This is a genomic window from Eudoraea sp. (genome assembly GCF_039969275.1).
Lineage (GTDB): Bacteria > Bacteroidota > Bacteroidia > Flavobacteriales > Flavobacteriaceae > Eudoraea.
The window spans coordinates 57,672-115,342 of the sequence record NZ_JBDVOC010000007.1 but is presented as its reverse complement, the minus strand read 5'-3'; the positions used below and the strand labels follow the sequence as shown (position 1 = coordinate 115,342).

Here is a 57,671-nt window from a genome sequence, read left to right as displayed (position 1 = left end):
AGAGATGAGTTGGCAAAAAAACAGAAACAATACCTGTATGAAACTAATGTAGGTGCAGGATTACCTTTGATAGATACAATAAAGCTTTTACATCTATCCGGGGAAAACATTACGCGAATTAAAGGTGTTTTTTCGGGATCTTTAAGTTATATTTTTAATACTTTTTCCGAAGAGGACACTTCCTTTTCCACGATTTTGAAAACCGCCATTTCAAATGGATTTACCGAGCCCGATCCAAGAGAGGATTTGTCCGGTAACGATGTGGGTAGAAAGTTGCTGATATTAGCTCGTGAATTGGAACTTGAAAATGAATTTGATGATATTTCAATTCAAAATCTTATACCAATATCTCTCCGTAATGGAAGTGTGCAGGAATTCTTGAATGGATTTGAAGTCCTGGATGATTTTTTTAGTAAAATCAAGGACAACCAGGAGCCGAATCATGTGCTCCGCTATGTTGGGGATTTGTATGGGGATTTACAGAAACAGAAAGGAAATCTGGAAGTAAAACTGATATCAGTCCCCAGGGAGAGTGCTTTAGGGCAGGTTAAAGGTTCTGACTCCATTATTGAGATTTATACCGAGTCATATGGCGAACATCCATTGGTAATTCAGGGTGCAGGAGCCGGTGCGGCCGTAACTGCTCGTGGGGTTTTTGGAGATGTTTTACGTATTGCAGAAAAAATTTGATCGTTTTTTGAATAATCCTGCTAATAGAAAAAGATGAAAAATAAAAAATTTGAAACTGAGGCGATACGTACTCAAATAGAACGTTCAAAGTTTTTGGAACATTCAAGTCCAATGTACCTTACATCCAGTTTTATTTTTGAGGATAGTGAAGATATGAGGGCCTCTTTTGCGGAAGAAAAAGAGCGAAATATTTACTCGAGATATTCTAATCCTAATTCATCAGAGTTTATAGAAAAAGTATGTAAAATGGAAGGTGCAGAGGATGGATTTGCTTTCTCCTCGGGGATGTCGGCTGTTTTTTCAACCTTTGCCGCCTTGTTAAGCAGTGGAGATCATATTATTTCGGCACGAAGTATTTTTGGTGCAACTCATAGTCTTTTCACTCAGGTTTTTCCAAAATGGAATATTAGCCACAGCTATTTTAAAATTGGGGAATTAGAAAATTTAGAAAAACTAATTACACCAAAAACCAAAATACTCTTTGCAGAATCCCCAACAAATCCAGGCGTTGATATTCTCGACCTTGAAGCACTTGGCAGGTTTTCAAAAAAGCATAAACTTATAATGATTGTCGATAATTGCTTTGCTTCTCCTTATTTGCAGCGGCCCATAGAATTTGGAGCGGATCTGGTAATTCATTCCGGGACTAAACTCATGGATGGACAGGGTAGGGTATTGGCCGGTATTACGGTAGGTAAAAGAGATTTAATAGATCAAATTTACCGGTATTCAAGAATAACCGGCCCTGCATTATCTCCTTTTAATGCATGGGTTCTGTCCAAAAGTCTGGAAACTTTGGGTGTAAGAGTAGACAGGCATTGTGCAAATGCACTTAAGGTGGCCGAATTTTTAGAAGGTAATAAAAGTGTTAATTGGGTAAAGTATCCATTTTTAAAATCTCACCCTCAATTTGAACTTGCCAGAAAGCAGATGAGGGCGGGCGGTTGTGTGGTTGCATTCGAGTTAAAAGGCGGGCTTGATGCAGGGAAGAAATTTTTTGATTCCATTGGGTTATTATCTTTATCTGCCAATTTGGGAGATACCCGAAGTATAGTTACTCATCCTGCATCCACTACACACAGTAAGTTGTCTGGAGAAGAAAGGATAGAATGTGGTATAACTGATGGCATGGTGAGAGTCTCAGTTGGTCTGGAGCACATAGATGATATTATTAGTGATATAGAACAGGCGTTGGATAAGATATGAGACATAGGAATATTCCTATTTTAACTATCTTCGCATAATGCTTTCTAAAAAGACGAAATACGGATTAAAGGCCCTGACTTATTTGGCATCTCAAAGTAAAAGAGAGCCAGTTCAGATTTCGGAAATTGCAAGGCATGAGAATATTTCTCAAAAGTTTTTAGAAAGTATTTTACTCACTTTGCGCAAAACAGGTTTTTTAGGATCAAAGAAGGGAAAAGGAGGAGGTTATTACCTAATAAAGGAACCTGGCGAAATTCTTTTGACAACCGTTATTCGTGTGTTGGAAGGACCAATTGCCATGGTTCCTTGTGTAAGCCTTAATTTTTATGAAAAGTGCGACGACTGCCCCGATGAAAATAAATGCGCTGTCCACAAATTAATGCTTCAGGTACGTGACAGCGTCCTTGAAGTCTATAGAAATAATACCCTTGCTGATCTTATTTCGGAATAAAATTTCTTCAAAAATTTTGGTATAACAATGAATCATTCTCAATAATTGCCTGGTTTTTTAATTAATCTACTAAAACTATAGGAGTAAAGTAATATTTCAAAATAAATAACGTCTTACTTTGAAATAATATTCTATTTTTGAATACTCTATTAAACCGATAGGAATTAAATAAAACAAATGATTGCAGACCAATTTATAATTAATAAAGAAGCAGCAAGTGCCAGTTATAAAACGGACAGGGCTTCGGATCAGCCAAAACGAAGTATTGCCAAGTCTATTAGCTGGCGGGCCATTGGTACATTAGATACCATAATAATATCGTGGATTATTACGGGCACTCTTTCTCTGGCATTTTCTATTGGATTGGTAGAATTGGTCACAAAGATGGTCTTGTATTTTTTACATGAACGATTGTGGAACACTATTAAATGGGGGAGGTAATTTTAACTTTAAAAAATAAGATATGAGTTTGACAACGCAGGATATAGAACATTTAAATAATCACTTTAGAGGAATACCTCCCGAAGAGATAATTTCATGGGCAATTCTTTATGGTTCCAAATCTGTAGTTACTACCAATTTCAGACCATATGAAGTAGCGATATTAAATGCGGTTACCGAAGTTAAATCGGATATTCCTGTTATATGGTGTGATACCGGATATAATACACCCAACACCTACAAACATGCGGAAGAATTAATCTCTGGTTTGAACTTAAATATTAAATTGTTTGTTCCTAAGCAGACTACCGCACATAGAGATGCGGTGATGGGGATTCCGGATATTGATGACTCCAGGCATAAAGAATTTACAGAACAAGTGAAACTGGAACCTTTCCGACGAGCAATGGCTGAGCACAAACCAGACGTTTGGTTTACGAATCTTAGAAAAGGTCAGACTGCTTTAAGAGATACATTAAACATCTTAAGTTTAAGTGAGGAAGGAGTCCTCAAGGTAAGTCCGTTTTACCATTGGAATGATACACGCCTGGACGCCTATTTGAATGCAAGAGGACTACCAAACGAACACAACTATTTTGACCCAACCAAGGTTTTAGAGAACAGGGAGTGCGGTTTACACACTTAGGACACAAAAAGAGAAAAGCTTACTACCGGTCTGCAGGGTAATTGAAACATATTATTAATGACCATTTATTTTAATATAACCTATTAAATATATAGGAATAATAGGAAATTAGTATTATGCAAAGTTTTAGAACCGAAATAGAAAACCCCATTGTAGAGAAGGATATCATTGAACTCGAGAAAAAAATCAGGGAGTTCAAAGGAGGTTCTATTGACGAGGAAAAATTCCGAAGTCTGCGCCTGGCCCGAGGGGTTTACGGACAAAGACAGCCGGGAGTTCAAATGATACGTATTAAATTACCCTATGGTAAAGTAAGTTCAAGGCAATTGCGCAGGATTTCAGATGTTGCAGACGAGTATTCTACGGGCAGACTGCACATTACCACCCGGCAGGACATTCAGATTCATTATGTAGACCTGGAACGTACCCCTGAACTTTGGGCGCAACTAGAGAAGGATTCAGTAACACTTAGAGAAGCATGTGGGAATACTGTACGAAATGTTACAGCTAGTGAAACAGCAGGAATAGACAGAGATGAACCATTTGATGTTTCACCCTATGCTCAGGCCATTTTTGAATATTTTTTAAGAAATCCTATAGGTCAGGAAATGGGCCGTAAGTTTAAGGTTTCTTTTTCTTCAAGTGATGCGGATACAGGACTTTCTTATATGCACGATCTTGGTTTTATCGCCAAAATACAGGAAGGTGTTAAGGGCTTTAAGGTAATGTTAGGTGGCGGACTGGGTTCGCAACCTCGTCATGCAGATGAGCTGTTTACCTTTCTTCCTGCCAGTGAAATAATTCCTATGATGGAAACTGTTGTTCGAGTTTTTGACAGATATGGTGAAAGAAAGAGCAGGGCAAAAGCAAGATTAAAGTTTCTTTTAAAAGACTTGGGCCTTGAAGCCTTTAAAGAATTATTAATTGCGGAAAAGAAGGCGATCCCTTTTCAAAAGTACCCTATTAATATTAGTACTTATCCCAAGGTGGTTATTTCAAATGAGAAGGCTCAGGATGTAATTATAGATGATATTGAAGCTTTTGAACAATGGAAAACTACCAATCTGGTGTTACAAAAACAATCCGGATATGTAGCTGTTGGGATAAAGGTATTGTTAGGAGATTTTTATACAGAAAAAGCCAGATTGCTGGCTGATCTGATTGAAAAGTATGCGGCGGGTGAAATTCGTTTAACATTAAGACAGAATATAATGATTCCCTATGTAAGGAAATCCCTGATTCCATTTTTCTATACCGAACTTAAGAAAATGGGATTTGCAGATGCCGGCTATAATAAGGCATTAGATATTACTGCTTGTCCGGGTACCGATACCTGTAACCTTGGTATTGCAAGTAGTACGGGAATTGCTACGGAATTAGAGCGCGTTATCAAGGAAGAATACCCACAATATGTAAATAATGCCGATGTGGTCATTAAAATTAGTGGCTGTATGAACGCATGTGGTCAGCATTCCATGGCCAATATTGGTTTTCAAGGGATGTCTATACGCACTAAGGAGAAGCTGGTAGTACCTGCTTTGCAGGTGTTACTTGGAGGAGGGAATATGGGAGACGGCCGTGGCTTATTTGCGGATAAAGTTATCAAGATTCCAAGTAAACGAGGACCTGAAGCACTCAGACAAATACTCAATGATTTCGAGATCAATGGCAAAGGAGCCTCTTATGAATCTTATTATGCGGAAAAAGGAGAGTATTATTTTTATGAACTTCTTAAGCCACTCACAGATATTGAAAATTTATCTTCAGAGGACTATTTGGACTGGGGAAGCAATAAACGGTATCAAAAAGCAATAGGAATAGGAGAGTGTGCAGGAGTGGTGATAGATTTGATCGCCACATTATTGTTTGAAAGTGATGAAAAGATAAAAAATGCGAAAGAAGGCATTAGTGAACAAAAATGGGCCGCTAGTATTTATTATTCTTATTCTTCAATGGTTAATACTGCCAAAGCACTTTTAACTGCGGAAAAAACCAAGACAAATACACATAACAGTATAATAAAAGACTTTAACACCTATTTTATCGCAAACGGTAGAATAACACTGAATTCCTCATTCGAAGATTTGGTATTGCAATTAAACAAAAATGAGCCTAATGAGACTTTTGCCAAAAACTACTTAGCTGATGCTGAGGAATTTTTGAATAAAGTAGAATCCTACAGAAAACTCGAACTGATACATGCATAAAAGAGCAAAGTTAACGGTTGTAGGCGCAGGTCCGGGAGATTTGGAGCTCATCACTTTAAAAGCAATTAAAGCATTGCAGGATGCAAATGTTGTTCTTTATGACGCTCTTGTGGATAAAACCTTATTAGAATATGCCTTTAAAGCAGAGCATATTTTTGTAGGTAAGCGCAAAGGTTGTTATGCCTTTCAGCAAGATCAGATAAATGAATTAATTGTGCAAAGAGCAGAAAGTCGGGGACATGTGGTTCGATTAAAAGGAGGAGATCCTTTTGTTTTTGGCCGTGGGTCAGAGGAAATGGCTTATGCAGCCAAATATGGTCTGGAAGTGGCTATGGTTCCTGGTATATCTTCGTGTATTGCAGTTCCCGCATCTCAAAATATTCCGGTTACCAAACGAGGCTCTGCAGAGAGTTTTTGGGTGATTACAGGAACTACTAAAGAACATAAACTCTCGGGAGATATTCAACTCGCTGCTAAATCCAATGCTACAGTGGTCATATTAATGGGCATGTCAAAACTCTCGGCTATAGTAGAATTATTTATCAAAGAGAACAAATCAGATACTCCCGTTGCAATTATTCAGAATGGCACAAAAGAAGAAGAACAAGTTGGCATTGGAACAATTAATACTATAGAAAATATAGTAGATAAACAAAAACTAACGAACCCGGCGATCATAGTCATAGGCGAAGTAGTAAAAAATCGAAATCAAATAATTCAGATAAGCCACCAACATCAATTTCAAATCACAGAATAATGGAAAGGAATAATTTATATCCGATTTTTCTTAAATCGCGATCTCTCCATATTTTAATAGTAGGAGGAGGTAATGTAGCTGAAGAAAAATTAGCCTTTTTAACTAAGTCCAGTCCGGATGCTAAAATCACAATGGTATCGCCTATGTTTCGAGAAAAGACTTTAAAGTTAGCTGCAAATTATGATGTTGAACTTATTAGATCCACTTACAATACTGAATTTCTTAATGGGAAACATTTGGTTATAGCTACCACAAATAAACCTGGTATAAACCTACAGGTTTACAATGACTGCAGAAGTATGGATAAACTTGTAAACGTTGCTGATAATCCTCCTTATTGTGATTTTTATATGGGTGGTATTGTAACTAAAGGGAATGTCAAGATAGCTATATCTACCAACGGTAAATCTCCTACTACTGCAAAGAGGTTGAGGCAATTTTTTGAAGATGTAATACCGGAAGATATTAGCAGGATGGTTCAGAATCTAAATAGTTATCGAAAAACAATTAAAGGAAATTTTGAACAGAAGGTGGATAGAATGAATGAAGTAACAGAAAACCTGGTTACAAATATTGAAGAATAATTCTGTTTCACTTTAATTTACAAACTATCTTTATTACGCATCACTTGAAGTGCCAGATTAGAGCAAATAAAACCAAAAAAGTATTTCAAAGCAGGGTTAAGTAATGAGCAATAGTATTCCTTGAAAAGTAAAAAGAAAGAGCTTATCAGGCTTGTCTATAAATGTGTTTACACCCCAAAAAAAGTACATTTTTCTTGTTTTTAAATGACAAGTGACGTTTCTTTGTGCCAGTTCATTACAACATTGACATTGTTATCAAGAAAGGTGAAGGGACTAGACCCGTTGAAACCTTAGCAACCCTTTAACTATAAAGAAGGTGCTACATTCTACCACGATGCTGCTTTTTTATGGCAACTCAGGCTAGATAACACAAAGAAAAGGCTTTACGTCATTTTCTATTTTTCTTGATATTATTATAGAATTGTTCACTATGCGCATCTAAAAAGCAGATATTTATTATGCTGATTCTAAATGTTAATGGTAGACTGGGCAAACATCCATAGTGAGTTGTTGTAATTCCTAAAAACGAATCTTATGAAGAAGATACAGGATATACTGAAAGAGCGGGTTATGATACTGGATGGTGCAATGGGCACTATGCTTCAGCGGTATAAATTCACGGAGGAAGACTTTAGGGGAAGCCGTTTTAAAGACTGGCCCTATCCACTGCAAGGCAATAATGACCTATTGACCCTAACCCAGCCAGAAGCTATTGCCGAAATTCATAGAAAATATTTTGAAGCAGGAGCGGATATTGTGGAAACTAATACATTCTCTGGAACTTCCATTGCAATGGCTGATTATCATATGGAAGATTTGGTCTATGAACTTAATTATGAGTCTGCCAAAATAGCAAAGCAGGTAGCCGGAGAATTTACTAAAAGAGAACCAAATAAACCCAGATTCGTGGTAGGGAGCATGGGACCAACCAATAAAACAGCAAGTATGTCTCCTGATGTAAATGACCCTGGATTTAGGGCAGTTTCATTTGAGGCACTGCGATTAGCTTATAAAGAACAGGTGGAAGCCTTGTTAGATGGTGGAGTGGATATTCTGATGGTAGAAACAATTTTTGACACACTTAATGCTAAAGCAGCACTTTTTGCCATTGAGGAGGTAAAACAGGCACGTAATATTCAAACACCGGTCATGGTTAGCGGCACCATTACTGATGCCTCAGGCCGAACTTTATCCGGCCAGACTGCAGAAGCATTTTTAATATCTATAGCTCATATTCCTCTATTGTCTGTTGGATTTAATTGCGCTTTGGGAGCAAAACAATTAGTACCGCATTTAGACGCCATTGCAGTTCGTACAGAAACTGCTATTTCAGCACATCCTAATGCAGGATTACCCAATGCTTTTGGTAATTATGACCAAACACCTGATCAGATGGCTGAACAAATCAAGGAATATCTGGATAAAGGCCTTATGAATATAATTGGAGGATGCTGTGGCTCTACACCCGCTCATATTACGGCGATTGCTGAAATGGCAAAGGATTATAAACCTAGAAAATTTATTTTTTCTGATGCAGAAAGGGTTCATTTGTAAAAAATGAGAAATACAAGCAACATACAAAATAATTCACAAAATGATGTGGCGGCTGGTAGTGATCCCATATCACAACCAAGATTTCTTAAGCTAGCTGGTCTGGAACCACTGGTTATTACCCCGGATAGCAATTTTATTAATATAGGGGAAAGAACTAATGTTGCTGGTTCAAGAAAGTTTCTTCGATTAATTAAAGAAGAAAAATTTGAGGAAGCCCTGGATATAGCCAGGCACCAGGTGGAAGGTGGAGCCCAGATCATTGATATAAATATGGACGATGGCCTGATAGATGGAAAACTAGCCATGACCAGGTTTTTGAATTTGGTAATGGCCGAGCCAGATATAGCCCGTGTTCCTATAATGATAGATAGCTCCAAATGGGAGATTATTGAGGCCGGATTACAACTTGTTCAGGGAAAATGTATTGTCAATTCAATTAGTCTAAAGGAAGGAGAAGAAGAATTTATTCGTCAGGCAAAATTAATACGTCTTTACGGGGCTGCAGTAATTATCATGGCCTTTGACGAAAAAGGTCAGGCAGATAATTTTGAGAGACGGATTGAAATAGCGAAACGATCTTATGATATATTAGTAAATAGTGTTCATTTTCCGCCAGAAGATATCATTTTTGATCTTAATATTTTTCCTGTTGCAACCGGAATGGAGGAACATAAACAGAATTCAGTAGACTTTATTGAAGCTACTGCCTGGGTTCGGAAAAACCTACCTTATTGCAGTGTTAGCGGGGGAGTGAGCAATGTGTCTTTTTCATTTAGAGGTAATACACCCGTTCGTGAGGCAATGCATTCGGTTTTCTTGTACCATGCTATTCAGGCCGGTATGAATATGGGAATTGTTAATCCTGCCCTACTTGAAGTCTATGACGATATTCCAAAAGATTTACTGGAAAGGGTAGAAGATGTCATTTTAAACAGAAGGGATGACGCCACGGAACGTCTCCTCGATTTTGCTGAAACTGTGGTGGGCAAGGCAAAGGATAGCAAAGTAGATGATTCATGGCGAAAAGAGCCACTTCAGGAAAGAATTACCAGGGCTTTGGTAAAGGGAATAGATCAATACATTGTATCAGATGTGGAAGAAGCAAGGCTCGCCGTCGTTAAGCCTATTGAGGTAATTGAAGGCCATTTAATGAAAGGGATGAATGTGGTTGGGGATCTCTTCGGAAGTGGAAAAATGTTCCTGCCACAGGTAGTAAAGTCTGCAAGGGTAATGAAAAAGGCTGTTGCTTATTTATTGCCTTATATTGAAGAAGATAAAGACAATGTATCACAGTCCGCTGGTAAAATCTTAATGGCAACGGTTAAGGGTGATGTACATGATATAGGCAAGAATATCGTAAGTGTAGTACTGGCATGTAATAACTATGAAATTATTGATTTGGGCGTTATGGTTCCACCTGAAAAAATAATTCAAAAAGCTAAAGAAGAACAAGTTCATATAATAGGATTAAGTGGACTTATTACTCCTTCTCTGGATGAAATGGTTCATCTGGCACGCGAAATGGAGCGCCAGGGTTTTAAAATACCATTATTGATAGGAGGGGCAACAACCAGTAAAGCACATACTGCAGTAAAGATTGATCCGCAGTACAGCGCCTCTGTAGTTCATGTAAATGATGCCTCGAGGGCCGTTACTGTTCTGGGTGACCTGTTACATAAAGATTCTGCTGATGATTATAAGGCATTGGTTAAAACTGACTATTCTTCCTTCAGGGAGAAATTTCTAAGTCGGGGGAAACAAAAGGAATACCTAAGTCTGGAAGATGCAAGAAAGAATAAGTTTCATATAGACTGGGATGCTTCTGATATTGTAAAACCAAATAATTTGGGGATAAAGGTCATTAGGGATATGGACCTTGATCTTTTGGAGGAATTTATAGATTGGACACCATTTTTCCGAAGTTGGGACTTACATGGAAAATACCCTGCAATATTAAGCGATGAAATTGTTGGGGAGCAGGCTACTGAGTTATATGAGGATGCCCAGTCAATGCTGAAAAAGATATTCGTTGAGAAATTATTGACCGCAAAAGCGATTTTCGGGCTTTTTTGTGCTAATACAATTAATGATGATGATATTGAGGTACTTACTCATCCTGTAAATACAGATACTGCTGACAAAAAAGAGGAAAATAAGCATCTTGTTTTTAGGACTTTGCGCCAGCAATCCAAAAAAAGACAAGGTATTCCGAATATAGCCCTGGCAGATTTCATAGTGCCCAAAGATTCTGGAATACAGGATTATATTGGCTGCTTTTGCGTTACAACTGGTTTTGGCACAAATGAACTTGCTGAAGAATACGAGAAAAACCATGATGATTACAATGCTATTATGATTAAAGCATTGGCCGACAGGCTTGCTGAAGCCTTTGCTGAGTATTTACATAAAGAAGTGCGAATGAAATATTGGGGATATGCAGCAAAAGAAAAACTCTCCAATGAAAATTTAATAAAAGAAGAATACAGGGGAATAAGGCCGGCACCGGGCTACCCGGCATGTCCCGATCATACCGAAAAATTGACAATCTGGGAATTACTGAACGTAGACAAGGAGATTGGAGTTAAATTGACAGAAAACCTTGCTATGTTCCCAGCGGCCAGTGTAAGTGGATATTATTTTGCACATCCGGAGGCTCGATATTTCGGATTGGGTAAGATAACAGAAGACCAGATTGTTGATTATGCCGGGAGGAAAGAAATTGAATTGAGTGAAGCAAGGAAATGGTTAGCCCCAAATACAGCTGATGAATAAGTGTAAGATCCTGCTGAATTTAATCTGGATCAATGAGTTACCAGGATAAAAATATAATAGTCAAAAAAATTTTGAACTATAAATATTAAATAGTAGTAAGATTAATGAAAGTCACCGAACATATAGAAAGGGCAAAAGGGAATACGCTATTCTCTTTTGAAATTATCCCTCCGGTTAAAGGAAGAAACATAAAAGAGCTATACGATAATATTGACCCTTTAATGGACTTCAACCCACCCTTTATAGATGTCACTACTTCCAGGGAGGAGTATATTTATATTGACAAGAATGGACTTTTAGATAAAAAACTCACACGAATGCGGCCAGGTACTGTTGGGATTTGCGCTTCAATAAAGCACAAATATGATGTAGATACCATTCCACATGTACTATGTGGTGGATTTACAAAGGAAGAAACAGAATATTTACTGGTTGACTGTCACTATCTGGGGATAGACAATATTATGGCCCTTAGGGGAGATGCGATGAAAGAAGAGAAATATTTCGAACCCTCAAAAGGGGGTCACGTGTACGCATCAGAACTGGTAGAGCAAATACATAATCTAAATTGCGGCCAATATTTACATGAGGTTGTGGAGACAGATTATTGTGCAGATTTTTGCATTGGTGTAGCGGGATATCCTGAAAAACACATGGAAGCACCTTCTTTACAGACAGATTTAAAATGGCTGAAGAAAAAAGTTGAACTTGGCGCCAATTATGTAGTGACACAAATGTTTTTTGATAATAAAAAGTTTTTTGCCTATGTTAAAGCAGCCAGGGATATGGGTATAACCGTACCCATAATTCCCGGGATAAAACCCATAGCCGTAAAAAGACATTTACAATTATTACCTCAGGTGTTTCGAATTGACCTTCCACAGGACTTAATTGAAGCCGTGGAAAACTGTAAGAATAATAAGGAAGTTAGACAGGTTGGGATTGAATGGGCCATTGAGCAATCAAAAGAATTAAAGGAGGCAGGAGTCCCTGTTCTTCATTATTATTCTATGGGCAAATCAACTAATATTAAAGCTATAGCTGAGGCTGTATTTTAATTGAATAGGGCCTTTTTGTAGCTCAATTTATTTTAAAAGTAGGGCTACTCAACTAAGTTATCTGCGGAATTGATATTCTTTGTTTACTAAATACCTTCCAGAAATATCCTGATAAGAACCCTGATCATATGGAGTAAATTACTCGTAATATTTGCTACTTTTACACCCAATGGACACCAGATTTTTTTACGCATGCCTACTTTCCTGTCTGTGGTGTTTTTCCCAAAAAGAAGAAACACCTAAAAAGTTTACCATAGATGCCAATCCCTTTTATGGTTCTATTATCCTTCACAACACGGATATTTCTCATTTAATCAATGCACATCCTGCAGGAGTTATTCTTGGGTTTAATAAGAAAAATTTTGGCTCTAAAGAATGGCATCAGGAATATAACTATCCAGATACGGGGATTTCATTTATTTATCAGGATATGAAGGATGAAATCCTGGGTACAAATTTTAGTTTGTACGCACATTATAATTTTTATTTCTTTAAACGGAACATGCAATTCAGAATTGGTCAGGGCTTAGCCTACAATACCAATCCCTACGATAAGAATCAAAATTTCAGGGGTAATGCCTACGGCTCCCACATAATGAGTTCTACCTTATTTATGCTCAATTATCACAAGGAACAATTATTCAAGAACTTGGGAATTAAAGTAGGAATATCGATTATTCATTATTCCAATGCCAACGTGAAAGCACCCAATACTTCTACGAATACATTTGCCTTTAATGCGGGACTTGTTTACAATTTGAATGGTAATGAAGAAATTGTTTATATAAAGAATCCTGATAAAGAAAAAATTACCCAACCAATTAAAGCTAATCTTGTCTTTAGAACCGGTATTAATGAGAGTGATGTGGTTAATTCGGGTCAGTTTCCGTTTTATATTTTCTCAGCTTATGCGGATAAACGCTTATCCCGAAAAAGTGGAATACAACTGGGAGCGGATGTGTTTTTTTCTAATTTTTTAAAAGAATTGATTCGTTATCAGTCAATATCCTTTCCTGAGTTGGATGTTGATCCCGATACAGATTATAAACGAGTGGGTATCTTCCTGGGATTTGAACTCTATATTTCTAAATTAAGTGCTATCGCTCAGCTGGGTTATTATGTTTATTACCCTTTTGATTTTGAAGGAAAAGTGTACAATAGAATTGGTTTAAAATATTATTTTGGAAAAAAATTATTTGGTGCAGTTACTTTAAAATCCCATGGTGCTGCAGCCGAAGCGGTAGAGTTAGGACTTGGAATACGATTATAGAAATTATTAGCAATAAGTTAATTTGAGGAATGAAGACTAAAGTAACGTATTTGAAAAGTAAATATCTGCAAGTAGTAGTGGTGGTTTTTGGACTTATTTTTTTGATGAGTTGCAATGGTGATAATGCACCGGACTGTTTCCAAAACGCAGGTGACACAATACGTGATGTAATCCCGGTAGAAAGCTTTACAAAAATAACCGTTAATGAAAATACTAAATTGGTCCTTAAAGAGGGGAGTGATACATTGGTAGAAGTTGAAACCGGTGAATTTTTGCGTAACGAAGTGAAAGCTGAAGTTAAGGATGGGAGACTCTTGTTAACGGATACCAATAATTGTAATTTTTTCAGAGAATACGGCCTTACTACTTTTTATGTTACCGCGCCAAATATTACAGAAATCAGAAGTAATACGGGCTTTTCTACAGTTAGCGATGGGGTATTGGCCTATCCTCAGATTACTCTAATATCTGAAAGCTTTAATGATCCCGAAAACCTGACAACAGATGGTGAGTTTGACCTGGAATTGGCATCACAGAATGTCAATGTAGTGGTTAACGGGATAGCATATTTTAAACTTAGAGGAAATTCCGCCAATTTAAGTGTTGTAGTTGCGGCTGGGGATACCAGAATTGAAGCGGTATTACTATTAGTTCAAAATGTAACTCTTGATCACAGAGGAAGCAATGATATACTTATTAATCCACAGGAGTCATTAAGAGGCACTATTAGGGGAACCGGGGATGTACGGAGTTATAACCGTCCTGATATAGTAGAAGTGCAAGAACTCTATAGAGGAAGATTAATTTTTGATGACTAACTCATTTAATTGCTGGTTAATTCGGTAAATAAACCTTCCAGATTTTTATTCTTGCGACTAAGTTGTAGTATTTTGAGTTTATTGTCATGGGCAAAATCAAAAACAACTGATCGCATATCTTCAGAAGTACCAAATGTAATTTCATAAACGAACCCCACTGTGTTAACGACCTTCGTAACCTTAGGTAGTCTTTCCAGGAATGCTTCTTCCACGCGATAATCAAATTCAACTTCAATTATTTGTTCATTCTCCTCCCTTAGATCGGCAAGTTTTTTATCTGCCACCAGAATTCCTTCATTAATTATAAGGACCCTGTCGCAAACAGCTTCTACTTCTTTCATGATATGAGTTGATAGCAGGATGGTCTTTTTTTTGCTGATCTGCTTAATAAGTTTTCTAATTTCAATAAGTTGATTAGGATCTAAGCCTGTTGTGGGTTCATCTAAAATTAGTACTTCAGGATCATGAAGAAGAGCGGAAGCAAGGCCTACTCGCTGTTGATATCCTTTAGATAATGCCCCAATTTTTTTATGGGCTTCCGGGCTCAATCCGGTTTGTTCTATTACCGTGTCTATTCTTTTTTTGGATACTTTATAAACTTCCGCATTAAAAGCAAGATATTCCTTTACATACATGTCTTTGTAGAGGGGGTTATGTTCCGGTAAATACCCTATACTTTTTTGTACTTCTCTTGGCTTCGTGAGCACGTCATGCTCATTAACAAAAGCGTCGCCTTTGTCGGCTTTACTGTAAGTGGTCAGAATTTTCATCATGGTAGATTTCCCTGCTCCGTTTGGACCTAAGAATCCTACGATCTCGCCTTTATTTATCTCAAAAGACACGCTATTTAGAGCTTTTTGCGAACCAAAACTCTTAGAGATATTTATGACCTTTAAAGACATGTGCTAATTTTTTTGTAAAAATAAACATTGCAAGTATAAGCTCGAATATCGTTTGCATATTTTTGATTAATCAATTGAAAGTTTAAAGAGTAAGAAGTATGACCTTACTTTAAGTAATGTTAAATTCTCAAAAAAAAATTACATTTAAAAAATTATCCGCAATGAAATCGAGGATACTGTGAATATTCAAAAAAATATACTTATAAACCGCGAATTTTAAATTTAATATTTACCTTAGCCAAAGATTTGTAGAAAAATGACTCGTAATTATTTTTGGAATGGTTTCTATTTTTATTTCTTTTTTAAAAGAAGTACGGGACTGTTTTAGAATATTGTGAACAATATATCAGATAAAGTCCCGTGAAATACGGGATTTTTTTTTGAAAGTAACTTAACCATATGGGTTTTAAAATAGCCATACAGGGAATTAAAGGTTCTAATCATCATCAGGTGGCTTTGGAATATTTTGGTAATGATATAGATTTAGTGGAATGCTTGTCATTCCATAAGTTGGTAGACCAATTGCTTAATAAGCAAGCGGATAAGGGAGTAATGGCTATTGAAAATTCAATTGCAGGATCAATAATACCTAATTATGCCCTTGTATATCATAATAATTTGCACATTATTGGGGAATATTATCTGAATATCCATCACAATTTGATGGTTTTAGATGGGCAGCGATTGTCAGACATTAAGGAAGTCAGATCACATCCAATGGCTCTATTACAATGTAGAGAGTATTTAAAGTCTCAACCCCATATAAAAATGGTTGAAGATGTTGATACTGCAGAAACAGCCAAACAAATTCAGGATAAACAATTGAAAGGGATAGCCGCAATTGCTCCGGCAGTGGCTGCAGATCTATACGATTTAGAAATCATTGAGCCTGAAATACAGACCATAAAGAATAATTCTACAAGATTTATCATTGTAAAGACGCAGAATAAGGAAATTCCAAAAGAAGAGATCAACAAAGCTTCCATACGTTTTATAACAGATCATAAGAGAGGAAGTTTAGCTGCGGTTCTGAATGTTATGAGTGATTGCAATTTGAATTTGACCAAAATACAGTCGTTACCGATTATTGAAACACCATGGAAATATGCATTTTTTGTGGATATAACTTTTGAGGATTACAATCATTTTGCTAAGGCGAAATCATTATTGGAAATAATGTCCGAAGATTTCATGGTTTTAGGTGAATATAAAAATGCTCGTTTATGATACAAACTGCTGATCGTTTACAGACCATAGAGGAGTATTATTTCTCTAAAAAATTGAGGGAAGTCAGGGGAATGGCATCTGCGGGAAAACCAATAATAAATATTGGTATAGGTAGTCCGGATCTTCCACCATCTGAAGCTGTAATTACTTCTTTTCAGAATTCTGTAAGGCATGCGGGTGCGCATCAGTACCAAAGTTATCAGGGGCTGCCTGAGCTAAGAGAAACAATAGCGCAGTTTTATAAGGAAAAATTTAATGTTGATGCAGATCCATCTAATGAAATATTACCCCTTATGGGTTCCAAAGAAGGGATAATGCATATTAGTATGGCCTTTTTAAATGAAGGTGATGAGGTGTTAATTCCCAATCCAGGTTACCCTACCTATACTTCGGTCAGCAAATTAGTCGGAGCTGTTCCAAGGCAATATGACCTGCTTGCTGACCATGGCTGGTTTCCAGATTTAGAAAGCTTAAAGCAGGAAGATTTGTCTGGTGTAAAGCTAATGTGGATAAGCTACCCTCACATGCCTACAGGTGCTACAGCAAATCCTCAGCAATTTGAAACTTTGGTGGCCTTTGCAAAAAAGCATAACATATTATTGGTAAATGACAACCCTTATAGTTTTGTTTTAAGTAAGAATCCATTGAGCATTTTAAGTGTGAAGGGAGCCAAGGATACTGCTTTAGAACTCAATTCTCTTAGCAAAACTTTTAATATGGCAGGTTGGAGAGTGGGAATGCTTCTGGGGAATGAAAGGAATGTAAATGCGATTTTAAAAGTAAAAAGTAATATGGACTCCGGAATGTTTTATGGAATTCAAAAAGGTGCCATAGAGGCATTAAAAAGTGGTAAAGAATGGTTTGATCAATTAGATGCCATATATAAAGCTCGCAGAAAGTTGATGTTTCAATTGGCAGATAAACTCCGGTGTACCTATGACCCTAATGCCGTAGGGATGTTTGTTTGGGCTAAACTACCGAATGGATCACCGAATTCAGAAGATTTTATAGATCGAATATTACATGATAAGAATATTTTCATTGCACCTGGGACTATTTTTGGCAGCAATGGAGAGGGCTATATCAGATTTTCACTTTGTATTACAAAATCAAAGATAAAAGAGGCTATCGACAGGTTTTAAACCGCTATGCAAAATGAAAACAAGAACTGGAATTTAATAAAGGATATCTTAAGAATTACAAATAGCATAAAGGCTTATAAGTTAAAAAAATGAAGGTAATAATAGTAGGTATCGGATTAATCGGGGGTTCAATGGCCAGGGACCTTAGATACAAGTATCCTGAGGTATCAATCTATGGGATGGATGCAAGTGCAGCCCATCTTGAAGAAGCTGTTAGGCTGCAACTTATAGACGGCATTGCAAGATCAAAAGAATTATCAGAGGCTGATATTGTTATAGTTAGTATCCCTGTGGATGCAATTGTAAAGGAACTTCCAAAATTATTGGATGTCATTGGTGACGATTCTTTGGTGATAGATGCAGGTTCAACAAAATCAGAAATTTGCAGTGTTGTGGCAGATCATCCAAGAAGAAGAAATTTTCTGGCTTGTCACCCTATTGCCGGTACTGAATTTTCGGGTCCTTCCGCTGCTATTTCGGAACTGTTTGAAGGTAAAACAAACATCATTTGCGAGGTAGAAAAAACTGCATTCAAACTTCAGGAAAGGGCATTAAGTATTTTTAGTAGTTTGGGTATGCGCATAAGATATATGAATCCTGAAGCACATGATCACCATATTGCCTATGTCTCCCACCTATCTCATATAAGCTCATTTATGCTTGGTAAAACGGTAATTGAAAAGGAGAAAAACGAGCGTGACATTTTTGACATGGCGGGTAGTGGATTTGAAAGTACAGTAAGATTAGCAAAAAGCTCACCGGCCATGTGGACCCCTATTTTCGAACAAAACAAAGAGAATGTCGTAGAGACTTTGGATGAATATATTCAGAACCTGGAAGCCTTTAAACAAAAACTAATTGATAATAATTTTGAAGGCATATATAAAGAAATGGACAATACCAATAAGATAAAATCAATATTAAAAGGAATACCACAAAATAGTAAAGACAGATAATAATGGAGAATTCAAAAAATTTAAGATCATGGTTAGATGATATGAAATTATCACATCCCCTGGTAATAGCAGGACCATGTAGCGCAGAAACTGAAGATCAGGTATTGGGAATAGCCCATGAGCTTAAGGATACAGATGTAAACTACTATCGCGCTGGTATATGGAAGCCGAGAACCAGGCCCGGAAACTTTGAAGGAGTTGGAGCTATTGGTCTCAAGTGGTTACAAAAAGTAAAAGAAGAAACCGGGCTTAAGACAGCCACTGAAGTAGCTAACAAAAATCATGTAGATCTTGCATTGGAACATGATGTAGATTTGCTGTGGATAGGTGCACGCTCTACCGTTAGCCCGTTTATAGTTCAGGAAATTGCTGATGCTTTGGAAGGAACGGACAAAATTGTCCTGGTTAAAAACCCTGTAAACCCTGACCTTTCTTTATGGCTAGGAGCAGTAGAACGATTATCAAAGGCTAATATTAAGAAGTTGGGAGTAATACACCGAGGTTTTTCTACCTATGAGAAAACCAAATACCGAAATATCCCGGAATGGCAGATGGCTATTGAATTGCAGACCAAATTTCCGGATCTCCCTTTAATTAATGACCCCTCACATATTAGTGGTAACAGGGAATTGATATTTGATATTTCACAGACCGCCCTGGATTTGAATTATGATGGATTAATGATTGAAACACATCATGACCCGGATAATGCCTGGAGTGATGCGGCTCAGCAGGTTACTCCTAAAAAATTGGTACAAATCATGGAAGACTTAAAAATTAGAAAGGAAACAGATGAGGAAGCAGAATACAACCAAAAAATTAATAATCTGCGGACTCAAATTGATATTATTGACAATCAGCTTATTGACACCCTTGGCAAGCGAATGAAAGTTTCAGATGGGATAGGTGAATTAAAGAGACAACGTAATGTTGCCGTTCTTCAAACGAATCGATGGAATGCTATATTAGGCAAAATGATCCTGGAAGGTGAATCTAAAGGATTGAGTGAAGAATTTGTACTTCGCATGTTTAAGGCTATTCACCAGGAATCAATAAATCATCAGGAGAAAATCATAAATGCTGCTGAGAGCGTAAAAATTAAAAGTTAAATATTTTTAAGATCCTTATATAAAGTGTAACAAAAATTAAATAACGGTATCTTTAATAAAACTAGTAACACAAATAATTATGAAAAAAGTAATGTTGTTTTGCATGTTTCTTATTGCCTTTAATGGCTTTTCACAAACCATGCTTGACAAAGAAGTTGGAGATTTTCAGGAAATAAAAGTTTATGATCTAATTGAAGTGAACCTTATTAAATCTGATGATAACCGTATAGTTATTAAAGGGCATAATGTTTACGATATCACATTCGTTAATAAGAATGGAGTTTTAAAATTACGTATGGAGCTGGAAAAAAAGTTCCAGGGCGAGGATACCTTTGTAGAGGTTTATTATACAGATTTGCGAACTATAGACGGAAATGAAGGAGCTAAAATTGTCTGTAATGAACTTGTTCAAAAGGAGAAGATAGAAATAAGAGCCCAGGAAGGATCACATATAAAAATTGGAATGGATGTCAAGGATGTGGAAATGAAGGCGGTCACAGGAGGTAAAATTGAGGCATCCGGATTGGCTAAAAATCAAATAATTGTTATAAATACCGGTGGAGTATTTGAAGGCAGGAAATTGTTAACAGAAGTAGCAAGTGTAAATATTTCAGCAGGCGGAGAGGCAGAACTTTACGCTTCACAAAAATTGGATATCAGTGTAAAGGCAGGAGGGGATGTATATGTATATGGAAATCCAAAAGATGTAAATAAAAAAACTCTGGCTGGAGGAAGAATAATTTTTAAAGACTAAAAAATTAAACTAATAATTAAATAACCCGGTATTTTTGCCGGGTTTTTTTGTAGCATTATTTTTTTTTCATAAATCCTTGTGTAGATTACTGGTTTTTTGGCCTTTCCTACTAAAATATACCGCCCCAAATTAAAGTATTATCGTTTCTTTGTATTGAAATACAAACATTTATGCATGGAATTGTTTATAAGTCTACCGGTAGTTGGTATACAGTAAAAACTGACGCCGGAGATATTTATGAATGTCGTATTAAGGGGAAATTCCGAATAAAGGGAATTAAAAGCACCAATCCAATTGCTGTAGGCGACCTGGTTGTATTTGAAGTTGAGCAAATTGGCGATGAGACTATAGGCGTTATCTCTAAAATTGAAGATCGCAAGAATTATATAATTCGAAAATCAGTTAAACTTTCGAAACAAACGCATATTATAGCGGCTAATATTGATCAGGTTTTTTTACTGGTCACACTAAAGAATCCAAGAACGTATACTATTTTTATTGATCGATTTCTGGCAACCTCCGAAGCCTATGATATAAAAACCGTACTCCTTTTTAATAAAGTAGACATGTATAATAAGGATGAGTTGGCGGAAGTAAAGTATTTGGCTGCGTTGTACCGAGAAATCGGCTATACATGTATTGGGATCTCTGCAAAAACAGGAAAGAATGTTGATAAGGTAAAAGACTTGATGAAGAAACATACAAGTATGTTTGCCGGGCATTCAGGAGTGGGAAAATCCACTCTTATTAATTTCATAGCACCTGAGTTAAGTTTAAAGACTACCGAAATTTCTGATCAGCACTTTCAGGGACAACATACTACGACTTTTGCAGAAATGTATGACTTGAATTTCGGGGCAAGGATTATTGATACTCCGGGGATTAAAGGTTTTGGTATGGTAGATATGGACAAATATGAGATAGGAGATTATTTTCCGGAATTTTTTAGACTGAAGAGCAATTGTAAGTTTAATAACTGCCTGCACTTAGACGAACCAAAATGTGCGGTTAAAGCTGCATTAGATAAAGATGAGGTGTCATGGAGCAGGTATCGGAGTTATGTTCAGATTGTTACCGAGGATGAAGACACCTATAGAATGGACAATTACGAAGAATTATGAGGGCCGTAATACAAAGAGTATCCTCTGCAAGTGTTGTTGTAAATAACAAAACAATTTCTCAAATTGGATGGGGTTTTTTGGTATTGTTGGGAATTGAGGATTCTGATACCCGGGATGATATTGCCTGGCTCTCAAATAAAATAGTAAACTTGAGAATATTTAATGACACGCATGGAGTAATGAACCGGTCTTTGTTGGAAACAGAGGGAAACGCTATTGTGGTAAGTCAGTTTACTTTACATGCAGCAACCAAAAAGGGGAACAGACCTTCTTACATAAGGGCAGCAAAACCCAATATTGCTATTCCCCTTTATGAAGCTTTCGTACATCAAATGGAAACAGATTTGGGGAAACAGATAGGCACTGGAGTTTTTGGTGCTGATATGAAAGTGACCTTGGTAAATGATGGCCCGGTTACTATAATAATTGACACAAAAAATAAAGACTTATGAAAATTGAAGATGCACAGTTAGCTGTTGACAATTGGATAAAAGATCATGGCGTTCGTTATTTTAATGAATTGACAAACATGGCCCAGCTTACAGAAGAGGTAGGGGAAGTGGCTCGTATTATTGCCCGGCGGTATGGGGAACAAAGTGAGAAGGAATCGGATAAAGAAAAGGATCTGGGAGAAGAATTAGCCGATGTTCTTTTCGTGGTTCTATGTCTGGCAAACCAGACCGGTATCGATCTTCAGCAAGCTTTTGACCGCAAATTGGATATAAAGGCAAAACGAGACCACGACAGACACCAGAACAATAAAAAATTGAAATAGTAGTATCTTTGGCTTTCGGTTTAAAAACAGTATCAATTTGAAATTACACCTCTCCGGCCCGTCAGACAATCTTCTGAAATCCCAGATTAAAATCACAGGTTCCAAGAGTGAATCTAACAGACTTTTGTTACTCAATGCCCTTTATCCGGGAATTACGATTAAAAATCTGTCCAATTCTGATGATGCTGCTGTAATGCAAGAAGGTATTCAGGTTAAAGAAGGAAGGGTAGATATACATCACGCAGGTACAGCTATGCGGTTTTTAACAGCCTTTTTTGCTTCTCAGGAGGGAGTAAAAGTTACCCTTACCGGTTCACAGAGAATGCAGGAACGACCTATAAAAATATTGGTTGATGCATTGAAAAATTTGGGTGCTGATATCGATTATTTGAAAAATGAGGACTATCCTCCATTGATGATAAAAGGAAAGATACTCAACAAATCTAAGGTGAGCCTTCCGGCGGATATTAGTAGTCAGTACATCTCTGCTTTATTGCTTATTGCTCCAAGTTTGGATCATGGTCTGGTATTGGAACTGGTAGGGAATATCACATCTGTTCCCTATATTAAAATGACGCTGGGCTTGTTAGACCAAATTGGGGTGGCGAGCTCTTTTGAAGGGAATACTGTAAGGGTACTTCCAAAAAAACAAGTTAGCGAAAGTTCCATAACAGTGGAGTCTGATTGGAGTTCGGCGTCATATTTTTACAGTATTTCTGCTCTCTGCGAAGAAGGGACGAATATTGGTTTGTCGTCCTATAAAAAGGATAGTTTGCAGGGCGATAGCGTTCTTAAGGAACTATATAAAGATTTTGGTGTTAAAACCTTATTTAAAGAGGATAGCATTAGTCTGGTTAAAATTAAAACCAATCAAATAGCTAATGTTGAATACGATCTTTCAAATGCCCCTGATTTAGCACAGACTATAGCTGTTACATGTTTTGGATTAGGAATTGGATGTCATCTTACCGGTTTACATACCTTAAAAATAAAGGAGACAGATAGGCTGCAGGCATTAAAAAATGAACTTTCCAAACTCGGGGCTAAAGTTTCAGTTACCAATAGGACACTTACTTTGGAATCTTCAAATAAAATAAATTCCGAGGTGGCAATTGATACTTATAACGATCACAGAATGGCCATGGCATTTGCCCCACTGGCTTTAAAAACCGCAATAGTCATTAACGATGCTGAGGTAGTTTCCAAATCGTACCCGGATTTTTGGAAAGATCTGGAACAACTAGGATTTAACATTAAAGAGCTATAAAGGTATTTAATACCACTTTTACTTGACAAGCCCTACTTCAGGATTGTATATTTGCAGCCGCCAAAAAGGCGAACTAAAATTCACATATGAAATTATCACACTTTAGTTTTGAATTGCCAACAGACCTGATGGCAGAATATCCGGCAGAGCACAGAGACGAATCCAAATTAATGGTTGTTCATAAAGATACTGGTAAAATTGAACATAAAATGTTCAAGGATCTTATTGATTATTTTGATGAAGGAGATGTAATGGTTATTAATAACACCAAAGTATTTCCGGCCAGATTATTTGGCAATAAGGAAAAAACCGGGGCCAGGATAGAAGTGTTTTTGCTTCGTGAACTGAACGAAGAACAAAGGTTGTGGGATGTTTTGGTCGATCCTGCGAGAAAGATCAGAATAGGCAATAAACTTTATTTTGGGGATGATGAGAATTTGGTGGCCGAAGTTATTGACAATACTACTTCAAGGGGAAGAACACTTCGCTTTCTTTATGATGGATCTTATACCGACTTTAGAAGGAAATTAAGAGAACTCGGAGAGACACCTCTTCCAAAGTATATTAAAAGAGAAGTGGAGCCTGAAGATGAGTCCCGGTATCAAACGATATATGCAAAGCATGAAGGTGCTGTAGCGGCACCAACAGCCGGACTACATTTTTCCAAACATTTATTAAAACGACTCGAAATTAAAGGTATTGAATTTGCCGAGCTCACACTTCACGTAGGTCTTGGTACTTTTAACCCGGTAGAAGTAGAAGACCTTTCCAAACATAAAATGGATAGTGAAGAATTGGTGATTGATGAGAAAGCCACAGAGATTGTAAATTCAGCTAAAATTAAGAAGAAAAGAATTTGTGCTGTTGGAACAACAGCTATGAGAGGCCTGGAAAGTGCTGTATCATCAGAACACACACTGAATACGTATGATGGCTGGACCAATAAATTTGTATTTCCACCTTACGACTTTAGTATTGCTAATGCCATGGTAACTAATTTTCATCTGCCAAAATCTACTCTTTTAATGATGGTTTCTGCATTTATGGGTCATGATCTTATGAAAAGGGCCTACAAAGAAGCAATAATTGAAGGATACAGATTTTACTCATATGGTGACGCCATGCTCATCATATAAAGTATGTATTATTTAAATAAAGAATCCTGCCCTTACCTGTTTTCCGATAGGTACGGCAGGTTTTTTTTTACTTAAGCAATGGTTTCAAGCAAGAAAGATATTCGGGCCCTTACCAAGGAGCAACTTCGTGAGTTTTTTGAAACTCATGGGGAGAAGCCATTCCGTGGAAATCAGGTGTACGAATGGTTGTGGAAGAAATCTGCACATTCATTTGATACAATGACTAATCTATCCAAAGAAACACGTAAAAAACTGGAAGAATATTTTGTAATTAATCACATTAAAGTAGATCAATTACAGAAGAGTTCTGATGGTACTATAAAGAATGCTGTCAGATTGCACGATGGGTTAGTGGTAGAATCAGTTCTTATCCCAACCAAAGAAAGAACCACAGCTTGTGTATCCAGCCAGGTAGGCTGTAGTTTGGATTGCAAATTTTGCGCCACGGCAAGATTAAAAAGGATGCGCAACCTTAATCCGGACGAGATTTATGATCAGGTGGTGGTAATCAATAATGAAAGCGAGCTCTATTTTAATAGACCTTTGAGTAATATTGTCTTTATGGGAATGGGTGAACCCCTAATGAATTATAATAATGTTTTGAAGGCAATCGATAAGATAACTTCTCCTGAAGGACTTGGCATGTCTCCAAAAAGAATTACAGTTTCTACCTCGGGGGTTCCAAAAATGATCAGGAAACTTGCCGATGAGGAAGTCAGATTTAAACTTGCCGTTTCTCTTCATTCAGCAATAGAAGAAGTACGCACGTCTATTATGCCCTTCAATGAGACCTTTAATCTTAAGGACCTGCGAGATTCTTTGATCTATTGGTATTCAAAAACAAAAAGCAGGATTACATACGAGTATGTAGTGTGGGAAGGCATTAACGATAAGGATAAGGATATAAAGGCTTTAATAGCATTTTGCAGATTTGCACCTTCAAAGGTAAATTTGATAGAGTACAATCCTATAGATGATTCCGACTTTAAGCAGGCATCTAATGATGCCATTGATAAATATGTGGAAGCTCTGGAACAAAATGGGATAGTAGTTACAGTTCGCCGGTCTAGAGGTAAAGATATTGATGCAGCTTGTGGACAATTGGCTAATAAATCTATATAATCAGGATCGCAATTTAATAATACAAAAATGCGTCAACGCAGCTAAAAAAACTTAGACGAACTGGGGATCAGATTCAATTTCTTATTTCTTTATTCTCACTTCGTTCCCCTTGTTATTTTTCCTAAATTTATCGTTCATCATCGATAAAACGAATTCTATTGAAAATTGTCGCACAAATAACGGAACCGATCAATGAAGAAATGGAACTCTTTGAAAAAAAGTTCCGTGATTCCATGTCCACAAAAGTGGCTCTTCTTAACAGAATCACCTATTATATCGTAAACCGTAAAGGAAAGCAAATGCGGCCTATGTTTGTATTTCTTACCGCAAAGCTGGTTAATAATGGTGAAGTAAATGAAAGGACTTATCGTGGGGCATCAGTTATAGAATTAATACATACTGCTTCTTTGGTGCATGATGATGTAGTAGATGATAGTTACAAACGCAGAGGTTTCTTCTCCATAAATGCACTTTGGAAAAATAAAATCGCTGTCCTGGTTGGGGACTATCTACTTTCAAAAGGAATGCTACTTTCTGTGGAGTATGAAGATTTTGACTTACTTAAAATTATTTCAATAGCTATACGCGAAATAAGTGAGGGAGAATTACTTCAGATAGATAAAGCCAGAAGATTAGATATTACTGAGGATGTATATTACGAAATAATCAGGCAAAAAACGGCCACGCTTATTGCGGCATGTTGTAGTCTGGGAGCATGTTCCGTAAAGCCCGATAGCACAGATGTTGAAACTTTTCGAAAGTTTGGAGAGCTTTGTGGGATGGCATTTCAGATAAAGGATGACCTTTTTGATTATGGAACAGAGAAAATTGGCAAACCCACGGGAATAGATATTAAGGAGCAAAAAATGACCCTGCCTTTAATATATGCACTCAATAACAGTACCCCCAAAGAGAAAAAATGGCTTATTAATTCAGTAAAAAATTATAACAAGGATAAGTCGCGTGTTAAGGAAGTAATTGCCCTTGTAAAAGAAAAGGGAGGTCTTTCTTATGCAGAAACTAAAATGAACGAATTTAAAAATAAGGCCTTGGAACTTTTAAATACCTACCCGGATTCTGAATATAAAGATGCTCTTAGCCTTATGGTAAGTTATGTGGTAGACAGAAAAAAATAACACCTAATCAACACATATACAAAGGGTTATAAATTAATTCAAAAAAATTCCAGATTTCGGGCAACGTTTTTGATTTCCAAAACGTCTTTATCTATAGAAGAGTAAAATGAAACGCTTGAAAATTATTTCTTTTTACAATAATGAAAAAGTGCTGATCAGGAAAGCAATTTTAGGTCATCCTAATGCACAACGGGCTATTTATGAGAAGTTTGCGCCTAAGATGCTGGGAGTATGCAGACAGTATATAAAGGACCTGCATTATGCCGAAGATGTTATGATCAATGGTTTTGTGAAAGTATTTAAAAGTTTGAATTCATTTAGGCACGAAGGAAGCTTTGAAGGTTGGATCAGACAAATCATGGTTAGAGAATCCATCTCTTATCTCAGAAAAAAACAATTTGTAGTCTTTGATGATGATGTCTGCGAGTATAACACTCCAAACCAAATTACCTTCCCTTCTTCAATTGATATTGAGTATGTTCAGCGGCTAATTGATAATTTGCCTGAAGGTTATAAAATGGTTTTTGTGCTTTATGCGATAGAAGGGTATAAGCATTCAGAAATTGCAGAAATGTTGGATATTACAGAAAGTACATCCAAATCCCAGTTGTTTAAGGCCAGGAGATTATTACAGGATAAATTAAAAGAACAAAGTATACTAGGTTATGGAACCCACTAAATTTGAAAATCATATTAAGGAAACCTTTAAAGGAAGTGAAATTAAGCCTTCAGAGGATGCTTGGAATAGGATTAAAGGACAGATCAGAAATGAATATGAACCGAAGAGAACCGGATATTTCAGGCACGGAATTGCAGCAGGTTTTATAGGAATATTGATACTATCTGTACTCTACTTTACAACTGATGATGCGACTTTAAATCAAGAGGTGCAAGTTGCTGCTAAACCATCAACTCCTTTTGTTGACAAAGAAAAAGAAGAACTTTTGAAAACACCAGCTCCTGAGGAAGAAAGTGTAATTACCGCAGTCGAGGATTCCTATGAAGCGGACGAAGAAAAGTCAACCACAGTGCCAAAAAAGGAATCTAAAAGAGAATTGGTTATATCGGAAGATGCTAAACTGGCAAATGCTGAAGAACTCCAAAATAATGCATCGGAAGGTTCAAATGAGGAAATTGACACTAAAATAGCAGAAGTATTGGCCAGAGTAAATGCACTTGAAGCAAATAACAAAGAGCTGACAGATTTGGAAGTAGATTCCCTCCTAAGGCAGGCGCAAAAAGAAATTTTGGCACAGAACCTTTTGAATTCTGATAACAAAGTTAATCCGTCGACATTGCTTTCGCAGGTAGAAGAGGAGTTGGATCAGTCATTCCGGGATCAGATTTTCGAAAAACTTAGGTCGGGTTATAATAAAGTGAGAACTGCCGTTGCAGATCGTAATAATTAATCTTTAGTACACATTTTAAAATAATTTCTTCAATTGATATTGAGGAAGAAGTAAGGAGTATATTCATCAATCATTAATCAAAAATTAAAATGAAAACAATCAACACCTATTTCGTAGTAGTTATAATGTGTTTTATTGCCAATACAATGGTAGCACAAGATAATTACAAAGACAAGATTGAAGCACTTCAAGAACAGAAAGAAAAGATTACACTTGAGGAAAAGGAAGCCCTAAAGGATGAAGTTGAAGCTATTAATAAAAGATCGGATAAAGGTGAAATTAGCATAGAGGAAGCAAATAAGCTCAAAGAAGAGGCGGCCCAGAAACGAGCATTTAATATTGAAAACAGACTGGCGATAATAGATAATAAAATTGCTTTGTTAGAAAGAAATGAGGGAGATGTACTAGGTGAGAATCAGAATACTCCCAATGGTGAAGACGAGGCTGGAGTATCAATAAAAATAGATGAGGATGTATCAATAAAAATAGATGATGAGGAGTGGGATATTTTTACTAAAAAGACTAAATATGACCGTAGGACTTATTCGGATCTGGTTTTCGCTTTTGGATTAAATAATGCCATAATCAAAGGTCAGTCGCTCAATGATACTCCTTATAAGGTATGGGGAAGCAGATTTTTTGAAATAGGCTGGACATGGAGGACAAGGGTATTTAAAAAGACCAATTTTATGAGATTCCATTATGGATTTTCCTTTCAGTTTAATGGGTTAAAATCACAGGATAATCTTTATTATGTGGTTGATGATGAAGGCAAAACTGTCCAGACTCCATTTGCATACCCTTTAAGAAAGTCAAAGTTAAAATTGGATAACCTGGTATTTCCCATTCATTTTGAATTCGGACCTTTTAAAACAACCAGATCTGAATATCGGATAAGGTACTCATTAAAGAATCAATTTAGATTTGGAATAGGTGCTTATGGCGGTTTTAATATGGGCACTCGTCAGAAGCTAAAATACAATCAGGACGGATCAAATAGAAAGACCACAATAAAAGGCGGTTTAAACAGCAATCCATTTATCTATGGGCTAAGTACGTACATGGGTGTGAATTGTTTCTCTGTCTATCTTAAATATGATCTCAATCCTATATTTAAAAGTCCATCAGATGAACAACGCAACATTTCACTGGGTCTCCGATTTACTATATAAAGAAGAATTATAGAAGATAATCTCCATCATGTTAATTTCACACTGGGTGAATTTACAATCAGACAGGTTTTTTGCCAATGGAAACTAATTTTTAAAGGCAGCTCGCATTGCTGTTGTAAATTCATCCTTGTAATACCCTTTTTTACAATAATTGCAACGTATTATCTGAGTTGTTGACACACGAAAAAGCGGAATCCAGAATAAATGAAAAAAATTGGGTGTACTTTCACCCGAAAGGGTATTAGGCTGATTACAATGAGAACATTTTATATGTCTCATGTTTATTGTTCTTGTCTTTCCCGGCCGAATTCCAAAAAATAATATCATGATAAACTTTAATTAGTTTGACTGAGTTAAATAATCGTACACTATCAGATTGTAATCTAAAAATACTGTATTTTAAAGCATTCTATTTTCTTATTTTTACATCGCATATATTCAGACACATTGATTTCAAAATTCACCATAGATCAAGTTTATGAAACCGCCCGCCTTGAGGAGGTAATTGGGGATTTTGTACAATTAAAAAAATCTGGTTCCAATTTTAAAGGTTTGAGTCCCTTTACAGATGAGCGCACCCCAAGTTTTATGGTATCACCTGTAAAACAGATCTGGAAGGACTTTAGTAGTGGAAAAGGTGGAAATGTAGTGGCTTTCCTAATGGAACACGAACATTTTACCTATCCCGAAGCCATTAAATACCTGGCAAGGAAATACAATATTGAAATTGAAGAAACAGAACGTACAGATGAGCAAAAGGAACAGGCCGATGAACGTGAAAGTATGTATCTGGTATCAGAATATGCACAACAGTATTTTCAGAATACCCTTTGGGAAAAGGAAATGGGGAAGGCTATAGGGCTTAGTTATTTCAGAGAGCGAGGTTTTTCTGATGACATTATTAGGAAGTTTGGACTGGGCTATAGCCTGGACCAGTGGGACGCTTTTACCAATTCCGCACTTGAGGAAGGATATCAATTGCAATTTTTGCAGAAGACCGGACTAACAATTGTTAAAGAAGATGCTAGCCAGGCAGGAGTCTCCAGAAAATTTGACAGATTTAAAGGAAGGGTCGTGTTTCCTATCCATTCCATGAGCGGCCGAGTTCTGGGATTTGGAGGAAGGATACTATCCAACGAAAAAAAAGCTGCTAAATATCTGAATTCTCCCGAAAGCGAAATATACCATAAGAGTAAAGTGCTATACGGTATATATTTGGCTAAACAAGCGATTGCTAAAGAGGATAACTGCTATTTAGTGGAAGGCTATACAGATGTTATTCAACTCTATCAAAGAGGGATACATAATGTGGTGGCCTCCAGTGGCACAGCCCTTACGCCAGAGCAAATACGATTAATAAACAGGCTTACTAAAAATATTACAGTTCTATTTGATGGCGATGCGGCAGGTTTACGTGCTTCCCTTAGGGGGATTGATCTTATTCTTGAGCAAGGAATGAATGTGAAAGTCTGCACTTTTCCAGAAGGAGAAGATCCTGATAGTTTTGCAAAAAAGAATGAAGTTGAGGAGATCATACTTTACCTACAGGAGAACGCTAAGGATTTTATACAGTTTAAAACTTCCTTATTGGCCAAAGCTGCTGCAAATGATCCAATAAAAAAGGCCGATACTATTCGAGAAATCGTTAACAGCATCTCTAAAATCCCAGATAGGATAAAACGTGAAATTTATATTCAGGAGTGCGCACATATAATGAATATTTCAGAAGATGTTTTATTTAATACTCTGGCGCAGATTGGAAGGAAAGAACGTACCAAAGTTACCGCAACTTCAAGACAGGAGCAAAAAGCATTCGAGGTCGTTAAACATAGCCAGAAAGAGGAAAAACTGGATGTACAATATGAGTTAGAACGAAAAATAATAGAAATGCTTCTGCTTTATGGGAATGAGCTTCAGGAATTTGAGGACCTTATTCTAAAAGAAAATGAAGAGGGCGATCTCGTTCTTGAACCGGAAAACATGGAAGCAAAAGTATATGAAAAGGTATACCTGGACCTTCAGGAAGATGAAATAGAACTCACACATGACAAATTCAGAAATATCTATTATAAATTAATAGAAGGGCTGAATGAGAAAGAAGACTTTTCTATCACAACATTTATGACTGAACTCGATCAGGAAATGGTAGCCCAAATTTCCTCGATATTAATGGAGGAAGAAAAATATGAGTTGCATCACTGGGAGCGAAAGGACATCTATCCAAAAGATAAAGAAAAAAGTATTTCCCAATTAGTAAGTGAAACAATTTTAACTTTAAGATGCTTTCTAATAAAAAAACGAATTACATCCCTGCAGGAAAACACAGAAGATTTGAATGGTGATCACAAGGAAACCCTGGAAGAGATAATGAATTACCTTCAGTTAAACAAACTCCTAAATAAGAAGTTAAATAGGGTACTCTCATAAAACGCTGGCCCGGGCAGCTCTTCTAGTTGCGCCTTCGGGGTATAAAAAACCCCGACACTTTGGTCAGGGATACAATTAATTTAAAGATCTGAACTTAGTACAACTCCAGGGCCTTTGCTTGTTGAAGCAAATCTACAAGATTATCAACATTTAATTTTTTCATTAAACGGGCTTTATACGTACTAACTGTTTTTTCATTTAGATTTAAGCCCAGAGCCACATCTTTGTTTCTCTTTCCGCTGGCCAGGAGCTTAAGAACCTCAACTTCTCGGGTAGACAACTTTCTGAAAAACCTGCGGGGTTTTTGAGTTCCTTCATCGAATGCCAGTCTCTGAGCCAATTCGTTAGTGATAAACATATTACCCTCACTTACTTTTCTAACGGCAGTAATTATGTAATCCAAATCTGCAGTTTTTGAAAGATAGCCGAACGCTCCTGCCCTTATTGTGCTAAGTGCATATACGTCTTCAGATTGGCCACTGTAGATCAATACCCTTATATCCGGGTATTCCTGTTTAAGCCTTCTCAAGCTAGCTATTCCATTAATTTCCGGAATGTCCATTTCAAGTATAACAACATCCGGAATTAAAGTCTTTAATTTTGTAAAAAGTTCAGTAGTAGTTGCAACATCAGCAATAATTTCAAAACCAGAAGCCGAATTTAGAACATTCTTAATTCCCATTCTGACTATTGGATGACTGTCTGCGATTAAAACTTTTATCATTTTGGTCGATTTTCTAGATTTTAACGCCAACACACGTCTAAAAATACTGACATGCAATGTAAGGTTAAATAATCTAATTTCTTAAACAAAAATCTACTTTTTTTCTCAATAAGAAGGAATAATAGGGAGTTTATTCGTCTTAATCAACTGATTCTTAGCTAAAATGTTATTTTAGGTCGACGGGAATTTCACAAACGGGTATAGGGAGCATCTTATGTTGATTCATCGTGTTGTATCTTTTAAAGATGAGAAAGACTTCTTTTTCTCTTCCGCTGAATTCATCGGCCTCCTTCCCTTTGTTAGCCATTTCCATGGCCCATTCCAATTCAGGATAGGAAGCCCCAATTTGATCCTCATCCGTTCGTGAGTCGCCCCACAAGCCATCTGTTGGGGGAGCAACAATAATTTCTTCATTAATCCCCAAATACTTGGCAATTTCGTAAACCTCAGTTTTGAGTAGATCTGCAATTGGACTAAGATCAACCCCGCCATCCCCGTACTTAGTGTAGAAACCAATTCCAAAATCCTCCACCTTATTACCTGTTCCTGCAACCAGATAATTGTTTAAAGCAGCAAAATAGTAGAGGGTTGTCATGCGAAGTCTCGCACGGGTATTAGCCAAAGACATAAACCTGTCTTCCTCATTGTCAACTGCTGGCAATGATGCCACAAGAGTATCAAATACCGAAGTGAGATTCACAGGTTGTCTGTAAATATTGTCAAAGTTTTGCTGCAACCACTCAATATGATTAAATGCCCGTGTTACCTGATTTTTACCTTGATGGATGGGCATTTCAATGCATAATAGGTCTAAACCTGTTTTTGCACATAAGGTTGAAGTAACCGCGGAGTCTATCCCACCTGATACGCCTATTACAAATCCTTTGATTTTTGCCTCGGTGGCATATGTCTTTAACCAATTAACAATATGATCTATTACCTTTTCTGTTTGCATAGGCTACATTATTATATGGAAATACTAACTTTGCTGCGATAAAAATAAAGCCTATGCCCTTAATATTAAAACTGAAGAGTAATTACTTTATATGAAAACAAGAATTATTACGGTTTTAGTTATTTTCTTCAGTCTCCATTCTTGTAAAAACGAAACAGGGGTATCCGATGATATTTCAAGGATTCCATTAAATCTGACTGTGCTCCGTTTTGATCGTGAATTTGCGGAAGCAAAACCTGGGGACATACCTAAACTAAAACAGAAATTCCCTTACCTTTTTCCAAAGCAGTATTCCGATAGTGTATGGATTGCAAAACTTAAGGATTCATTGCAAAATGAAATATTTAGTGAGGTAAATGGCACTTTTGGGAGTTTTGATATGGAAACTGCTGACCTCGAACTTTTGTTTAAACATGTGCTGTACTATTTTCCAAATTACCAGGTACCAGAGGTAATTACAGTTATTTCTGATGTAGATTATTCGAATCGTGTAATTTTGACGGACACACTTTTACTAATTGGTTTGGATAATTATCTTGGTAAAGATCACAAATTCTATAGAGGAATAGAACATTATATAGCTGCCGGACTTGACAAAACCTATTTAATAAGCGACGTTGCAGGCGCTTTTGGAAAAACCACGCTCGGCTTCCCTTCTGACCGCACTTTTTTGGCACAGATGATATATTATGGGAAAGAGTTATATCTTAAAGACCAGTTGATACCTCTGGCTACGGATGCTCAAAAAATAGTATATACGCCTGAGGAATTGGAATGGGCCAGGGCCAATGAGGAACAGATTTGGCGTTATTTTATTGAACGGGAATTACTCTACAGCACCGACAACATGTTGGCTCCCCGGTTTTTAGACCCGGCTCCGTTTTCAAAATTCAGGTTAGAACTAGATAATGAATCTCCTGGTAGACTGGGCCGCTATATGGGATGGCAAATAGTAAGGGCATTTATGAATAACAATGATGTTAAACTTATTCAATTACTGGGTTTATCCTCTGATGAAATTTTTAAAAAATCAAATTACAAACCAAAAAAATAGATCATGGGAAAATTACATACTTCTCAAATAACACTTAAAGTGGGATTGGATGAAAATCGCGTTCCGGAAGAGCTTACCTGGTCTGCAGAAGATGGCGGCATTGTAAACGAGGAGGCAAAAGCCATGTTGTTGTCTGTGTGGGACAGTAAGAACCAGGAATCCCTAAAAATAGATCTATGGACTAAAGATATGCCTGTAGATGAAATGAAAGTTTTCTTTCATCAAACCCTGTTGGCTATGTCCGATACTTTTATGAAGGCTACGCAGGACGAAAAAATGACAACAACCATGAAGGATTTTTGTGCCTATTTTGCTGAGAAGCTGGAATTAAAAAAGGATTAGTCTATTGTAATGGTAATTGGCCATCCCTCAAATTGAGTTGCTCTCCCTGTTGTAACATCAGCATTTCTGGGCCAGCATTCAAAAGTTACTTTTTTCTCATTTTTGTTAAATCTGATTAGACCGTAACCCCCTCCATTGGAAGGGCTCTCAGGATTTACATATGCCATCATACTTATTTTATTTCCAAAACCATCCAAATAATCGCCAGTCCATGGCAATGAAGTATTCTTGTTTGGATTAGCACCGGTTCTTTCATTTTCCGGCCACCACCACCTGCTGTAATAGTCATTTACAATTGCCGGAACAACAAAGGCCCATGGTCCGTCTCTAAAGTCTTTGATACCATGTTGAATAACGGTAGCGAGGTGTTGATCTCCTGCAATATGAATTGCATTTGCATTTTTGATCATGCGCAATGCTTTGTCCCTACCACTTTGTGGCCAGCCATTGGAATCCAGATCTGCATGTAATCTATTATCCAGTGATCCATGGATATGAGCACCCCCGCAAAATCCAGTTTGGGATAAAACCACTTTCATGGCTCCGGAATTTTTACTGCTCCATTCCTTTAGAAAGATTAGTTGTCTTTCACCTAATAAAGTCAATCCTTCTAAATCAATAGAACTGGGATCGTATTGAGGATTCCTTATATGGTCCGGGCGTGGACCTTGTTGCGGAATTTTACCCTCTGGCCCTGATTTAAATTTTCTATCTTCTAATATCGCAAAATCAATGCCTCCCAAGGCAAGATTTGTGTAGTACACCCCAATGCCCCGTTCAATAGGTTTAGGATCATAGGGATCCGGAAGATGCGCAGTTTGGCACCTTTCTACCATTTTTACATATTCCGGATGATAACTATACCCACCATCACCACTTCCTTTTGCTGTAGATAGTTTACCATTTTCTCCCCAAAGATTACCCTGTCCAATATCGTGGTCATCAGGAATTGTAATACAGGGCCTGTTCCTGAAAGTTTCTCTGAATTGAAGCCCGAATTTAAGCCATGCAGCCGTATGCTCCGTATGATCATAAGATTGATCGCCTGCAAAAAACATGAGATCCGGGTCCTGGTAATTAATATTTCTTACATAATTTTCCCTCAACCCCCTATCTTTATTTGAATTACAGGAAAGTGCCGCAACTACAATTTCACTCTTATAATCAGGATTTTTTCGGATTGTTCCTTCAAAATAAGCTCGTTCCCCATGAGTAATTCTGTATTTTGTATCTTTTGAATAATCCCAATGTTCTATTCTGAAGAGAGCAGACCACCCTATTTCATTTACATTTTGTCTTTGGACTTCTTTCCATTTACCATCCTGGTAAAGCGATATGCTTATTGTCCTTGATTCATCGGGGTAAAGAGGATAAAGTTGAGCAGTTAATTTAAGGACATTGGCATGTACGGTATATAGACCGAAAGCGACAACACTGTCTCTGTTTACTTTGAGATTGATTATTTCATTTGGAGCCCTATTCCACCAGTCATTGGTGGCTAGTGTATCCAAATTTTTAAATGGAGAGGGGAAATGTGTTGATTGTTGTTGAGCAAAATTTATCTGCCAACACAAAGCAAACAGCAGCAAGTAATAGTTTACATATTTATACATAGAAGGACTGATTAAAGCTTTACGTCGTAAGTATTCAGTAATTTTGTTGACTAAAAAATATGAGATAAAGTATGGTTTCTGTACTTTTTAAATGTATAAATTTATTATGGATAAGCGCGAAGACGCCCGGCTAATTTTTATTTATAATGCCAATTCAGGATTGCGAAATGCTCTTCTGGATGGGGCTCATAAAGCATTAAGTCCGCATACGTACCAATGCAATCTCTGTGATTTGACTTTTGGTGTAATTAATGAGAAAAAAACCTGGAAGAAATTTCGTGAGGAAGAGGATTGGGGCATGGAATTCCTCCATAAAGATGAATTTAATAAGCAGTATGCTTCAAAATTCGGATATAAGTTTGAGTTTCCGATTGTTCTGATAGCAGTCAATAATGAGCTACAGGTATTTATTTCTAGAAAAGAACTCAATGAGTTGAAAAATACGGAAGCGCTAATTGGTTTAATCAAGAAAAGGGAAAAGGAAAAAATAGTTTAGGACAGTGAACTTTATTTTCGCTCAAAGAACCCTGTATTTATTTCTTGGATATAGTTTAATACCTCTTCCCTGCCCATGCTATTTGACGAGGAAGTAATAAAATGATTTGGGACTTCTTCCCATGCTCCTAAAAGTAGTTGATCTAAGTAATTCTTCACATTTCTTTCTATCGCTTTGGGTTTCAGCTTGTCTGCTTTGGTAAATATTATCGAAAAAGGAATACCGTTCTCACCCATCCATTGCATGAATTCAAGATCTATTTTTTGGGCTTCGTGTCGTATATCAATTAATAGAAACGCACTTACTAATTGCTCTCTTTTAAGGAAGTAATCAGTAATATATTTCTGAAAAGTTTTTTTGTCCTTCTTAGATACGCGTGCGTATCCATATCCGGGAAGATCAACCAGGAACCATTGATCATTTATTTTAAAATGATTGATAAGTTGCGTTTTTCCCGGTCTTCCTGATGTTTTTGCCAAACTCTTGCGAGAAGTAAGCATATTTATCAGCGAAGATTTTCCAACATTTGATCTTCCAATAAAAGCATATTCGGGTAAAGGCTGGTTGGGGCACTTCTCCACGCTGGAGTTGCTCATCAAAAAGTCGGCAGACTTTATCTTCATGACAGTAAATGTGTTAGAATTTACGCTTCTGTAACCATTCGTCAAGAATGACATTGAAATCATTGGGATGTTCCATCATAGGTGCATGTCCACACTCTTTTATCCAGAAAAGCTCTGAATCCGGTAGTAATTCATGAAATTCCCGCGCGACATTTGGTGGCGTTACGGAATCATTTTCGCCCCAAATAATACAGGTTGGAGTCTTCATGTTGGGTAAATCCTTAGACATATTGTGTCTTATAGCACTTTTGGCTATGGCCAGTGTTTTTACCAATTTCCTTCTGTCATTTACCGTGGCAAATACTTCATCCACAATTTCCTTGGTAGCTACTTCAGGATCATAAAAAACGTCCTGCGCTTTCTTTTTGATAAATTCATAATCCCCTCGTTTGGGATAGCCATCTCCCATGGCGCTTTCGTAAAGTCCGGAACTTCCTGTGATTACCAGAGCTCTCACCATTTTAGGATAAAGCTTTGTATGTAATAAGCCTACATGGCCTCCGAGTGAATTACCTAATAAAATCACATCTTTGAGTCCTTTAAATTCAATAAATTTTTCAAGGAACCTGGCAAAGTTTTTTACATTGGTTTTTAATAAAGGCAAAGAGTAGATTGGCAATTCAGGTATTAAAACTTTATAACCCTTGTTTGGAAAATAATTGGTTACCCCGTGAAAATTACTGAGCCCACCCATAAGACCGTGAAGAATAATCATAGGAGTTCCTTCTCCTACCTCAATAAACTTATATTTTCCTTCCTTTTTAATGTGTTCTTCCATTAAATACTGCTTCTGTCTTCAGTGGGCAAATATAGACATTTCCTAATAATACTAATACTTTTGGAAAAAAGAGGGTACCTTTACAACACCATATTTTTTTCAAAAATAAAGGCATCCAGCTATTTACAGCAACTGTTAAAATGACTGGATATAGCACTATTCTTCTCTCCTCTTTCCGATTTTTTTTTCAACAAAGTGGTAAATTGTGGTAAATTGTGGTAATAATTTCTATATATTTGAGTTTATATTAGAAAACCAGCCGATTTAAGTGATAAGTTTTATAGGGACATATGATTGCAAAGCTGATGTTAAGGGACGGATAATGATACCCGTTACTCTCAAAAATCAGATGGCCCCTGTTCTCAACAAGGGCTTTGTCATAAAACGCTCCGTATTTCAGCCTTGTCTGGAACTGTATCCAATGGACGAATGGAATCTGTTAATGGAAAAAATGAATAAGAAGAACAGGTTCAAGAAGAAAAACAACGATTTTATCAGACGGTTTTCGGCGGGTGTGAAACCTATAGAAATAGATGGGACAGGTAGATTGCTTATACCTAAAAACCTGGTTTCTATTGCTGGGATCAGAAAAGAAGTGGTTTTGAGTTCGGCTATAAATATTATTGAGATTTGGGATAAGGATTGCTATGAAAAAGTAATTGATGAAACAGCAGAAAATTTTGCGGACTTAGCAGAAGAGGTAATGGGTGATGATGGAGACGAACTATCATAACCCTGTTTTATTAAAGGAGTCCGTTGACGGTCTCAACATATTGGAAAATGGAATTTATGTAGATGTCACTTTTGGAGGAGGAGGACATTCCAAAGAAATTTTAAGAAGATTAGGTAGTGGGGGTGCTTTGTTTGCATTTGATCAGGATGAGGAAGCTTTGAAAAATGAAATAGCAGATGAGCGGTTTACTCTGATCAATGAAAACTTTAGATATGTAAAGCAGTTTTTAAAGTTCTATGGCATTCGGAAAGTAAATGGAATCTTGGCTGACTTTGGGGTTTCTTCTCATCAGTTTGATAAGGCTGAACGGGGTTTTTCTACACGTTTTGACGCCGATCTGGATATGAGGATGAGTACAAGAAATAAGAAGAGTGCTTATGAGGTGGTTAACTCTTATACCTATGATGAACTTAGAAATGTATTGTTTCGTTATGGCGATTTGAGACGTGCAGATGCGATGGCCAAAACCATTATAGAACACAGGGTAAATGAACCTATTAAAACAACGGTAGACCTAAAAATGGTTTTGAAACAATATCTGCCAAAGTTTAGAGAGAACAAGATTTTAGCACAGGTATATCAGGCAATACGCATTGAAGTAAATCAGGAATTAGCGGCAATAGAAGAATTTTTATTGCAAACTCCGGAGATAATGGATAAAGGTGGACGGCTGAGTTTAATTAGTTACCACTCATTGGAAGATAGACTGGTTAAGAGGTTTATTAGAGCAGGTAGTTTTTCGAGTGAAGCAGAAAAGGACTTTTACGGAAATATTAATGTTCCCTTTAAAAAGGTAGGCGGATTAATAGTTCCCTCTGCCGATGAAATTACTAAGAATAGCAGGGCGCGTAGTGCAAGACTGCGAATAGCAGAAAGAATATAATTTTTTGAACTAGTTAATTCAAAACAATATAAAACTTATGAGAAAAGGGATCATAGATATTTTAAAAGGCAAATTCTTGGTGAGTGGAGATGCTCCCAAAAATTGGCTGTTTATAATTTTCGCTTCGATTTTGGCGACCATTATGATTGCAAGTTCTCACAGTGCGGACAAAAAAGTTCATCAGGTAGCCGCATTGAATGAACAGGTCAAAGAATTAAAAAACGAATTCGTAGATATGCGTTCCGACGTACAACGATTGAAATTAGAATCAACCATTACAGAGAATGTTTTGGATGAAGGTCTTTTTCCTTCTGAAACACCACCAAGAAAAATAAAAGTAAAAACTAATAAAAAGTAAGTGGCCATCACCAATAAAAAAATATTAACCAGACTTTATATTGTATCGACATGTCTATTCTTGTTTGCTATTGCGGTGGTCGTAAAACTTGTAAGTATCCAGATGGTTCATGGCAATAAGTACAAGGAGATGGCTCATCAACGTACGGAAAGGCTATTTACAATTGCCCCAAACAGGGGAAATCTCTATTCAGATGACGGAAGTTTGTTAGCTACATCGGTCTCCAGATATACGATACGTTTTGATGCGGTCACAGTAAAAAGTTCAGATTTTGAAGAAGAAGTACAGCCGTTGTGCGATGCTCTTGCAAACCTTTTTGGAAAACCTTCCGCCTATTATGAACAAATTTTAAGAAAAGCTAAAGCAAATAAAAACAGATACGCTTTGGTGGCCAGGAATCTTGATTATTCTGACTATATGGAGGTTAAAGCTTTCCCACTCTTTAATAAGGGACCAAACAGAGGAGGTTTTATTGTGGAGCAAAAAACGATTAGGGAACATCCTTTAGGAAAAATAGCAGAAAGAAGCGTTGGGTATGAACGATTTGACGAAAATGGCTATGTTACCAGGGTAGGCCTTGAAGGCGCCTTTGGTAATTACTTAAGAGGGATAGAAGGAAAAAGACTAAAACAGAAAATTGCTAAAGGTCAGTGGAAACCTATAGGTTTAGACAATATTGTTGAACCAAAAGATGGCTATGATGTAGTGTCGACCATAGATATCAATATTCAGGATATAGCCCATCATGGGCTTTTAACACAATTAGAAAAGTATAAAGCCGATCATGGATGTGTTATTGTAATGGAAACTAAAACAGGGGAGATAAAGGCTATTTCGAATCTTGGAAGAACAGAGGATGGCAAATATTACGAAAGATTAAATTATGCGATAGGCGAATCTCATGAACCCGGATCTACCTTTAAATTAATGTCATTGGTTGCCGCCCTGGAAGATCAAAAAATAGACACCAGCACAGTTATTGATACCGAAAAAGGACGTTGGAGAATATACGATAGAACGGTAAGGGATTCCAAACACGGAGGTTATGGCAAAATTTCAATGGCAAAGGCTTTTGAAGTTTCTTCAAATACAGCTTTCGCCAAAATGATTCATAACAGTTATAAAGAAGAACCAGCAGTTTATGTAGATCGCCTAATGTATATGGGGCTTAATCAGGAATTGGGAATGCCAATTAAAGGCGAAGGTAAGCCGGTAATAAGATATCCCGGAGATAAGGGATGGTCTGGAATTTCCCTGGCATGGATGTCTCATGGCTATGAAGTATCCTTAACGCCTTTACAGACTCTTGCTTTTTACAATGCCATAGCGAATGATGGTGAATTATTACGTCCCAGACTAATAAAAGAGGTAAAGGAATGGAACAAAACCATTTATACGTTTGATAAGGAAATTATTAATGAGGCTATTTGCTCTAAGGAGACCGCCAAACAAGTACAGGATTTATTGAAAAATGTAGTGGAAAAAAAACGCGGAACTGGGCATCGACTTTATTCTCCTAACTTTTCTATGGCTGGTAAAACAGGAACAGCACAAAAAAACTATGTAACCCGTGACCCGGACAAACTGAGGTATATATCAACTTTTGCCGGGTATTTCCCTGCAGATGACCCAAAGTACTCCTGTATAGTGGTGATCCACGAACCAGATAAAAGTGTCGGCTACTACGGTGCAGACGTATCCGGACCGGTATTTAAATCCATTGCCAGAAAGATTTATGCTAACAATCCCTTAATAGATGAAATAGAATCCCTGGAGCCTTCAAATGCTGATTTAGAGTCTAGTTTTCAAAGTTACTACGCAGAGGCACAAAAGAATCATAATCAGATGCCAGATGTAAAAGGAATGAGCGGAATGGACGCAATTTCTATCCTTGAAAACATGGGTCTGGAGGTAGAAGTCAAAGGAAACGGCAAGGTTAAAAAGCAATCAATTTCTAAGGGAACAGATTTAGAAAAAGTAAAGAAAATAATTCTAGAACTTTCATGAAGCCGCTAAAGGATATACTATTTGGAGTAAGTCTGACCGCCGTGAGCGGATCTACCGGAGTCATGGTGAATACCATATGTTTTGATTCCAGAAAAGTAGCTAAGGGTAGCGTTTTTGTCGCTATCAAGGGTACCTTAACCGATGGGCATAAATATATTGATAAAGCTATATCCGCAGGAGCTAATTCGATAGTGTGCGAAGAACTTCCGGGAGATTTGATCAATGATATAACTTATGTGGAAGTTCTTGATGCCAACCAGGCCCTTGCTATAATGGCATCAAATTTCTATGATAATCCATCCAAAAATTTAAAACTTGTAGGTGTTACTGGTACTAACGGCAAGACTACGGTAAGCAGTTTGTTGTATCAATTGTTTAAAAAAGCAGGATATAAAGTTGGCCTGCTATCTACTATCCGAATAATGGTGGATAATAGAGAATTTCCTACGAGCCATACGACTCCTGATGCCATGACCATTAATCAATATCTCTCCCTGATGAATGAGGCAGGTGTTGAATTTTGTTTTATGGAAGTAAGTTCCCACGGCATTCATCAAAAAAGAACGGAAGGATTGGTCTTTGAGGGCGCAATATTCACCAATTTATCACATGACCATCTGGATTATCACAAAACGTTTGCCGAATACAGGGATACAAAAAAGAAATTATTTGATGATTTACCTAAAAGAGCATTTGCCTTAACAAATATTGACGATAAAAATGGGCTTGTGATGCTGCAAAATACAGCAGCTAAAAAATATACCTATGCTCTAAAAAGTTATGCCGACTACAGGGCTCAGATTTTGGAAAATCAGTTTAACGGACAGTTGTTAAAAATTGATGATAATGAGCTTTGGACCCGGTTAATAGGTCATTTTAATGCATACAACATCCTGGCTATATATGCTACAGCTGACCTACTGGGATTAGAAAAACTTGAAACCCTACGATTATTGAGTGAATTGGAAAACGTTGATGGAAGGTTTCAATACTTCATATCTAAAGAAAGAATAACGGCTATTGTTGATTATGCCCATACGCCGGACGCCTTAAAAAATGTACTTGAGACAATCAATGCATTGAGGACTGGAAATGAAAACGTCATCACCGTAGTGGGGTGTGGTGGTGATCGTGACAGGTCTAAGCGTCCGGTAATGGGTCATATCGCTTCAGCGATGAGCGGTAAAGCCATTTTTACATCAGATAATCCACGATCCGAACCTCCTCTAATAATCATTGAAGAGATGGAAGCCGGTGTAGAACCACAGAATCTCAGGAAAGTTTTATCAATTGAAAATCGAAACCAGGCAATAAAGACGGCCTGTCAGTTAGCAGTACCTAATGATATTATCCTGGTCGCTGGTAAGGGCCATGAAACCTATCAGGAAACTAAGGGTGAGCGTGTGGATTTTGATGATTTTAAAATTCTAAAGGAAGTGCTAACCGGTTTAAATAAGTGACAAGAAATAGATAACGAAATATGCTGTATTATCTGTTCGATTATTTAGAAAAACAATACCAACTGCCAGGAGCTAGTCTGTTCCAGTTTCAGACATTCAGAGCAGCTATGGCGGTGTTACTCTCTTTGTTATTGGCAACAGTTTATGGTAAACGTATTATTCTTTTTCTCAAACGCAAACAAATAGGCGAGACCATTCGGGATCTTGGACTTGAGGGGCAAAAGCAAAAGACAGGTACTCCAACAATGGGTGGTTTGATAATAATAATGTCCACCTTAATTCCGGTACTACTGTTCGCAGATTTAAAGAATATTTATATCATTCTATTGATAGTTACAATTCTCTGGATGGGTATTATCGGATTTGTGGATGACTACATTAAAATATTCAAAAAAAACAAAAAAGGCCTTAAAGGCAGGTTTAAAGTATTGGGTCAGGTTGTACTTGGACTCATTGTGGGTATAACCCTTTACTTCCATCCGGATGTCACAATGCGGGAAAGGACTAATACCGTAATTACAGAGCAATATAGGGTTGAAAAGATTAAAGGAGGAGATATTAAATCTACAATGACCACTGTTCCGTTTTTTAAGAATAATGAATTGGATTATAGTAATCTGATCTCATGGGCCGGTGAGAAGGCAAAGTCGTATGCATGGTTAATTTTTATACCAATTGTCATCTTAATAGTCACCGCGGTTTCCAATGGAGCAAATCTTACCGATGGTATTGATGGTTTAGCGGCCGGTTCATCTGCAATAATAGTCCTCACCCTGGGAATTTTTGCATGGGTTTCCGGTAATATAATTTTTTCCGAATACCTGGACATCATGTACATCCCCAAGGCTGGTGAGCTTTTGGTATTCATAGCTGCTTTTGTAGGAGCATTGGTAGGTTTTTTATGGTATAACGCATTTCCAGCTCAGGTGTTTATGGGTGACACTGGAAGTCTTACTATAGGGGGGGTCATAGCCGTAATTGCATTAATTGTAAGAAAAGAATTGTTGATTCCTATTCTGTGCGGAATATTCTTTGCCGAGTCAATATCAGTGATGTTGCAGGTTGGATATTTCAAATACACTAAAAACAGATCAGGTGAAGGGAAACGTGTTTTTTTGATGGCACCCTTACATCACCATTATCAGAAAAAGGGATATCACGAAAGTAAAATAGTCACAAGGTTTTGGATTATAGGAATACTATTGGCCATAATTACAATTGTGACACTCAAAGTGAGATAATGAAATTAATGGTTGTGCTCGGCGCAGGTGAAAGTGGAGTTGGAACGGCCATTCTGGCAAAAAAAATGGATTACCTGGTATTTGTTTCAGATAAAGGTAAGATCAAAGAAAAATATAAAAACGTTCTTGAACATTTTGAGATTGATTGGGAAGAAGAACATCATTCGGAAGACAAAATTCTCAATGCTGATGTAGTAATGAAAAGTCCGGGTATTCCGGACACCATACCTCTTGTAAAAAAGCTTGTAGATAAAGGTGTTCCGGTAATTTCAGAGATTGAGTTTGCAGCAAGACATACAGATGCAACCATAATAGGAATTACGGGAAGTAATGGCAAAACCACCACTACTATGCTTACCTATAGTATATTAAAAAAGGGAGGGTTAAACGTGGGAATGGCAGGTAATATTGGTGACAGTTTTGCCAAAATGGTAGCGGAACATGATTATGATTTCTATGTGCTTGAAATAAGCAGTTTTCAGTTAGATGGAATTGTAGATTTTAAGCCAAACATTGCGGTAATAACAAATATTACCCCTGACCATTTAGATAGGTATGATAATTCTTTTGAAAACTATGTGTCTTCAAAATTCCGAATTGCACAAAACCAGAACGCCGAAGACAGTTTGATTTATGATTGTGATGACGACGTAATTGTTAGTTGGCTGGAGAATAACCCAATTAGATCAAAATTATTGCCCTTTACAATTAATGAAAAACTTAAAGAAGGGGCTTGGTTAGAGAATGACAGAATATTAATTAGGACTGAAAATAAAACAATTGAAATGGAAGCAGATTCTTTGGCATTAGAAGGTTTACATAACCTTAAAAATACAATGGCGGCATCAACGGTTGCAAAATTGGTTGGTATTCGGAAGGATACTATCCGCGAAAGTATTCAGAATTTTCAGGGAGCTGCACATCGCTTGGAAAAGGTGCTAAAAATTCACCATGTACAATATATAAATGATTCAAAGGCTACCAATGTAAATGCCACTTATTATGCTTTGGAAAGCATGAAAACGCCTATTGTATGGATTGTAGGTGGTGTAGATAAAGGGAATGATTATAAAGTCCTGATGCCCTTAGTAAGGGAAAAGGTAAAAGCTATCATTTGCCTTGGCATGGATAACTCAAAAATTAAATATGCTTTTGGTAACGTAGTAGATTTAATTGTTGAGACTTACGCAATGAGTGAAGCTGTAAAAGTAGCCTATAAAATTGCTGAAAGAGGAGATACTGTTTTGCTATCTCCGGCATGCGCTAGTTTTGATCTTTTTAAAAATTATGAAGACAGGGGAAATCAATTTAAAGAATCAATAAAAAACTTGTAAAAATGACCGGGTTTTTAGGGAATATAAAAGGAGATAAAGCCATTTGGGGAGTAGTTGCCCTCCTGGCACTTTTTTCCTTTTTACCTGTTTACAGTGCCAGCAGTAATCTGGTTTATGTAGTGGGAAATGGCACAACTATTGGCCATTTGGTCAAACACGGGATGTTGCTGTTTTTGGGATTTGGAATAATCTATGGCGTTCATAAAATTCCCACTCATTTTTTTAAGGGATTATCTATAATTGCTCTGCCTATAGTGCTAGTTCTATTGGCATATACTCTGGCTCAGGGCACTACAATAGACGGGGCAAATGCCAGTAGATGGATACGCCTTCCATTGGTTGGGATAACTTTTCAAACTTCAAATCTGGCAGCGGTAGTTCTAATGATCTACGTGGCGAGATATCTGACTAGAATTAAGGATAAAACAATCACTTTTAGTGAAAGCCTGGTACCCTTGTGGCTTCCTGTTTTTATTGTTACCATTTTAATTTTGCCTGCAAATTTCTCTACCGCGGCCATTCTTTTCTTTATGGTTCTGATACTTTGTTTTTTAGGGGGTTATCCGCTAAAATATCTTTCCGGAATAATAGGTACAGGCTTATTGATACTTACCATTTTTATTCTTACGGTAAAAGCTTATCCGGATCTTTTTCCAAACAGGGTGGACACCTGGATAAATAGAGTTGAAAGTTTTTGGGATCCAGCAGATACAGAATCGGACTATCAGATAGAAAAAGCAAAAATTGCCATTGCAAGTGGTGGCATTGTTGGAAATGGAGCAGGTAAAAGTGTAATGAAAAATTTCCTACCTCAGAGTTCGTCAGATTTTATTTATGCCATTATTATTGAAGAATACGGCTTAGTGGGAGGGTTCGTACTAATGTTCTTTTATATGCTTTTGTTATTCAGAATTGTTGTGGTAGCAAATTCAAATGAGACTGTATTCGGCAAATTATTAGTAGTTGGCGTTGGGTTACCTATTGTTTTTCAGGCACTTATTAATATGGCCGTTGCGGTAGAATTATTTCCGGTAACCGGGCAAACTTTACCACTTATTAGTAGTGGAGGAACATCTATTTGGATGACTTGTCTGGCAATAGGAATTGTGTTAAGTGCGAGCAGAAAATTTAAGCCGGGTGATGTTAAAAAATCAGATGTGGATGATACTAACCCCTTAGAAGTGCTAAGTGGACAATTATAGATTTATATTATCTGGCGGTGGAACAGGAGGACATATTTATCCGGCAATAGCCATAGCTGATGAATTAAAAATAAGACATCCCAATGCGACATTTTTATTTGTAGGCGCAAAAGACAGGATGGAGATGGAAAAAGTGCCAAAGGCAGGATACAAGATAAAGGGTTTGTGGATTAGTGGAATACAAAGAAAGTTGACATTAAAAAATTTAATGTTCCCATTTAAATTAATAAGTAGTTTGATTAGTGCAGGAAAAATAGTAAAGAAGTTTAAACCCCATGTGGTAATAGGCACAGGAGGATTTGCCAGTGGGCCTGTATTAAAAATGGCTTCCAGAAAAGGAATCCCTAGTGTCCTACAGGAGCAGAACTCATATGCAGGAATCACTAATAAATTACTTGCTAAACACGCGGCAAAAATTTGTGTTGCCTATGATGAGATGGAAAGGTTTTTCCCAGCAGATAAAATTGTAAAAACAGGGAATCCTGTTAGAGCAGATTTGATAGCTCCTCTTCAACATACTAATGAAGCTTATAAATTCTTTGGTTTGGACCCGAAAAGAATAACACTGCTTGTCCTGGGAGGAAGTCTGGGTGCACGAAGAATTAATCAACTTATAGAAAAGGAACTTGATTTCTTTTCAAAATTAGGGATTCAACTTATTTGGCAGTGTGGCCGGGGATACTATGAAGAGTATAAGAAATTCCACACCACAGATGTGAAAGTCTACGATTTTTTGAATAAAATGGATTTAGCATATTCGGCTGCAGACATTATAATTTCAAGGGCTGGAGCGAGTTCAGTTTCGGAATTATGCATAGTTGGTAAGCCTGTGATATTTATTCCCTCGCCTAATGTAGCAGAGGACCATCAATCCAAAAATGCGAGAAGTCTTGTTTTAAAACAAGCGGCATTAATGGTGGAGGAAAAAGATTTGGCAGACAAATTTGAAAACGTTTTTACAGATCTTAATAAATCTAAGGATAGTAAGAAATTATTAAGTGAAAATATCAAAGCTCTGGCCCAGCCTAATGCTACAAAAAATATTGTAGATGAAATAGAACATCTGCTGAAAATTTAATATGAAGCTAAAAGACATACATAACATTTATTTTATCGGTATCGGAGGAATTGGTATGTCTGCTCTTGCGCGATACTTTAAGCTTCTAAAAAAGAATGTAGCAGGTTATGACAAAACGGAGACGCCCTTTACTCGCGAGATTTCTGATTTAGGAATTGAGATACACTATGCAGATGATATCTCCGAAATTCCGGCAGAATTTAAAAATGCCGGGGATACTCTGGTTGTCTACACGCCGGCAATTCCCAATGACCATAAAGAATTCAATTATTTTGCTTCCAGAAGTTTTGAAATAAAAAAACGATCAGAGGTGTTAGGGATTATTACAAGGGATACTTTTTGTTTGGCCGTGGCAGGAACCCATGGTAAAACAACAACAAGTAGCATTCTAGCACATTTATTAAAAGAAACAGGGACACCAGTTACCGCGTTTCTTGGTGGTATTTCGGAAGACTTTAATAGTAATTTTTGGTTCGGTGGCAGTGAATATTCTGTTGTGGAAGCCGATGAATATGATCGTTCATTTTTACAGTTATCACCTGATATTGCTTGTATTACTTCTATGGATGCTGATCATTTGGATATTTATGGAGACAGCACAATACTAAGAAAATCCTTTAAGGAATTCGTTGATAAACTAAAACCCGGCGGGAAACTATTTATTAGAAATGGCCTGCCTTTAGAAGGAATTACCTATGGAATAGAAGACGATTCGGATTATTGTATAAGAAATTTAAGAATAGAACATGGCGCCTACGTTTTTGATTTGGAAACTCCAGACACTACCCTTAAAGGGGTGAAGTTTAACAAACCGGGAAAGCACAACTTACTTAACGGTTTGGTGGCTTTTGCCATGGCAATACAGGTTGGTCCCCCAGCTAATCGACTTGCTATAGCATTGGAAACCTTTAAGGGGGTGCAACGGAGATTTTCATATCGAATAAAGAATGTCAACTTTATCTTTATTGATGATTATGCGCACCATCCAACGGAAATAAATGCCGTATATGATGCCATATCCGAGATGCATGAGAGTAAAAAAATACTCGCAGTTTTTCAGCCCCATTTATTTTCCAGAACAAGAGATTTTGCCGATGATTTCGCCCTTAGTCTTGCGCAATTTGATAGTGTTTTATTATTGGATATATATCCGGCAAGAGAAGAACCTATTGATGGAGTGAATTCGGAATGGCTTATGGGTAAAATAAAGAATCAGAATAAGAAATTAATCCAAAAAGCGGATCTGATTGAGGAAATAAAAAGACAAGAACCAGAGGTGTTAGTTACCATGGGTGCCGGGGATATTGGACTAGAAATATCTAAAATAGAAAAAGAACTTGAGTATGAAAATTAATTGGAATTACATCAAATTTATAGGGTTAATAATTTGTATTACAGGTCTTTATGCATTTTCAAGTCATAGAAGTGATTTGAGAACTGTAGAAGGGATTAACCTAAAATTTACGGGGGAGAACAATCTCTACATTACACAGTCCATGGTTAATAAATTGTTAATACAAAATTATGGGATCATTAAAAACATGCCCAAAGAAAAATTAGATTTGGATACTATAGAAAAGGTCATTGCGGCCAATGAAATGGTAAAAAGTGCCCAAGTTTATCTTACTATAACCGGTGAGCTTACATCAAACATTGTACAACGGCAACCAATCGGACGTGTAGAGGGAAAGACAAAATTCTACCTGGATGAGGAAGGCAAAAACATGCCATTATCCAGTAATCACTCTGCAAGAGTGCCAATTATTACGGGCAATATTACCGGTAAAAGTTTAGAGGATGTTTATGTGATATTAAAGTACATAAACAGGGACGACTTTTTAAGAAAAAATGTAATCGGAGTTCATATTGAGGATGAAGAAAATTATCAATTGAAATTCCGATTAGAAAACTTTGTTGTGAATTTAGGTAATGTGGACGATTTGGAACAGAAGTTCAATAATTTCAAGGCTTTTTATACCAAAGCTGCCAGGGACAAAACATTGGAAAATTATAATATAGTAAGCTTAGAATTTAATAATCAAGTAGTGTGCACCAAAATTTAAAATAATATGGAACAAAGTAATTATTCAGTTGGATTAGATATAGGTACTACAAAAATTGTTGCCATTATCGGAAAAGAAAACGAGTATGGCAAAATTGAGGTCTTAGGCATTGGCCGGTCAAAAAGCCTTGGTGTACATCGGGGTGTGGTAAATAACATAACACAAACCATAAAGTCTATTCAACAGGCTGTTGAACAGGCGGAAGCCGATTCAGGTTTAAAGATAGGTTCCGTTGTTGTTGGGATTGCCGGACAACATATTAGAAGCCTGCAGCATAGCGATTATATTACAAGAGCCAATTCTGAAGAAGTAATCAATGAGGACGATCTGGATAAACTTTGCAACCAGGTATATAAATTGGTCATGTTACCTGGAGAAGAGATCATCCATGTTTTGCCTCAGGAATATAAGGTAGACGGTCAGGCCGAAATAAAGCAACCTATAGGAATGTACGGTGGAAGGCTTGAAGCTAATTTCCATGTTGTTGTTGGCCAGGTTTCATCTATTAAGAACATTGGCCGATGCATCAAAAGTGCCGGCCTGGATCTGGGTAATATTACCCTTGAACCCCTGGCATCTTCAGATGCAGTACTTAGCCAGGAGGAAAAGGAAGCAGGTGTTGCATTAATAGATATAGGTGGCGGTACAACAGACCTTGCTATTTTTAAAGATGGCATCATAAGGCATACAGCCGTAATTCCTTTTGGCGGGAATGTTATTACCGAAGATATTAAAGAAGGCTGTTCAATTATCGAGAAACAGGCGGAGCTACTCAAAATGAAATTTGGGTCTGCATGGCCAGGCGAAAATAAGGACAACGAAATAGTTTCGATCCCCGGTTTACGTGGAAGAGAACCAAAGGAAATTACACTTAAGAATCTTTCTAAGATTATACATGCAAGAGTAGTTGAGATTGTTGAGCAGGTATATGTTGAAATCAAAAACTACGGTCATGAAGATCAAAAAAAGAAGCTAATTGCGGGGATTGTATTGACAGGAGGAGGAAGTCAGTTAAAGCATTTAAAGCAGTTAGTAGAATATATTACTGGTATGGATACCAGAATAGGATATCCCAATGAGCATTTAGCAGGAGATTCCGATCAGGAAATTGCCAGCCCCTTATATGCCACGGCCGTAGGACTTCTGATGAATGCAATTGAAAATAGGGGAAGAAACCTTGTTTATCAAGAGGAAATCAGGAATGAGGAAGAATTGGTTTTAGAAGGCCATCCTGAAAGAAGAGCAACCGAAAAGTCAAAGGGTGAAAGAAAAACTGTATTTGACATTTGGTCAGAAAAACTAAAAGATTTTTTAGATAACGCAGAGTAAACCTAATAGAAGCACGTAATAACCAGTAACACATAAAACATGAGCAAGAGCACCGAATTTGAAAATATAGCCTTTGATTTACCAAAGAATCAAAGTAATGTAATTAAAGTAATTGGCGTAGGAGGGGGTGGAAGTAATGCAATAAATCACATGTTCCAGGCCGGAATAAATGGAGTAGATTTTGTGATTTGTAATACAGACTCACAGGCTTTACAGAATAGTCCCGTACCCAATAAAATACAACTGGGTGTTTCTCTAACTGAAGGACTCGGAGCTGGTGCCAATCCTGAAGTAGGTGAACAAGCTGCCCTGGAGAGTATGGAGGAAATTAAGCAAATGCTTGATAATACTACCAAAATGATTTTCATTACTGCCGGTATGGGAGGTGGAACAGGTACCGGAGCTGCTCCTGTTATAGCTAAGCAAGCTAAAGAAATGGATGTCCTTACTGTGGGGATTGTTACTATGCCATTTCAGTTTGAAGGCAAGATGAGGTGTCAACAGGCTCAAATAGGGATTGAAAAGTTACGTTCTAATGTAGACTCTTTAATTGTAATTAATAACAATAAATTAAGGGAAGTTTATGGCAATTTAGGCTTTAAAGCAGGTTTTTCAAAGGCAGATGAGGTGCTTGCAACTGCTGCCAGAGGTATTGCCGAAGTAATTACTCACCATTATACTCAGAATATTGACCTGCGTGATGCCAAAACAGTTCTTTCAAATAGTGGTACGGCTATTATGGGTTCTTCTATGTCGTCTGGATCAGCAAGAGCTAACGAGGCTATAATGAAAGCACTGGATTCTCCATTATTGAATGATAATAAGATTACAGGGGCCAAAAATGTGTTATTACTTATTGTTTCGGGATCTCAGGAGATCACTATTGATGAAATAGGAGAAATTAATGATCATATTCAAATTGAAGCCGGTCATGGTGCTAATATTATTATGGGTGTGGGTGAAGACGAAAGCTTGGGTGAAGCTATAGCTGTAACTGTAATTGCCACTGGTTTTAACATTGACCAGCAGAATGAAATTGTTAATACTGAAACCAAAAAAATTATACACACTCTTGAAGATGAGCAAAAAGCCGAACAGGATTTGAGTGATGAAAATGTCATTAGCCAACGGGAAGAGGAAGAAGAAGTTTTTGAACCAATAATAAAACATACTTTAGAGGTAGAAGAGACAATAGATCTTATTCCGACAACCAATTATATCAGAAATTTTAATGTTTTCTATGAAGAGGTTATAGCAGATGAAATTACGGAAGAGGATTTTATCATAATTGATTCTAAAAAGGACCTGAAGGATATTGAAGTAATAGATCCTGAAGAATTAGCAGGCAAAATAGATGAAAAGGAACAGATTGCCCTTAGTTTTGATATGCCTTTGACGGATTCGGATAAAGAGGAGAATGAAAATGTTATCACATTTAGCCTTGATGAAAATATAAATGATTTAGATGTTAGTGAACATATAGAGGTAATTCCTGTTTTGGAATACAACAAGGAAGGAGAGACCCGCTATAGTCTTGATGATTATATGGAACTGGAAAATAAGTTAACTGGTGCCAAATCGAAAGCGGAAGAATTTGAACCTAAACTTATAGAGGATGAATTGGTTTTCGAGAAAAAGACTGTGGCTGAGAAAGAAGAAGTTGAAATAAGCGACGGGGACCCCATGAATACTCCAATTGAAGAAATTCTTAGAGAAAGGGCCGATGAGCGCAGGAGAAAACTAAAAGATTTCAATTACAAGTTTCAGAATAGCGTAAATAATATTGATGAAATAGAAAAGGAACCGGCTTATAAACGTCAGGGCATCGATTTAAATGAAAGCCCCAAAGAGGGTAAAGTGTCCAGAACCACTTTAAGCGAAGACAGTAATGATGAAATTCAGTTACGTTCTAACAACTCATTTTTACATGATAATGTAGACTAGTCAGAATGCGGGATGATGTGCCCAAACATAGAATAGACCCGAAAATACATTACATTTTCGGGTTTATTTTTTTTATCTTGTGCGCTCCTAAAATTCACAAAATATGAGTTTACAGAATCAAGTGATGGAAGAAATAAAAGCGGCAATGAAAGCCAAAGACAGCGTAGCTTTGGAGTCTTTGAGGGCAATAAAATCTGCTTTACTATTGGCACAAACTGAAAAGGGAGCCGGAGACGAATTATCTGATGCAGATGAAATAAAATTAATTCAAAAGCTGGTAAAACAGCGAAAAGACAGTGCAACGATTTTTAAGGAACAGGGAAGAGAAGATCTTGCTGAACCAGAATTGGCCCAGATAGCTGTAATTGAAAAATTTTTACCAGCTCAGTTAAGTGAAGATGAAATAGAAAAAGTTGTTATCCAGATAATTGAAAGTACTGGTGCCTCTGGCATGAAAGACATGGGAAAAGTTATGGGGATAGTATCCAAGCAATTGGGTGGGCAAGCAGACGGAAAAACAATTTCGGGCATTGTTCGTGCTAAACTTACTTAATTTTAAAATGAATGTTCAAGAAATTCGTAGGCTTTTTGAATCTGATATCGCCAAGACTGAAAAGAAAATTGAGCAATATATAGAACTGTCGCAACCCATTGCTCCCGATAATGCTATCGGCCGAGTATCGCGAATGGATGCGATAAACAATAAAGGGGTTATGGATGCAGCCCTTGTTAAAGCCAAAGAACGTCTTAAAGGATTAAAGAGTAATTTGGATAAACTGGGAACCAGTGATTTTGGTGTCTGTCCAAAATGTAAAAAGAAAATACCAATTGAGCGTATTTTATTAGCTCCAAATAGCTCTTTTTGTGTAAATTGCGCTCGCTAAAACTAATGGCCCCGTGGCGCAACTGAATAGCGCATCAGATTTCGGCTCTGAGGGTTGGGGGTTTGAATCCCTCCGGGGTCACGAATAAGTAAAAATCCCAAACAGCAAATCAAGCTTGCTTGAATTTGTGAGTTTGGGATTTTTACTTTCAAGGCGGAGCCTTGTAGGGAAAAACGCTAGTTAATCCCTTTTAGATTTCAAGGCGGAGCCTTGTAGGGAAAAACGCTAGTTAATCCCTTTTAGATTTCAAAGCTTGGCGTGAATAAAGCAGCGAAAGTTAATCCTGTATCCATCCTGAACAAAATTATTCCACAACGGTAGTATGAAATTTTCATTTTACACTGCAATTACAAGCATGTTTGCTTGTAAAAGAATGAAGCGTTATCTTCAGCAACTTATTATATTCAGTAATCAACTTAAAGCAAGAAACTATGAAAATAAAACACACCAGCGTTATTTTACTTTTTTTTATCGCCTTGGCCCTTCCGGTCCATGGACAGAAAACACTCAATAAAATTCTTAAAAATGGAGAGATCAGGATTGGTCTAACGGGGAATCAACCACCCTTTAATATGAAATCAAAATCTGGCGAATTAATGGGCTTTGAAATAGACATAGCCAATGTATTAGCTAACGGAATGGGCGTAAAATTAACAACGGTAGTAATGCCATTTTCAGAACTTTTACCGGCATTGGAGGCTGGCAAAATAGATGCGGTTATGTCCGGAATGACAGTTACTTCCGAACGTAGTGTAAAAGCTTTGTTTGCTGGACCTTATACGATATCTGGTAAATCAATTCTTGCAAAATCATCTGTCTTATCCAAATTGAAGGGGACCGAAGCTGCCAATAATGAAGCCTACAAAATAACTTTTTTAAAGGGATCTACAAGTGAGACTTTTGTTAAAAAATATATGCCCAAAGCACAGGCTATACCAGTGAACAATTATGATGAAGCTATAGCTTTGATACTTAATGATCAGGCTGATGCCATGGTAGCAGATTACCCGATTTGTGTAATTACCATCATGCGCAACCAGGGAAAAGATTTAGTAACGCTGGAAGGCCCAATGAATATAGAGCCGATAGGAATGGCACTGCCAGCAGATGATCTTCATTTTCATAACCTGGTGCAAAATTACCTAAAGGCCTTTGATTTAGCAGGGGCCCTCAAGATTATTGACGACAAATGGTTAAATGATGGCAGCTGGTTGTTTAGTATGGAATAAGTGTCTTTAGCTGAAACAAATTAATCTTTAGCCATATAATAGTCAATTAAAGGATTTGTTAAAATTGTTATAATTCAGAAGATTAAGTGTAACGTTTTAAATGTCTTTACGTCTTAGTGATATCTAATATGTAAAAAAACAAAACATGAGACATTCAAATAGAAGCACAAAAACAAAAGGATCTTTCTTATTCTCCACTTTCCAGACGAGTAAAAGAACAAATTGGAATGCGGTTAGAAAATACACTAACTAGGGAAAATAAAAAAGTACAACAATCATTATTTTAATTAGGGAGCCGATATGGCTCCCTTTTTCCCTTTCCTTTATTACCAACCATTTTTATCAATAACTTCTTTAAACCAATAAGCGGAACTTTTGGCTATTCACTCCAGTATATTATAATCTATATAGTTAATTTCTAATCGCTTTGAATGCCTGTCCGCCAATTCAAAGTTATTAAAAGGGCTCCAAACGAAATATTTCTGTAAGCGAATCTTTTCTTCTACCGCATTATTGCAAGCCAGAAAAAGATGATGTGCCTTGATATTTCAAATTATCTAGTCAAATATTAATAACCAGCTACGGGCTTGCCAGGTTATTTTCCAATCTTTCGATTTCCTGAACTAAGCTTTTCAAAGTCTTTCTGCCCTCGTCCAATTGTTCCAGTATTTGTTGTTTGGACCCCGGAAATTCTTCTTTTAGGTTGTTGAACAATTCCTGATAATACTGTATTCCATCATTTAAATTGCTAGCGAAGGTCAACAAATACTTCCTTTGCTTATCGGTTGGCGATACCTGGTTTTCGGTAATTCTTGTTCCAAGATAGTCCAAATAAATATGGAGTTCTTTAATGAACATGTGGGGACGATCCTTCCTTGTCATCACATTGGTCTTTCCATAAATATGGTCTATCATTTCACTCAATTCCACGGTTTTGGAAAAATAAGCCATATTAGGACCTGGGCATATCGATACCCCCTGGCCTTCGGTTTTTGTATCAAGCCCATAAGTGAGCAGAGCAGAAGTTCCCAGACCAACACAGGTACAGGATTTTTCGGTTATCTTATTGTAGTAGTACGTATAGTCTTCGGTAGAAAGTTCTTGCTTGTCCAACTCCTTGATTTTTAGGTGTTGGTATTGTCTGGATGCCGTGCAGATTCCAGTATCCAAAAAGTCTTTATTCATGGCTACAAATTTTTTCGGACAAGGGCTTCCTGGTCTTCCCTTTTCAA

The 57,671-nt window shown here is 37.1% G+C and carries 56 protein-coding genes, 1 tRNA gene and 1 riboswitch (2 of these 58 cut by a window edge); of the genes, 49 read left to right on the top strand and 8 right to left on the bottom strand.

What is annotated here, in order from left to right; translation table 11 throughout:
* The 13 genes from thrA to ABJH90_RS05080 all read left to right on the top strand — a co-directional run.
* Nucleotides 1–690, top strand: the 3' end of a protein-coding gene (thrA, locus tag ABJH90_RS05140) for a bifunctional aspartate kinase/homoserine dehydrogenase I (protein WP_348137193.1). It extends 2,715 nt beyond the left edge of the window; 690 of the gene's 3,405 nt are visible here — the last part of the coding sequence; its start codon lies off the left edge, out of view; its stop codon occupies nt 688–690.
* 33 nt (nt 691–723) lie between these two features.
* Nucleotides 724–1,896, top strand: a complete 1,173-nt coding sequence (locus ABJH90_RS05135; RefSeq protein ID WP_348137191.1) for an aminotransferase class I/II-fold pyridoxal phosphate-dependent enzyme — start codon at nt 724–726, stop codon at nt 1,894–1,896.
* A gap of 37 nt (nt 1,897–1,933) precedes the next feature.
* Nucleotides 1,934–2,347 carry an Rrf2 family transcriptional regulator gene (locus tag ABJH90_RS05130; protein WP_348137189.1) on the top strand — a complete coding sequence of 138 codons (414 nt, stop codon included), beginning with the start codon at nt 1,934–1,936 and terminating at the stop codon, nt 2,345–2,347.
* A 177-nt stretch (nt 2,348–2,524) separates the two neighbouring features.
* Complete coding sequence (locus ABJH90_RS05125; protein ID WP_348137187.1) at nt 2,525–2,788, top strand: DUF2061 domain-containing protein; 264 nt, start codon at nt 2,525–2,527, stop codon at nt 2,786–2,788.
* A gap of 22 nt (nt 2,789–2,810) precedes the next feature.
* Nucleotides 2,811–3,434 carry a phosphoadenosine phosphosulfate reductase family protein gene (locus ABJH90_RS05120; RefSeq protein ID WP_348137185.1) on the top strand — a complete coding sequence of 208 codons (624 nt, stop codon included), beginning with the start codon at nt 2,811–2,813 and terminating at the stop codon, nt 3,432–3,434.
* A gap of 116 nt (nt 3,435–3,550) precedes the next feature.
* Nucleotides 3,551–5,641 (top strand): nitrite/sulfite reductase, encoded by a 2,091-nt coding sequence (locus ABJH90_RS05115; protein WP_348137183.1) that lies wholly within the window; start codon nt 3,551–3,553, stop codon nt 5,639–5,641.
* Nucleotides 5,634–6,398 (top strand): uroporphyrinogen-III C-methyltransferase, encoded by a 765-nt coding sequence (gene cobA, locus ABJH90_RS05110; RefSeq protein WP_348137181.1) that lies wholly within the window; start codon nt 5,634–5,636, stop codon nt 6,396–6,398. The genes ABJH90_RS05115 and cobA overlap by 8 nt, the downstream gene beginning before the upstream one ends.
* The gene (locus ABJH90_RS05105) at nt 6,398–6,982 is read left to right on the top strand and encodes a bifunctional precorrin-2 dehydrogenase/sirohydrochlorin ferrochelatase (protein WP_348137179.1); all 585 of its coding nucleotides are present in this window, start codon (nt 6,398–6,400) and stop codon (nt 6,980–6,982) included. The genes cobA and ABJH90_RS05105 overlap by 1 nt, the downstream gene beginning before the upstream one ends.
* A gap of 249 nt (nt 6,983–7,231) precedes the next feature.
* A riboswitch (SAM riboswitch) is annotated at nt 7,232–7,353 on the top strand.
* A 163-nt stretch (nt 7,354–7,516) separates the two neighbouring features.
* Nucleotides 7,517–8,536, top strand: coding sequence for a homocysteine S-methyltransferase family protein (locus ABJH90_RS05100; RefSeq protein ID WP_348137177.1), 1,020 nt, complete (start codon nt 7,517–7,519; stop codon nt 8,534–8,536).
* 3 nt (nt 8,537–8,539) lie between these two features.
* Entirely contained in the window at nt 8,540–11,308 is a 2,769-nt protein-coding gene (gene metH, locus ABJH90_RS05095; RefSeq protein ID WP_348137175.1) for a methionine synthase, read from the top strand.
* 104 nt (nt 11,309–11,412) lie between these two features.
* On the top strand, nt 11,413–12,366 hold the full coding sequence (gene metF, locus ABJH90_RS05090; protein ID WP_348137173.1) for a methylenetetrahydrofolate reductase [NAD(P)H]: 954 nt from the start codon (nt 11,413–11,415) through the stop codon (nt 12,364–12,366).
* Between the two features lie 169 nt (nt 12,367–12,535).
* Nucleotides 12,536–13,636: an acyloxyacyl hydrolase gene (locus tag ABJH90_RS05085; protein WP_348137171.1), complete on the top strand. Its 1,101-nt coding sequence runs from the start codon at nt 12,536–12,538 to the stop codon at nt 13,634–13,636.
* Nucleotides 13,637–13,665: 29 nt separating this feature from the next.
* Complete coding sequence (locus ABJH90_RS05080; protein WP_348137169.1) at nt 13,666–14,454, top strand: head GIN domain-containing protein; 789 nt, start codon at nt 13,666–13,668, stop codon at nt 14,452–14,454.
* A 5-nt stretch (nt 14,455–14,459) separates the two neighbouring features.
* Here ABJH90_RS05080 and gldA read toward each other — a convergent pair whose 3' ends face one another.
* Nucleotides 14,460–15,356, bottom strand: a complete 897-nt coding sequence (gldA, locus tag ABJH90_RS05075; RefSeq protein ID WP_348137167.1) for a gliding motility-associated ABC transporter ATP-binding subunit GldA — start codon at nt 15,354–15,356, stop codon at nt 14,460–14,462.
* A gap of 399 nt (nt 15,357–15,755) precedes the next feature.
* Between gldA and ABJH90_RS05070 the strand changes: the two genes are divergently transcribed.
* The 15 genes from ABJH90_RS05070 (at nt 15,756) to ABJH90_RS05000 (ending at nt 29,682) form a co-directional block, all read left to right on the top strand.
* A complete protein-coding gene (locus ABJH90_RS05070; RefSeq protein ID WP_348137165.1) occupies nt 15,756–16,583 on the top strand; it encodes a prephenate dehydratase in 828 nt (275 codons plus the stop codon).
* The gene (locus ABJH90_RS05065; protein ID WP_348137163.1) at nt 16,580–17,725 is read left to right on the top strand and encodes an aminotransferase class I/II-fold pyridoxal phosphate-dependent enzyme; all 1,146 of its coding nucleotides are present in this window, start codon (nt 16,580–16,582) and stop codon (nt 17,723–17,725) included. Before ABJH90_RS05070 ends, ABJH90_RS05065 begins: the two co-directional genes overlap by 4 nt.
* A gap of 89 nt (nt 17,726–17,814) precedes the next feature.
* Nucleotides 17,815–18,681: a prephenate dehydrogenase gene (locus ABJH90_RS05060; RefSeq protein WP_348137161.1), complete on the top strand. Its 867-nt coding sequence runs from the start codon at nt 17,815–17,817 to the stop codon at nt 18,679–18,681.
* A 2-nt stretch (nt 18,682–18,683) separates the two neighbouring features.
* Entirely contained in the window at nt 18,684–19,790 is a 1,107-nt protein-coding gene (locus ABJH90_RS05055) for a bifunctional 3-deoxy-7-phosphoheptulonate synthase/chorismate mutase type II (RefSeq protein WP_348137159.1), read from the top strand.
* A 79-nt stretch (nt 19,791–19,869) separates the two neighbouring features.
* Nucleotides 19,870–20,544: a head GIN domain-containing protein gene (locus ABJH90_RS05050; RefSeq protein ID WP_348137157.1), complete on the top strand. Its 675-nt coding sequence runs from the start codon at nt 19,870–19,872 to the stop codon at nt 20,542–20,544.
* Nucleotides 20,545–20,714: 170 nt separating this feature from the next.
* On the top strand, nt 20,715–21,665 hold the full coding sequence (gene rsgA / locus ABJH90_RS05045) for a ribosome small subunit-dependent GTPase A (protein ID WP_348137155.1): 951 nt from the start codon (nt 20,715–20,717) through the stop codon (nt 21,663–21,665).
* Nucleotides 21,662–22,117, top strand: coding sequence for a D-aminoacyl-tRNA deacylase (gene dtd / locus ABJH90_RS05040; RefSeq protein WP_348137153.1), 456 nt, complete (start codon nt 21,662–21,664; stop codon nt 22,115–22,117). Before rsgA ends, dtd begins: the two co-directional genes overlap by 4 nt.
* Nucleotides 22,114–22,440, top strand: coding sequence for a nucleotide pyrophosphohydrolase (locus tag ABJH90_RS05035; protein WP_348137151.1), 327 nt, complete (start codon nt 22,114–22,116; stop codon nt 22,438–22,440). The genes dtd and ABJH90_RS05035 overlap by 4 nt, the downstream gene beginning before the upstream one ends.
* Before the next feature lie 37 nt (nt 22,441–22,477).
* A complete protein-coding gene (locus ABJH90_RS05030; protein ID WP_348137149.1) occupies nt 22,478–23,707 on the top strand; it encodes a 3-phosphoshikimate 1-carboxyvinyltransferase in 1,230 nt (409 codons plus the stop codon).
* 86 nt (nt 23,708–23,793) lie between these two features.
* On the top strand, nt 23,794–24,843 hold the full coding sequence (gene queA / locus ABJH90_RS05025) for a tRNA preQ1(34) S-adenosylmethionine ribosyltransferase-isomerase QueA (RefSeq protein WP_348137147.1): 1,050 nt from the start codon (nt 23,794–23,796) through the stop codon (nt 24,841–24,843).
* Nucleotides 24,844–24,921: 78 nt separating this feature from the next.
* Nucleotides 24,922–25,965, top strand: coding sequence for a 23S rRNA (adenine(2503)-C(2))-methyltransferase RlmN (gene rlmN, locus ABJH90_RS05020; protein WP_348137145.1), 1,044 nt, complete (start codon nt 24,922–24,924; stop codon nt 25,963–25,965).
* A 158-nt stretch (nt 25,966–26,123) separates the two neighbouring features.
* Nucleotides 26,124–27,101: a polyprenyl synthetase family protein gene (locus tag ABJH90_RS05015; RefSeq protein WP_348137143.1), complete on the top strand. Its 978-nt coding sequence runs from the start codon at nt 26,124–26,126 to the stop codon at nt 27,099–27,101.
* A gap of 115 nt (nt 27,102–27,216) precedes the next feature.
* A complete protein-coding gene (locus ABJH90_RS05010; RefSeq protein ID WP_348137959.1) occupies nt 27,217–27,780 on the top strand; it encodes an RNA polymerase sigma factor in 564 nt (187 codons plus the stop codon).
* Entirely contained in the window at nt 27,767–28,510 is a 744-nt protein-coding gene (locus ABJH90_RS05005; protein WP_348137141.1) for a hypothetical protein, read from the top strand. The genes ABJH90_RS05010 and ABJH90_RS05005 overlap by 14 nt, the downstream gene beginning before the upstream one ends.
* Nucleotides 28,511–28,599: 89 nt before the next feature.
* Nucleotides 28,600–29,682: a hypothetical protein gene (locus ABJH90_RS05000; RefSeq protein WP_348137139.1), complete on the top strand. Its 1,083-nt coding sequence runs from the start codon at nt 28,600–28,602 to the stop codon at nt 29,680–29,682.
* 84 nt (nt 29,683–29,766) lie between these two features.
* Here ABJH90_RS05000 and ABJH90_RS04995 read toward each other — a convergent pair whose 3' ends face one another.
* Complete coding sequence (locus tag ABJH90_RS04995) at nt 29,767–29,961, bottom strand: zinc-ribbon domain-containing protein (protein ID WP_348137137.1); 195 nt, start codon at nt 29,959–29,961, stop codon at nt 29,767–29,769.
* 168 nt (nt 29,962–30,129) lie between these two features.
* On the opposite strand from ABJH90_RS04995, the gene dnaG reads away from it, so the two are divergent.
* Nucleotides 30,130–32,109: a DNA primase gene (dnaG, locus tag ABJH90_RS04990; RefSeq protein ID WP_348137135.1), complete on the top strand. Its 1,980-nt coding sequence runs from the start codon at nt 30,130–30,132 to the stop codon at nt 32,107–32,109.
* A gap of 94 nt (nt 32,110–32,203) precedes the next feature.
* Here the strand turns inward: dnaG and ABJH90_RS04985 are convergent, their stop codons facing one another.
* Nucleotides 32,204–32,833, bottom strand: coding sequence for a response regulator transcription factor (locus tag ABJH90_RS04985; RefSeq protein WP_348137133.1), 630 nt, complete (start codon nt 32,831–32,833; stop codon nt 32,204–32,206).
* A gap of 166 nt (nt 32,834–32,999) precedes the next feature.
* Nucleotides 33,000–33,788, bottom strand: coding sequence for an NAD(+) synthase (nadE, locus tag ABJH90_RS04980; protein ID WP_348137131.1), 789 nt, complete (start codon nt 33,786–33,788; stop codon nt 33,000–33,002).
* A 91-nt stretch (nt 33,789–33,879) separates the two neighbouring features.
* Here nadE and gldB point away from each other — a divergent pair, with 91 nt between their 5' ends.
* The gene (gldB, locus tag ABJH90_RS04975) at nt 33,880–34,842 is read left to right on the top strand and encodes a gliding motility lipoprotein GldB (RefSeq protein ID WP_348137129.1); all 963 of its coding nucleotides are present in this window, start codon (nt 33,880–33,882) and stop codon (nt 34,840–34,842) included.
* Between the two features lie 3 nt (nt 34,843–34,845).
* Nucleotides 34,846–35,184, top strand: a complete 339-nt coding sequence (gldC, locus tag ABJH90_RS04970; protein ID WP_348137127.1) for a gliding motility protein GldC — start codon at nt 34,846–34,848, stop codon at nt 35,182–35,184.
* On the opposite strand, the gene ABJH90_RS04965 is transcribed toward gldC, so the two are convergent.
* Nucleotides 35,181–36,695: an alkaline phosphatase D family protein gene (locus ABJH90_RS04965; protein WP_348137125.1), complete on the bottom strand. Its 1,515-nt coding sequence runs from the start codon at nt 36,693–36,695 to the stop codon at nt 35,181–35,183. The two genes, gldC and ABJH90_RS04965, sit on opposite strands and share 4 nt — an antisense overlap.
* A 208-nt stretch (nt 36,696–36,903) precedes the next feature.
* Between ABJH90_RS04965 and ABJH90_RS04960 the strand changes: the two genes are divergently transcribed.
* Nucleotides 36,904–37,293 (top strand): GTPase, encoded by a 390-nt coding sequence (locus ABJH90_RS04960; RefSeq protein WP_348338052.1) that lies wholly within the window; start codon nt 36,904–36,906, stop codon nt 37,291–37,293.
* An 11-nt stretch (nt 37,294–37,304) separates the two neighbouring features.
* Here the strand turns inward: ABJH90_RS04960 and yihA are convergent, their stop codons facing one another.
* On the bottom strand, nt 37,305–37,916 hold the full coding sequence (gene yihA / locus ABJH90_RS04955; protein ID WP_348137121.1) for a ribosome biogenesis GTP-binding protein YihA/YsxC: 612 nt from the start codon (nt 37,914–37,916) through the stop codon (nt 37,305–37,307).
* Between the two features lie 13 nt (nt 37,917–37,929).
* Complete coding sequence (locus tag ABJH90_RS04950) at nt 37,930–38,694, bottom strand: alpha/beta hydrolase (protein ID WP_348137119.1); 765 nt, start codon at nt 38,692–38,694, stop codon at nt 37,930–37,932.
* 268 nt (nt 38,695–38,962) lie between these two features.
* On the opposite strand from ABJH90_RS04950, the gene mraZ reads away from it, so the two are divergent.
* From mraZ to ABJH90_RS04865, 17 genes are all read left to right on the top strand, one after another.
* Nucleotides 38,963–39,427: a division/cell wall cluster transcriptional repressor MraZ gene (gene mraZ, locus ABJH90_RS04945; RefSeq protein WP_348137117.1), complete on the top strand. Its 465-nt coding sequence runs from the start codon at nt 38,963–38,965 to the stop codon at nt 39,425–39,427.
* Complete coding sequence (gene rsmH, locus ABJH90_RS04940) at nt 39,405–40,310, top strand: 16S rRNA (cytosine(1402)-N(4))-methyltransferase RsmH (RefSeq protein ID WP_348137115.1); 906 nt, start codon at nt 39,405–39,407, stop codon at nt 40,308–40,310. Before mraZ ends, rsmH begins: the two co-directional genes overlap by 23 nt.
* Before the next feature lie 37 nt (nt 40,311–40,347).
* A complete protein-coding gene (locus ABJH90_RS04935; protein ID WP_348137113.1) occupies nt 40,348–40,668 on the top strand; it encodes an FtsL-like putative cell division protein in 321 nt (106 codons plus the stop codon).
* The gene (locus ABJH90_RS04930) at nt 40,669–42,675 is read left to right on the top strand and encodes a penicillin-binding protein (protein ID WP_348137111.1); all 2,007 of its coding nucleotides are present in this window, start codon (nt 40,669–40,671) and stop codon (nt 42,673–42,675) included.
* Nucleotides 42,672–44,135 carry a UDP-N-acetylmuramoyl-L-alanyl-D-glutamate--2,6-diaminopimelate ligase gene (locus ABJH90_RS04925; protein WP_348137109.1) on the top strand — a complete coding sequence of 488 codons (1,464 nt, stop codon included), beginning with the start codon at nt 42,672–42,674 and terminating at the stop codon, nt 44,133–44,135. The genes ABJH90_RS04930 and ABJH90_RS04925 overlap by 4 nt, the downstream gene beginning before the upstream one ends.
* Nucleotides 44,136–44,155: 20 nt before the next feature.
* The gene (mraY, locus tag ABJH90_RS04920; protein WP_348137107.1) at nt 44,156–45,376 is read left to right on the top strand and encodes a phospho-N-acetylmuramoyl-pentapeptide-transferase; all 1,221 of its coding nucleotides are present in this window, start codon (nt 44,156–44,158) and stop codon (nt 45,374–45,376) included.
* Nucleotides 45,376–46,710 carry a UDP-N-acetylmuramoyl-L-alanine--D-glutamate ligase gene (gene murD / locus ABJH90_RS04915; RefSeq protein ID WP_348137105.1) on the top strand — a complete coding sequence of 445 codons (1,335 nt, stop codon included), beginning with the start codon at nt 45,376–45,378 and terminating at the stop codon, nt 46,708–46,710. Before mraY ends, murD begins: the two co-directional genes overlap by 1 nt.
* A 2-nt stretch (nt 46,711–46,712) precedes the next feature.
* The gene (locus ABJH90_RS04910) at nt 46,713–47,912 is read left to right on the top strand and encodes an FtsW/RodA/SpoVE family cell cycle protein (RefSeq protein WP_348137103.1); all 1,200 of its coding nucleotides are present in this window, start codon (nt 46,713–46,715) and stop codon (nt 47,910–47,912) included.
* Nucleotides 47,899–48,990 carry an undecaprenyldiphospho-muramoylpentapeptide beta-N-acetylglucosaminyltransferase gene (murG, locus tag ABJH90_RS04905; RefSeq protein WP_348137101.1) on the top strand — a complete coding sequence of 364 codons (1,092 nt, stop codon included), beginning with the start codon at nt 47,899–47,901 and terminating at the stop codon, nt 48,988–48,990. Before ABJH90_RS04910 ends, murG begins: the two co-directional genes overlap by 14 nt.
* A gap of 1 nt (nt 48,991) precedes the next feature.
* A complete protein-coding gene (gene murC / locus ABJH90_RS04900) occupies nt 48,992–50,344 on the top strand; it encodes a UDP-N-acetylmuramate--L-alanine ligase (RefSeq protein ID WP_348137099.1) in 1,353 nt (450 codons plus the stop codon).
* Nucleotides 50,334–51,053 carry a hypothetical protein gene (locus ABJH90_RS04895; protein ID WP_348137097.1) on the top strand — a complete coding sequence of 240 codons (720 nt, stop codon included), beginning with the start codon at nt 50,334–50,336 and terminating at the stop codon, nt 51,051–51,053. Before murC ends, ABJH90_RS04895 begins: the two co-directional genes overlap by 11 nt.
* 6 nt (nt 51,054–51,059) lie before the next feature.
* Nucleotides 51,060–52,382, top strand: a complete 1,323-nt coding sequence (ftsA, locus tag ABJH90_RS04890; RefSeq protein ID WP_348137095.1) for a cell division protein FtsA — start codon at nt 51,060–51,062, stop codon at nt 52,380–52,382.
* A gap of 39 nt (nt 52,383–52,421) precedes the next feature.
* A complete protein-coding gene (gene ftsZ, locus ABJH90_RS04885; RefSeq protein WP_348137093.1) occupies nt 52,422–54,326 on the top strand; it encodes a cell division protein FtsZ in 1,905 nt (634 codons plus the stop codon).
* A gap of 103 nt (nt 54,327–54,429) precedes the next feature.
* Nucleotides 54,430–54,879: a GatB/YqeY domain-containing protein gene (locus tag ABJH90_RS04880; protein WP_348137091.1), complete on the top strand. Its 450-nt coding sequence runs from the start codon at nt 54,430–54,432 to the stop codon at nt 54,877–54,879.
* Between the two features lie 7 nt (nt 54,880–54,886).
* A complete protein-coding gene (locus ABJH90_RS04875) occupies nt 54,887–55,210 on the top strand; it encodes a TraR/DksA C4-type zinc finger protein (RefSeq protein WP_348137089.1) in 324 nt (107 codons plus the stop codon).
* 7 nt (nt 55,211–55,217) lie between these two features.
* Nucleotides 55,218–55,291: transfer RNA gene (locus ABJH90_RS04870), tRNA-Arg, on the top strand.
* 350 nt (nt 55,292–55,641) lie between these two features.
* Entirely contained in the window at nt 55,642–56,439 is a 798-nt protein-coding gene (locus ABJH90_RS04865; protein WP_348137087.1) for a transporter substrate-binding domain-containing protein, read from the top strand.
* A gap of 579 nt (nt 56,440–57,018) precedes the next feature.
* Here ABJH90_RS04865 and ABJH90_RS04860 read toward each other — a convergent pair.
* Nucleotides 57,019–57,671, bottom strand: the final stretch of a protein-coding gene (locus ABJH90_RS04860) for a hypothetical protein (protein WP_348137085.1). The gene runs 1,165 nt beyond the window's last position; the window shows 653 of its 1,818 coding nt (coding positions 1,166–1,818); its start codon lies off the right edge, out of view — the gene reads right to left on this strand; the stop codon is at nt 57,019–57,021.

Bases quoted from the DNA above. Each gene is read 5' to 3' on its own strand.
- ABJH90_RS05135 (WP_348137191.1), top strand. From the start codon at position 724: ATGAAAAATAAAAAATTTGAAACTGAGGCGATACGTACTCAAATAGAA.
- ABJH90_RS05130 (WP_348137189.1), top strand. From the start codon at position 1,934: ATGCTTTCTAAAAAGACGAAATACGGATTAAAGGCCCTGACTTATTTG.
- ABJH90_RS05125 (WP_348137187.1), top strand. From the start codon at position 2,525: ATGATTGCAGACCAATTTATAATTAATAAAGAAGCAGCAAGTGCCAGT.
- ABJH90_RS05120 (WP_348137185.1), top strand. From the start codon at position 2,811: ATGAGTTTGACAACGCAGGATATAGAACATTTAAATAATCACTTTAGA.
- ABJH90_RS05115 (WP_348137183.1), top strand. From the start codon at position 3,551: ATGCAAAGTTTTAGAACCGAAATAGAAAACCCCATTGTAGAGAAGGAT.
- cobA (WP_348137181.1), top strand. From the start codon at position 5,634: ATGCATAAAAGAGCAAAGTTAACGGTTGTAGGCGCAGGTCCGGGAGAT.
- ABJH90_RS05105 (WP_348137179.1), top strand. From the start codon at position 6,398: ATGGAAAGGAATAATTTATATCCGATTTTTCTTAAATCGCGATCTCTC.
- ABJH90_RS05100 (WP_348137177.1), top strand. From the start codon at position 7,517: ATGAAGAAGATACAGGATATACTGAAAGAGCGGGTTATGATACTGGAT.
- metH (WP_348137175.1), top strand. From the start codon at position 8,540: ATGAGAAATACAAGCAACATACAAAATAATTCACAAAATGATGTGGCG.
- metF (WP_348137173.1), top strand. From the start codon at position 11,413: ATGAAAGTCACCGAACATATAGAAAGGGCAAAAGGGAATACGCTATTC.
- ABJH90_RS05085 (WP_348137171.1), top strand. From the start codon at position 12,536: ATGGACACCAGATTTTTTTACGCATGCCTACTTTCCTGTCTGTGGTGT.
- ABJH90_RS05080 (WP_348137169.1), top strand. From the start codon at position 13,666: ATGAAGACTAAAGTAACGTATTTGAAAAGTAAATATCTGCAAGTAGTA.
- gldA (WP_348137167.1), bottom strand. From the start codon at position 15,356: ATGTCTTTAAAGGTCATAAATATCTCTAAGAGTTTTGGTTCGCAAAAA.
- ABJH90_RS05070 (WP_348137165.1), top strand. From the start codon at position 15,756: ATGGGTTTTAAAATAGCCATACAGGGAATTAAAGGTTCTAATCATCAT.
- ABJH90_RS05065 (WP_348137163.1), top strand. From the start codon at position 16,580: ATGATACAAACTGCTGATCGTTTACAGACCATAGAGGAGTATTATTTC.
- ABJH90_RS05060 (WP_348137161.1), top strand. From the start codon at position 17,815: ATGAAGGTAATAATAGTAGGTATCGGATTAATCGGGGGTTCAATGGCC.
- ABJH90_RS05055 (WP_348137159.1), top strand. From the start codon at position 18,684: ATGGAGAATTCAAAAAATTTAAGATCATGGTTAGATGATATGAAATTA.
- ABJH90_RS05050 (WP_348137157.1), top strand. From the start codon at position 19,870: ATGAAAAAAGTAATGTTGTTTTGCATGTTTCTTATTGCCTTTAATGGC.
- rsgA (WP_348137155.1), top strand. From the start codon at position 20,715: ATGCATGGAATTGTTTATAAGTCTACCGGTAGTTGGTATACAGTAAAA.
- dtd (WP_348137153.1), top strand. From the start codon at position 21,662: ATGAGGGCCGTAATACAAAGAGTATCCTCTGCAAGTGTTGTTGTAAAT.
- ABJH90_RS05035 (WP_348137151.1), top strand. From the start codon at position 22,114: ATGAAAATTGAAGATGCACAGTTAGCTGTTGACAATTGGATAAAAGAT.
- queA (WP_348137147.1), top strand. From the start codon at position 23,794: ATGAAATTATCACACTTTAGTTTTGAATTGCCAACAGACCTGATGGCA.
- rlmN (WP_348137145.1), top strand. From the start codon at position 24,922: ATGGTTTCAAGCAAGAAAGATATTCGGGCCCTTACCAAGGAGCAACTT.
- ABJH90_RS05005 (WP_348137141.1), top strand. From the start codon at position 27,767: ATGGAACCCACTAAATTTGAAAATCATATTAAGGAAACCTTTAAAGGA.
- ABJH90_RS05000 (WP_348137139.1), top strand. From the start codon at position 28,600: ATGAAAACAATCAACACCTATTTCGTAGTAGTTATAATGTGTTTTATT.
- ABJH90_RS04995 (WP_348137137.1), bottom strand. From the start codon at position 29,961: ATGAGACATATAAAATGTTCTCATTGTAATCAGCCTAATACCCTTTCG.
- ABJH90_RS04985 (WP_348137133.1), bottom strand. From the start codon at position 32,833: ATGATAAAAGTTTTAATCGCAGACAGTCATCCAATAGTCAGAATGGGA.
- nadE (WP_348137131.1), bottom strand. From the start codon at position 33,788: ATGCAAACAGAAAAGGTAATAGATCATATTGTTAATTGGTTAAAGACA.
- gldB (WP_348137129.1), top strand. From the start codon at position 33,880: ATGAAAACAAGAATTATTACGGTTTTAGTTATTTTCTTCAGTCTCCAT.
- gldC (WP_348137127.1), top strand. From the start codon at position 34,846: ATGGGAAAATTACATACTTCTCAAATAACACTTAAAGTGGGATTGGAT.
- ABJH90_RS04960 (WP_348338052.1), top strand. From the start codon at position 36,904: ATGGATAAGCGCGAAGACGCCCGGCTAATTTTTATTTATAATGCCAAT.
- yihA (WP_348137121.1), bottom strand. From the start codon at position 37,916: ATGAAGATAAAGTCTGCCGACTTTTTGATGAGCAACTCCAGCGTGGAG.
- ABJH90_RS04950 (WP_348137119.1), bottom strand. From the start codon at position 38,694: ATGGAAGAACACATTAAAAAGGAAGGAAAATATAAGTTTATTGAGGTA.
- rsmH (WP_348137115.1), top strand. From the start codon at position 39,405: ATGATGGAGACGAACTATCATAACCCTGTTTTATTAAAGGAGTCCGTT.
- ABJH90_RS04935 (WP_348137113.1), top strand. From the start codon at position 40,348: ATGAGAAAAGGGATCATAGATATTTTAAAAGGCAAATTCTTGGTGAGT.
- ABJH90_RS04925 (WP_348137109.1), top strand. From the start codon at position 42,672: ATGAAGCCGCTAAAGGATATACTATTTGGAGTAAGTCTGACCGCCGTG.
- mraY (WP_348137107.1), top strand. From the start codon at position 44,156: ATGCTGTATTATCTGTTCGATTATTTAGAAAAACAATACCAACTGCCA.
- murD (WP_348137105.1), top strand. From the start codon at position 45,376: ATGAAATTAATGGTTGTGCTCGGCGCAGGTGAAAGTGGAGTTGGAACG.
- ABJH90_RS04910 (WP_348137103.1), top strand. From the start codon at position 46,713: ATGACCGGGTTTTTAGGGAATATAAAAGGAGATAAAGCCATTTGGGGA.
- murC (WP_348137099.1), top strand. From the start codon at position 48,992: ATGAAGCTAAAAGACATACATAACATTTATTTTATCGGTATCGGAGGA.
- ABJH90_RS04895 (WP_348137097.1), top strand. From the start codon at position 50,334: ATGAAAATTAATTGGAATTACATCAAATTTATAGGGTTAATAATTTGT.
- ftsA (WP_348137095.1), top strand. From the start codon at position 51,060: ATGGAACAAAGTAATTATTCAGTTGGATTAGATATAGGTACTACAAAA.
- ftsZ (WP_348137093.1), top strand. From the start codon at position 52,422: ATGAGCAAGAGCACCGAATTTGAAAATATAGCCTTTGATTTACCAAAG.
- ABJH90_RS04880 (WP_348137091.1), top strand. From the start codon at position 54,430: ATGAGTTTACAGAATCAAGTGATGGAAGAAATAAAAGCGGCAATGAAA.
- ABJH90_RS04875 (WP_348137089.1), top strand. From the start codon at position 54,887: ATGAATGTTCAAGAAATTCGTAGGCTTTTTGAATCTGATATCGCCAAG.
- ABJH90_RS04865 (WP_348137087.1), top strand. From the start codon at position 55,642: ATGAAAATAAAACACACCAGCGTTATTTTACTTTTTTTTATCGCCTTG.